Source organism: Flavobacterium fragile, from assembly GCF_023634865.1.
GTDB lineage: Bacteria > Bacteroidota > Bacteroidia > Flavobacteriales > Flavobacteriaceae > Flavobacterium > Flavobacterium fragile.
Window position 1 is genome coordinate 461,372 of sequence record NZ_JAMLJN010000001.1, and the last position, 57,671, is coordinate 519,042.

Annotated in this window: 59 protein-coding genes (2 of these 59 running past the window's edge); 27 read left to right on the forward strand and 32 right to left on the reverse strand. The window is 32.9% G+C overall.

From position 1 onward, the window contains the following. A protein-coding gene (locus NAT47_RS02240; protein WP_250579843.1) for a sulfite exporter TauE/SafE family protein crosses the window boundary here: on the forward strand, positions 1 to 362 show its end. The gene continues 406 nt to the left of window position 1, outside the view; 362 of the gene's 768 nt are visible here — the last part of the coding sequence; the start codon falls outside the window, past its left edge; its stop codon occupies positions 360 to 362. 165 nt (positions 363 to 527) lie between these two features. Here the strand turns inward: NAT47_RS02240 and NAT47_RS02245 are convergent, their stop codons facing one another. After that, a complete protein-coding gene (locus tag NAT47_RS02245) occupies positions 528 to 869 on the reverse strand; it encodes a winged helix-turn-helix transcriptional regulator (RefSeq protein WP_250579845.1) in 342 nt (113 codons plus the stop codon). Between the two features lie 75 nt (positions 870 to 944). On the opposite strand from NAT47_RS02245, the gene NAT47_RS02250 reads away from it, so the two are divergent. After that, on the forward strand, positions 945 to 1,817 hold the full coding sequence (locus tag NAT47_RS02250; protein WP_250579847.1) for an SDR family oxidoreductase: 873 nt from the start codon (positions 945 to 947) through the stop codon (positions 1,815 to 1,817). A gap of 67 nt (positions 1,818 to 1,884) precedes the next feature. Here NAT47_RS02250 and NAT47_RS02255 read toward each other — a convergent pair whose 3' ends face one another. The 3 genes from NAT47_RS02255 to NAT47_RS02265 all read right to left on the reverse strand — a co-directional run bounded on the left by NAT47_RS02255 (position 1,885) and on the right by NAT47_RS02265 (position 5,435). Further along, positions 1,885 to 4,347: a DUF5686 and carboxypeptidase regulatory-like domain-containing protein gene (locus NAT47_RS02255; protein ID WP_250579849.1), complete on the reverse strand. Its 2,463-nt coding sequence runs from the start codon at positions 4,345 to 4,347 to the stop codon at positions 1,885 to 1,887. Between the two features lie 44 nt (positions 4,348 to 4,391). Then, entirely contained in the window at positions 4,392 to 4,805 is a 414-nt protein-coding gene (gene aroQ, locus NAT47_RS02260; RefSeq protein WP_250579851.1) for a type II 3-dehydroquinate dehydratase, read from the reverse strand. Positions 4,806 to 4,880: 75 nt separating this feature from the next. Next, positions 4,881 to 5,435, reverse strand: a complete 555-nt coding sequence (locus tag NAT47_RS02265; protein WP_250579853.1) for a porin family protein — start codon at positions 5,433 to 5,435, stop codon at positions 4,881 to 4,883. Between the two features lie 304 nt (positions 5,436 to 5,739). Between NAT47_RS02265 and NAT47_RS02270 the strand changes: the two genes are divergently transcribed. Further along, entirely contained in the window at positions 5,740 to 6,333 is a 594-nt protein-coding gene (locus tag NAT47_RS02270; RefSeq protein WP_250579855.1) for an outer membrane beta-barrel protein, read from the forward strand. A 148-nt stretch (positions 6,334 to 6,481) separates the two neighbouring features. On the opposite strand, the gene NAT47_RS02275 is transcribed toward NAT47_RS02270, so the two are convergent. Further along, entirely contained in the window at positions 6,482 to 6,817 is a 336-nt protein-coding gene (locus NAT47_RS02275; protein ID WP_250579857.1) for a DUF2752 domain-containing protein, read from the reverse strand. A gap of 9 nt (positions 6,818 to 6,826) precedes the next feature. Further along, positions 6,827 to 7,180, reverse strand: coding sequence for a TM2 domain-containing protein (locus NAT47_RS02280; RefSeq protein ID WP_250579859.1), 354 nt, complete (start codon positions 7,178 to 7,180; stop codon positions 6,827 to 6,829). Positions 7,181 to 7,229: 49 nt separating this feature from the next. Here NAT47_RS02280 and NAT47_RS02285 point away from each other — a divergent pair, with 49 nt between their 5' ends. Further along, on the forward strand, positions 7,230 to 8,120 hold the full coding sequence (locus NAT47_RS02285; RefSeq protein WP_250579861.1) for a hypothetical protein: 891 nt from the start codon (positions 7,230 to 7,232) through the stop codon (positions 8,118 to 8,120). A gap of 17 nt (positions 8,121 to 8,137) precedes the next feature. Further along, the gene (xerD, locus tag NAT47_RS02290; RefSeq protein WP_250579863.1) at positions 8,138 to 9,037 is read left to right on the forward strand and encodes a site-specific tyrosine recombinase XerD; all 900 of its coding nucleotides are present in this window, start codon (positions 8,138 to 8,140) and stop codon (positions 9,035 to 9,037) included. Between the two features lie 68 nt (positions 9,038 to 9,105). Here xerD and rny read toward each other — a convergent pair whose 3' ends face one another. From rny to NAT47_RS02305, 3 genes are all read right to left on the reverse strand, one after another. Beyond that, positions 9,106 to 10,668: a ribonuclease Y gene (rny, locus tag NAT47_RS02295; protein ID WP_250579865.1), complete on the reverse strand. Its 1,563-nt coding sequence runs from the start codon at positions 10,666 to 10,668 to the stop codon at positions 9,106 to 9,108. A gap of 209 nt (positions 10,669 to 10,877) precedes the next feature. Further along, positions 10,878 to 11,171: a cell division protein ZapA gene (locus tag NAT47_RS02300; RefSeq protein WP_250579867.1), complete on the reverse strand. Its 294-nt coding sequence runs from the start codon at positions 11,169 to 11,171 to the stop codon at positions 10,878 to 10,880. A gap of 7 nt (positions 11,172 to 11,178) precedes the next feature. Further along, entirely contained in the window at positions 11,179 to 11,469 is a 291-nt protein-coding gene (locus NAT47_RS02305; RefSeq protein WP_250579869.1) for a hypothetical protein, read from the reverse strand. 193 nt (positions 11,470 to 11,662) lie between these two features. Here NAT47_RS02305 and NAT47_RS02310 point away from each other — a divergent pair, with 193 nt between their 5' ends. The 3 genes from NAT47_RS02310 to NAT47_RS02320 are packed head-to-tail and all read left to right on the forward strand — an operon-like array spanning position 11,663 to position 16,583. Beyond that, positions 11,663 to 13,345: a M23 family metallopeptidase gene (locus tag NAT47_RS02310; RefSeq protein ID WP_250579871.1), complete on the forward strand. Its 1,683-nt coding sequence runs from the start codon at positions 11,663 to 11,665 to the stop codon at positions 13,343 to 13,345. 15 nt (positions 13,346 to 13,360) lie between these two features. After that, a complete protein-coding gene (locus tag NAT47_RS02315; protein ID WP_250579873.1) occupies positions 13,361 to 15,826 on the forward strand; it encodes a TonB-dependent receptor in 2,466 nt (821 codons plus the stop codon). Positions 15,827 to 15,869: 43 nt separating this feature from the next. After that, entirely contained in the window at positions 15,870 to 16,583 is a 714-nt protein-coding gene (locus tag NAT47_RS02320) for a hypothetical protein (protein WP_250579875.1), read from the forward strand. A 41-nt stretch (positions 16,584 to 16,624) separates the two neighbouring features. Here the strand turns inward: NAT47_RS02320 and NAT47_RS02325 are convergent, their stop codons facing one another. The 6 genes from NAT47_RS02325 to NAT47_RS02350 all read right to left on the reverse strand — a co-directional run bounded on the left by NAT47_RS02325 (position 16,625) and on the right by NAT47_RS02350 (position 23,076). Continuing rightward, positions 16,625 to 17,326 (reverse strand): hypothetical protein, encoded by a 702-nt coding sequence (locus tag NAT47_RS02325; protein WP_250579877.1) that lies wholly within the window; start codon positions 17,324 to 17,326, stop codon positions 16,625 to 16,627. Positions 17,327 to 17,475: 149 nt separating this feature from the next. Next, on the reverse strand, positions 17,476 to 19,308 hold the full coding sequence (locus NAT47_RS02330; RefSeq protein ID WP_250579878.1) for an ABC transporter ATP-binding protein: 1,833 nt from the start codon (positions 19,306 to 19,308) through the stop codon (positions 17,476 to 17,478). Then, positions 19,309 to 21,036: a phospho-sugar mutase gene (locus NAT47_RS02335; protein WP_250579879.1), complete on the reverse strand. Its 1,728-nt coding sequence runs from the start codon at positions 21,034 to 21,036 to the stop codon at positions 19,309 to 19,311. A gap of 4 nt (positions 21,037 to 21,040) precedes the next feature. Further along, entirely contained in the window at positions 21,041 to 21,538 is a 498-nt protein-coding gene (locus NAT47_RS02340) for an ORF6N domain-containing protein (protein ID WP_250579880.1), read from the reverse strand. A gap of 40 nt (positions 21,539 to 21,578) precedes the next feature. Next, a complete protein-coding gene (locus NAT47_RS02345) occupies positions 21,579 to 22,532 on the reverse strand; it encodes a glycosyltransferase family 2 protein (protein ID WP_250579881.1) in 954 nt (317 codons plus the stop codon). A 4-nt stretch (positions 22,533 to 22,536) separates the two neighbouring features. Further along, positions 22,537 to 23,076: a DUF4199 domain-containing protein gene (locus tag NAT47_RS02350; RefSeq protein ID WP_250579882.1), complete on the reverse strand. Its 540-nt coding sequence runs from the start codon at positions 23,074 to 23,076 to the stop codon at positions 22,537 to 22,539. Between the two features lie 227 nt (positions 23,077 to 23,303). On the opposite strand from NAT47_RS02350, the gene NAT47_RS02355 reads away from it, so the two are divergent. From NAT47_RS02355 to mtaB, 4 genes are all read left to right on the forward strand, one after another. Then, on the forward strand, positions 23,304 to 23,555 hold the full coding sequence (locus tag NAT47_RS02355) for a type B 50S ribosomal protein L31 (protein WP_250579883.1): 252 nt from the start codon (positions 23,304 to 23,306) through the stop codon (positions 23,553 to 23,555). Between the two features lie 139 nt (positions 23,556 to 23,694). Beyond that, positions 23,695 to 24,870: a GlmU family protein gene (locus NAT47_RS02360; protein WP_250579884.1), complete on the forward strand. Its 1,176-nt coding sequence runs from the start codon at positions 23,695 to 23,697 to the stop codon at positions 24,868 to 24,870. 69 nt (positions 24,871 to 24,939) lie between these two features. Beyond that, positions 24,940 to 25,800 carry a T9SS type A sorting domain-containing protein gene (locus NAT47_RS02365; RefSeq protein WP_250579885.1) on the forward strand — a complete coding sequence of 287 codons (861 nt, stop codon included), beginning with the start codon at positions 24,940 to 24,942 and terminating at the stop codon, positions 25,798 to 25,800. A 129-nt stretch (positions 25,801 to 25,929) separates the two neighbouring features. Beyond that, the gene (gene mtaB / locus NAT47_RS02370) at positions 25,930 to 27,258 is read left to right on the forward strand and encodes a tRNA (N(6)-L-threonylcarbamoyladenosine(37)-C(2))-methylthiotransferase MtaB (RefSeq protein WP_250579886.1); all 1,329 of its coding nucleotides are present in this window, start codon (positions 25,930 to 25,932) and stop codon (positions 27,256 to 27,258) included. Positions 27,259 to 27,301: 43 nt separating this feature from the next. On the opposite strand, the gene NAT47_RS02375 is transcribed toward mtaB, so the two are convergent. Then, entirely contained in the window at positions 27,302 to 27,583 is a 282-nt protein-coding gene (locus NAT47_RS02375) for a GNAT family N-acetyltransferase (RefSeq protein WP_250579887.1), read from the reverse strand. Between the two features lie 52 nt (positions 27,584 to 27,635). Here NAT47_RS02375 and NAT47_RS02380 point away from each other — a divergent pair, with 52 nt between their 5' ends. The 3 genes from NAT47_RS02380 to NAT47_RS02390 are packed head-to-tail and all read left to right on the forward strand — an operon-like array spanning position 27,636 to position 29,567. Beyond that, positions 27,636 to 28,298, forward strand: coding sequence for a YqiA/YcfP family alpha/beta fold hydrolase (locus NAT47_RS02380; RefSeq protein ID WP_250579888.1), 663 nt, complete (start codon positions 27,636 to 27,638; stop codon positions 28,296 to 28,298). Positions 28,299 to 28,300: 2 nt separating this feature from the next. After that, positions 28,301 to 29,188, forward strand: a complete 888-nt coding sequence (locus NAT47_RS02385; protein WP_250579889.1) for a lytic transglycosylase domain-containing protein — start codon at positions 28,301 to 28,303, stop codon at positions 29,186 to 29,188. A 10-nt stretch (positions 29,189 to 29,198) separates the two neighbouring features. Further along, positions 29,199 to 29,567, forward strand: coding sequence for a sulfite exporter TauE/SafE family protein (locus NAT47_RS02390; protein ID WP_250579891.1), 369 nt, complete (start codon positions 29,199 to 29,201; stop codon positions 29,565 to 29,567). 44 nt (positions 29,568 to 29,611) lie between these two features. On the opposite strand, the gene NAT47_RS02395 is transcribed toward NAT47_RS02390, so the two are convergent. Next, the gene (locus tag NAT47_RS02395; RefSeq protein ID WP_250579893.1) at positions 29,612 to 30,127 is read right to left on the reverse strand and encodes a DUF2892 domain-containing protein; all 516 of its coding nucleotides are present in this window, start codon (positions 30,125 to 30,127) and stop codon (positions 29,612 to 29,614) included. A gap of 165 nt (positions 30,128 to 30,292) precedes the next feature. Between NAT47_RS02395 and rpmH the strand changes: the two genes are divergently transcribed. Together rpmH and carB are read left to right on the forward strand one after the other, a co-directional pair. Further along, positions 30,293 to 30,454: a 50S ribosomal protein L34 gene (gene rpmH / locus NAT47_RS02400; protein WP_007136275.1), complete on the forward strand. Its 162-nt coding sequence runs from the start codon at positions 30,293 to 30,295 to the stop codon at positions 30,452 to 30,454. A 167-nt stretch (positions 30,455 to 30,621) separates the two neighbouring features. Then, positions 30,622 to 33,477, forward strand: coding sequence for a carbamoyl-phosphate synthase large subunit (carB, locus tag NAT47_RS02405; protein WP_250579895.1), 2,856 nt, complete (start codon positions 30,622 to 30,624; stop codon positions 33,475 to 33,477). An 89-nt stretch (positions 33,478 to 33,566) separates the two neighbouring features. Here carB and NAT47_RS02410 read toward each other — a convergent pair whose 3' ends face one another. From NAT47_RS02410 to rsfS, 10 genes are all read right to left on the reverse strand, one after another. Continuing rightward, a complete protein-coding gene (locus NAT47_RS02410) occupies positions 33,567 to 33,812 on the reverse strand; it encodes a hypothetical protein (RefSeq protein ID WP_250579897.1) in 246 nt (81 codons plus the stop codon). Between the two features lie 17 nt (positions 33,813 to 33,829). Beyond that, the gene (locus NAT47_RS02415) at positions 33,830 to 34,264 is read right to left on the reverse strand and encodes an HNH endonuclease (RefSeq protein ID WP_250579899.1); all 435 of its coding nucleotides are present in this window, start codon (positions 34,262 to 34,264) and stop codon (positions 33,830 to 33,832) included. A 73-nt stretch (positions 34,265 to 34,337) separates the two neighbouring features. After that, positions 34,338 to 34,751, reverse strand: a complete 414-nt coding sequence (locus NAT47_RS02420) for a PH domain-containing protein (protein ID WP_250579901.1) — start codon at positions 34,749 to 34,751, stop codon at positions 34,338 to 34,340. A 7-nt stretch (positions 34,752 to 34,758) separates the two neighbouring features. After that, entirely contained in the window at positions 34,759 to 35,532 is a 774-nt protein-coding gene (locus tag NAT47_RS02425) for a superoxide dismutase (protein WP_317236566.1), read from the reverse strand. A gap of 11 nt (positions 35,533 to 35,543) precedes the next feature. Then, on the reverse strand, positions 35,544 to 35,825 hold the full coding sequence (locus tag NAT47_RS02430; RefSeq protein WP_250579902.1) for an acyl-CoA-binding protein: 282 nt from the start codon (positions 35,823 to 35,825) through the stop codon (positions 35,544 to 35,546). 3 nt (positions 35,826 to 35,828) lie between these two features. After that, positions 35,829 to 36,482 carry a phosphatidylserine decarboxylase family protein gene (locus NAT47_RS02435; RefSeq protein ID WP_250579903.1) on the reverse strand — a complete coding sequence of 218 codons (654 nt, stop codon included), beginning with the start codon at positions 36,480 to 36,482 and terminating at the stop codon, positions 35,829 to 35,831. Beyond that, entirely contained in the window at positions 36,472 to 37,278 is an 807-nt protein-coding gene (locus tag NAT47_RS02440; protein ID WP_250579905.1) for a phosphatidate cytidylyltransferase, read from the reverse strand. Before NAT47_RS02440 ends, NAT47_RS02435 begins: the two co-directional genes overlap by 11 nt. A 4-nt stretch (positions 37,279 to 37,282) precedes the next feature. Beyond that, on the reverse strand, positions 37,283 to 37,888 hold the full coding sequence (locus NAT47_RS02445) for a lactate utilization protein (RefSeq protein WP_250579911.1): 606 nt from the start codon (positions 37,886 to 37,888) through the stop codon (positions 37,283 to 37,285). A 104-nt stretch (positions 37,889 to 37,992) separates the two neighbouring features. After that, positions 37,993 to 39,936 (reverse strand): ATP-dependent zinc metalloprotease FtsH, encoded by a 1,944-nt coding sequence (gene ftsH / locus NAT47_RS02450; protein ID WP_250579913.1) that lies wholly within the window; start codon positions 39,934 to 39,936, stop codon positions 37,993 to 37,995. A 6-nt stretch (positions 39,937 to 39,942) separates the two neighbouring features. After that, positions 39,943 to 40,314 carry a ribosome silencing factor gene (rsfS, locus tag NAT47_RS02455; protein ID WP_250579915.1) on the reverse strand — a complete coding sequence of 124 codons (372 nt, stop codon included), beginning with the start codon at positions 40,312 to 40,314 and terminating at the stop codon, positions 39,943 to 39,945. Between the two features lie 85 nt (positions 40,315 to 40,399). Here rsfS and NAT47_RS02460 point away from each other — a divergent pair, with 85 nt between their 5' ends. From NAT47_RS02460 to NAT47_RS02470, 3 genes are all read left to right on the forward strand, one after another. Continuing rightward, positions 40,400 to 41,131: a biotin--[acetyl-CoA-carboxylase] ligase gene (locus tag NAT47_RS02460; protein ID WP_250579917.1), complete on the forward strand. Its 732-nt coding sequence runs from the start codon at positions 40,400 to 40,402 to the stop codon at positions 41,129 to 41,131. 103 nt (positions 41,132 to 41,234) lie between these two features. Further along, on the forward strand, positions 41,235 to 44,393 hold the full coding sequence (ccsA, locus tag NAT47_RS02465; protein WP_250579919.1) for a cytochrome c biogenesis protein CcsA: 3,159 nt from the start codon (positions 41,235 to 41,237) through the stop codon (positions 44,391 to 44,393). Positions 44,394 to 44,480: 87 nt separating this feature from the next. Beyond that, entirely contained in the window at positions 44,481 to 45,074 is a 594-nt protein-coding gene (locus NAT47_RS02470; RefSeq protein WP_250579921.1) for a glutathione peroxidase, read from the forward strand. A 67-nt stretch (positions 45,075 to 45,141) separates the two neighbouring features. On the opposite strand, the gene NAT47_RS02475 is transcribed toward NAT47_RS02470, so the two are convergent. Then, positions 45,142 to 45,636, reverse strand: coding sequence for a GNAT family N-acetyltransferase (locus tag NAT47_RS02475; protein ID WP_250579923.1), 495 nt, complete (start codon positions 45,634 to 45,636; stop codon positions 45,142 to 45,144). A gap of 77 nt (positions 45,637 to 45,713) precedes the next feature. Here NAT47_RS02475 and menD point away from each other — a divergent pair, with 77 nt between their 5' ends. Then, complete coding sequence (gene menD / locus NAT47_RS02480) at positions 45,714 to 47,366, forward strand: 2-succinyl-5-enolpyruvyl-6-hydroxy-3-cyclohexene-1-carboxylic-acid synthase (RefSeq protein WP_250579925.1); 1,653 nt, start codon at positions 45,714 to 45,716, stop codon at positions 47,364 to 47,366. A 237-nt stretch (positions 47,367 to 47,603) separates the two neighbouring features. On the opposite strand, the gene NAT47_RS02485 is transcribed toward menD, so the two are convergent. Together NAT47_RS02485 and NAT47_RS02490 are read right to left on the reverse strand one after the other, a co-directional pair. Beyond that, on the reverse strand, positions 47,604 to 48,725 hold the full coding sequence (locus tag NAT47_RS02485; protein WP_250579927.1) for a leucine-rich repeat domain-containing protein: 1,122 nt from the start codon (positions 48,723 to 48,725) through the stop codon (positions 47,604 to 47,606). A gap of 284 nt (positions 48,726 to 49,009) precedes the next feature. Further along, positions 49,010 to 50,038, reverse strand: coding sequence for a hypothetical protein (locus NAT47_RS02490; protein ID WP_250579929.1), 1,029 nt, complete (start codon positions 50,036 to 50,038; stop codon positions 49,010 to 49,012). Positions 50,039 to 50,412: 374 nt separating this feature from the next. Between NAT47_RS02490 and NAT47_RS02495 the strand changes: the two genes are divergently transcribed. Beyond that, positions 50,413 to 50,796: an HU family DNA-binding protein gene (locus tag NAT47_RS02495; protein ID WP_250579931.1), complete on the forward strand. Its 384-nt coding sequence runs from the start codon at positions 50,413 to 50,415 to the stop codon at positions 50,794 to 50,796. A 161-nt stretch (positions 50,797 to 50,957) separates the two neighbouring features. Here NAT47_RS02495 and NAT47_RS02500 read toward each other — a convergent pair whose 3' ends face one another. Further along, entirely contained in the window at positions 50,958 to 51,911 is a 954-nt protein-coding gene (locus NAT47_RS02500) for a transketolase family protein (RefSeq protein ID WP_250579933.1), read from the reverse strand. Between the two features lie 4 nt (positions 51,912 to 51,915). Next, complete coding sequence (locus NAT47_RS02505) at positions 51,916 to 52,761, reverse strand: transketolase (protein WP_250579935.1); 846 nt, start codon at positions 52,759 to 52,761, stop codon at positions 51,916 to 51,918. A 164-nt stretch (positions 52,762 to 52,925) separates the two neighbouring features. Between NAT47_RS02505 and tgt the strand changes: the two genes are divergently transcribed. The 5 genes from tgt to dnaB form a co-directional block, all read left to right on the forward strand. Next, complete coding sequence (gene tgt, locus NAT47_RS02510; protein ID WP_250579936.1) at positions 52,926 to 54,056, forward strand: tRNA guanosine(34) transglycosylase Tgt; 1,131 nt, start codon at positions 52,926 to 52,928, stop codon at positions 54,054 to 54,056. Positions 54,057 to 54,150: 94 nt separating this feature from the next. Next, a complete protein-coding gene (locus tag NAT47_RS02515) occupies positions 54,151 to 55,239 on the forward strand; it encodes an LptF/LptG family permease (RefSeq protein ID WP_250579937.1) in 1,089 nt (362 codons plus the stop codon). Beyond that, positions 55,226 to 56,119: a DMT family transporter gene (locus tag NAT47_RS02520; RefSeq protein WP_250579938.1), complete on the forward strand. Its 894-nt coding sequence runs from the start codon at positions 55,226 to 55,228 to the stop codon at positions 56,117 to 56,119. Before NAT47_RS02515 ends, NAT47_RS02520 begins: the two co-directional genes overlap by 14 nt. A gap of 64 nt (positions 56,120 to 56,183) precedes the next feature. Continuing rightward, a complete protein-coding gene (locus NAT47_RS02525; protein ID WP_250579939.1) occupies positions 56,184 to 57,137 on the forward strand; it encodes an acetyl-CoA carboxylase carboxyltransferase subunit alpha in 954 nt (317 codons plus the stop codon). Positions 57,138 to 57,279: 142 nt separating this feature from the next. After that, positions 57,280 to 57,671 carry the start of a replicative DNA helicase gene (gene dnaB / locus NAT47_RS02530; RefSeq protein WP_250579940.1) on the forward strand. It continues 1,156 nt past the right edge of the window, so the window shows 392 of its 1,548 coding nt (coding positions 1-392); its start codon is at positions 57,280 to 57,282; its stop codon lies off the right edge, out of view.

Below are 57,671 nucleotides of genomic sequence, written 5' to 3' on the forward strand. Positions count from 1 at the left end.
TATATCTTTATGCATCGCTCATTGTTGCAGTTCTTGGTTTTTATGACGGTTTCATAGGTCCAGGAACAGGAAGCTTATTAATTATGGCTTTTATCGCCATTTTGGGTTTTGATTTTCTTCAAGCCAATGCAAATGCTAAATTAGTCAATTTGGCAACCAACTTCGGTTCGATTACTTTGTTTATGCTTAAAGGAAAGATTATTTGGGCAGTGGCTATTCCTATGGCAATCTGTAATATCATTGGAGCTTGGTTAGGAGCCAAACTAGCCATTTCTCAGGGCAACGGATTTATTCGGATGTTCTTCTTAATTGTTGTCGGATTTGCGTTGCTTCGTTTTGGATATGATGTGTTTTTTAAGTAATTTAAAATCAAATTAAGGAATTTCGATTTGAATTTTAATTTCTTTTTTAAAGAATACGAAATGAGGTTTGTGTTTTTATAAGTTGCTAAAACAATGGTTTACAATTCACAATTTTATAATTCATTCGCACCAAAAGAATTGATAGCTGATTTATAATTAAATGAATTATTTCCCCGTAATCACCTTACGGTGGTTTAATCCCCACAACCTTAATTCTTCAATTATTGGGTACAAAGTTTCAGTGTAAGGTGTTATGGTGTATTTAATTAAAACGGGAGATTGATCATAAACCGTCCTTTTAATCAACGTATGAGCCTCCAATTCTTTTAATTCTTTCGATAATACCTTAGCGGATATTTTAGGTATGCTTCTTTCAATATCTGTAAAACGATGATTGCCACTAGATATTGAAATCAAAATTAACAATTTCCATTTTCCACTAATCACATCTAATGCATCTCCCACGGGCAATAAAGCGTTGATACATTCCGAATTATTTTCCATCATATACTTACTTTCCTTTAGGTAACTACTAACTTTTATAAAGCAAATATAAATACCTTTGCTCAAAAAATAGAGAATATGAACAAGATTTTAATTACTGGAGCAACTGGGAACTTAGGAAAAGCCGTTGCCAACGAACTAATTGCAAAAGGAGTGACTAACGTTAGCGTAATGGCGAGAGATTTGCAAAAAGCTGAAGAATTCAAAGCCAAAGGAGTCGAAGTGGTATACGGAGATTACAACGATTATGATTCTTTAGTAAAGGCTTTTACTAATGTAGATACGTTATATTTTGTGTCTGCAAGTGATGTGACACAACGTTATACCCAACAAGAAAATGTAGTAAAAGCAGCTGCAGAAGCAGGGGTGAAGCATATCATTTATACTAGTGCGCAACGAAAAAGAGAAGATGGAACGTCTGTTATTGCCTTTGTAATTGAAGCCGATTTACACACTGAAGCATTAATTAAAGAATCGGGAATGACGTATACCATTTTAAAACATGGTTTGTATGCAGAACTTTTACCTTTATTTATGGGAGAAAGTGTAATTGAAACGGGCGTAGTGTATCTTCCTGCAGGAATGGGAAAAGCAGCTTACATCTCTCGTAACGATTTAGCCATAGCAGGTGCTACAATCATTACAACTGAAGGTCATGAAAACAAAACCTATGAATTTGGTGGAGCTACTGCTTATTCGTTCCAAGATATTGCAGATATGTTAACCGAACTTTCTGGGAAAACAATCGAATATGTCAATCCTACAGCAGAAGAATTTGCTCAGCAAATGAAAGAATATGGTTTAACCAATGAAGAAATTGATGAAGCCGCTGGCTTTTGTATTGCTATTGCGCAAGATGAATTTGATTTTCCATCTCCAACAGTGGAGCAATTAATCGGAAGACCCACAACAAGCATCAAAGATTTTTTAAAGAAAACGTATACTCTTTAAGTAATGAAAAAGCGTAACTCAGTTACGCTTTTATTTTAATGTATCGCTAATCTAAAAGTTTTTAAAACTAAAACTTCAATCCAAACATCACACCATCACCTTGAACACCATTTTGGTAACTTCTCACGTAATCAACGCGTAAAAATCGGAATTTACCAAAACCAATATTATCAAAACCAACAGTAAACTCTTGATACGGTTTCATGTTTGGAATGTTCAATTGATGAAATCCTCCAATTAAATTCCATTGCAATTTGTTCAACAACGGAATCTTATTCATAATATAGCCTTTGAAATTGTGCTCAATATGCGTTTCCAAATACGCATCATTCGTTGAATGACTATAGTAAGGTAACAAGTTAAACGCATTCAAAGAATTATTCAATAAGTTCACATGCGTTTGATTTCCGTTAAAGTGTTTATAATCTACAAACGAAATATTATCCGCATTAAAGAATTTTCCTGCTTTAAAACGAAGACCAAAATCTCCCTTGTTACCAATGGTTGTATTGTAATCTATTGTACCGCTGATCAAGTCATAATGGTAATTACTGTTAGTGGCACCAAACCCTTTTTCATAGTTGAAACTCAATACAGGATAATTATCGTTTTGAATGTTAATCTTTCCATCTGGTCGTGAAATATATTTTTGTCCAAAACGAATGCGCGTTCCTAGACTCGCTTTAATTATGTGGTGTTGTTCAAACGGCACCGAAGTAAAATTATAAGGTTGTAGTGGATCGTTTGAAAAATATAGATCGTTTTTTTTGGCAAAGCTATAAGAGGTATTATTGAATAAAGCACGACGGTTTTCATATACTAATTTACCCGAAGCAAAAATACCATTGGTTACTTCTCTACCATAGTTAACTTCTGCAAATTCCTTGTTGTATAATTTCATAAAGTTGTTTCTGAAAAATAGAGAGGCTACCGAGTTTACTAAATTACTGATCGGTTCGTTTGGATTAAACTGACTTATTGCACTACCACCACTCAGGCTAATATATGCGTTGTTTTTATTGTTAAATCGATGGTAAATATTTCCCTTTACCCGAAGGCGGTCTTCGGCAAATCCATAATTAAAAGTTGAGGAAATAGATGTGTATTTTCCTGTTTCTTCATTCCGCTTGGTATATGAAAAACCACTATTTAAGTTATATCCCTGAACCGTATTAAAACTTAAAGAACCTACAGTAGACAAACCTTGATAGTTGAAACTCCAGTTTTTAAATGAATTCTTATACGTATAACCCGAAATAATCTTTAATAACTTGAATTTATTTCCTTTAGCATCAATCGAATCCAGATAGACTTGCGATTTTCTGATGGTTTGGATGCTGTCTTTTTTTACATAGTTTTTAGTTTCTTCCTCGGTTAAGGGAACCGGACGATTTTCTTCCCAATAAGAAGTGTCTTTTTTATTGGCATTTTCGGCAAAAGTAACAATTTCTTTCCCAAAAGTCTTCTTCTCGAAAGTGTCTTTAAAGTTGTAGTTTGTGAAAACGTGCGTAAATTTCCCTGTGAACTTCATTCCGAAAATCCCTGCTTCAAAATCTAAAGCTTGTATATTTTTAACCCAAATTTCACTGTCTGAATTATAACTGAAGTTCTGAGTTAATTTCATATTTTCCAGAATAGGTTGTTGCATACGATACCCTTTAATGTCAAGGTCGATTCCAAAAATTGCCCAAGAATCTTCTACAATATAAATATAGCCTTCAAAAACAGGTTCTTTATCGCGTTTAGGAGTAACTAAAATTTTATTGATTAACTGATTTTTGTCGTCGTAAAAGAAACTTTCTAATTTAAATTTGTAGTAATTAAAAGCATTGTCAGCAATAGGAGATACCATATTAATTCCAAAATCAATATAGTTTTCATAGAAATCATAATTGGTATTTAAAGCCGTATTGTAACTAAAACCATTGTCATTTCCAGCTATTTTAGAAGCTATAATTTCCTCTTTTAAATTATCGGGCTTTTCAAATTTAATTTTAGAAACCGTTTCCGATTGATAAATAATACCGCTACGAGTAGAATCAAGATTGCCGTCTAAGTCACCAATTTCAACTCCCATAAATTTCTTTGGAATGTCTTTGGCTCTAAAAATACCTCTTGAATAAAAATCGGCTTCAAACTTATCGGTTTTAGCAGCATTTTTCTTTTTTGACTTAATAGTATTTCTTATGATTTCATTAGCAGGATTATCGCCATTCATAACCACAACCTCTTTCAACTGAAAATATTCTTCTTGTAATACTACATCAAATTCGTACGGAAAGTTGGTAATATTTAGAATATGTTTCTGACTTTTAAAACCCAAGCATTGAAAAATAAGATGCACATTTTTTTTATCGGGTACATTTAATTCGTAATTACCTAATTCGTTAGAGGTGGTGCTTATGTAGGTATTCTCTATGTAAATATTTACAAATGGAACTGGATTACCCTCTTTGTCTTTAATAGTACCTTTTATTTGTGAAAATGCAAAGGAGCTAATGCTTAATAGGACAAGTAGAATTTTATTCATAGAAGTTTGTTTTTATAGACGGATATTTCTCTAAAGAGGTTGGATTACATAAAAGATTGTAAAGCTAATTTATAACTCTGCAGTCCAAAGCCAATAATAATGCCCTTAGCATTTGGTGAAATATAAGATTGATGACGAAATGATTCTCTTGAAAAAGTGTTGGAAATGTGAACTTCCACAACAGGAGTGGTAATAGCTTTAACCGCATCACCAATACCAATTGAGGTATGTGTGTACGCACCAGCATTCAATATAATGCCATCATAACTAAAACCTGTTTCCTGAAGTTTTGAAATAATTTCTCCTTCTATATTACTCTGATAATAGTCTAACGTTACTTTTGGAAATTCCGTTTTTAAGGTTTCCAAGTATGATTCGAAAGTTGAATTTCCATATACTTCAGGCTCGCGTTTTCCTAAAAGATTGAGATTGGGACCATTTATAATGATGATTTTCATACGAATGTTTTTGTAAAAATAAAAAAACCATTCCTTTTGAGAATGGTTTTAGTAAAATATTCTGATAACATATCATTAAAACATCAGTCCAACCGATAACTGAACCGCTGAATTTTTAACATCAGCATCTTTTTTAGCTTCCGTTAAACCTGCCACGTAACGACCAGATACAAATATCTTTTTAGTTAGTTTATAACTTAAACCACCAGCAAGGCCAACTTCAAAAGGATTCGTGTCGTTAGCGTCTACTTTATTTCTCTCGCTAACTAATACCGAGGCTTGTGGACCAAACTCTAAACTTAAACCATTAGACGTTAAATAGAATTTAGCCAATACTGGTAACGACAAATATCCCAACTCGTTTTTAATTTCGTCAGAAAGGTATTTAAGTTTAGCGCCTTGGGTAGAATACAAAAGCTCAGGTTGAATAGCAAAATTGTCAAATACTTTTAATTCAGCTATAAGTCCACCATGGTAGTTAGTGATAGCGCTTGTTTCTATATTTCCAATGCTGCTGCCTGAGTAATTGGTGAAGCTAGCTCCTCCTTTAATGCCCAATGTTAATAACTGTGCTTGAGAAAAATTTGTTCCAAGGAACAAAACTAATAAGGTTGCGAATACTTTTTTCATTTAATTAATTTTTTAATTATAACGGAATCTAGCGCTTTTTAGTATAAAACCCGATAAAATACACTTTTTAACGATTTTAGGAACTGTTTGAAAATTAGTATTTTACTTTTTTTGCTAAGTTTTAAGCACTATTAACAAGTATTAAAGTTAATATAAAATCGTTAATTTTTAAAACTACAACATGTTGATTATTAACAATTTCGTTTTTAATTGTTAATAAAATTGTTAATAACCTCTAAAAACATTTTTTTACGTAAGAAAAAATGGCATAAATTTGTTCTACTAACTTTAAATTTAAACTAAAATGAAAAAAGTTTTATTATCAGCTGTAGCATTATTGGCTTTCGGTTTTGCTAACGCACAAGAAGGAAAAGGTAATGGTGGTTTCTCAAAAGGAGATGTATTTGTAACTGGTGCTTTCACTTTTGGAACTACAAATGACAAAAACAATGATGTGAAAACGAATTCTTTTGAAATCGCTCCACAAGTTGGTTTCTTCGTAAATGAAAACATTGCTGTTGGTGGTAAATTAGGTTTCGGTTCTTACAAAACGGAAGATACTGGGGTTGATACTGTAGACATGTCAGGGTTAACTTTAGGTGCTTTCGGTCGTTACTATTTTACTCCTGCTAATCAATTTTCATTATTTGGTCAATTAGGTTTTGATTATTCTTCAATGGAGAATAAATTAACAAATTACAAAGTAAACGGTATTGATGCTGGTTTAGGTTTAGGTATGAATTATTTCGTATCGTCTAACTTTTCTATCGAAGCTGGTGTAGCTGTTTTAGGTTTTACATCTGAAAAGGCTGATGTTTCTGGTGCAAAGGCTAGTACATCTTTTAATTTTGGAGGTGACTGGAGAGCTGTAACTTTCGGAGTTAACTACAAATTCTAATTTGTAATTAAATAAAAATGAAACCCGAGCAATGCTCGGGTTTTTTTGTGTTTTTTATTTGTGTATGCATTTAAATTGATTAAACTAAATATATTTATGTTATTACAAAATGATTATATGTTAGTTAAATAACAAAAAAAAGGAGCTATTAAGCTCCTTTTGCATACATTAATCTTCCAATGACGCCAGGCATTCTTTTGCCTTGTATATCGTAAATCGATTTAATCCACATAGGAAATAACATTGGAACCACAATAAATGATAATTTATTAAAATTCCATGCTTCTTCAAATTCAAAATGAATAAAATGCATAGTAGCTCTTGTTAATCCACAAGCATAACATTCTATTCCAGCAAGTTGAACCGATAAGCAAACACTTTCACCCTTATCAAAAAAATCTGAAGGTAAAGCCCATAAAGCAAAAGGCGTTACAAGAGTAACAATATGAATAGTATAAAAAATAAATTTACGAATATGGCGCATTAGAAAAGATTATAGAGTTTTTGCGTAAGAACCGTCTTTAGGTTGTAAATCACCTGTAATGATTCTAATTAAATCGATTAATGCCCAAATACCACATCCACCTAATGTAAGTAATTGAACAATTCCTTGCCAAGTGTACCCTAAGTAGAATCTGTGGATTCCTAAACCACCTACTAAAGCAGCTAAAATTAAAGCTACTAATTGGCTTTTTCCTTCTGCAGCAGCAGCTGGTGAAGATAATTCATCTTCGCTGTTGTCAACAACTGTTACATTGTTTGTACTTTGTACAGGGAATGATGCATAAGAAACAGATAATGCACCAAACGTTAGCATTAATGCCACGAAAAATAATTTAATTTTCATAATTAAAAGTTTTAGATTTGTACAAAAATATAAAAATCCCTAAAAGAAAATGAAAAATCTTATTAAAATTTTATTAATTGTTTTGTTTGTTAGTTTTGATTCTTTTGCACAAGAAAACTTTGAATTTTTTGGAGCTATTAAATTAAACGGAAACGACAAAACGTTAATAACATATCGCATCGTTTTTCAGGAAAATAATGGGAAAATATCAGGATATTCTATTACTGATTTGGATGGAAGTCATGAAACTAAGAATACTATAGTGGGAACTTATGATAAATCAACTAAGCTTTTAACATTTCAAGAAAGGGATATTTTGTACACCAAATCAAAATTTGCTCAAAGTTCGTTCTGTTTTGTTAATTTTTCAGGCAAAGTAAAATTGGTTGACAATAGCAGTAAGATTGAAGGTAATTTTAAAGGTTTGTTTAAAAATAAAACCAAGTGTATTGATGGCACAGTAGCTTTAGTTGGAAGTGCTAAGATTTATAATTTGGCAAAAAAAGTAAACAAGAAAATTCAAAAATCTAAGCAGATAGACAACGAGGTGAAATTGCGTTCTAATCCAATAGCGATTTTAGATAGTTTGAAAATTAATAAGTTAAGTAAAGATCAAAATCTGAATGTTTTTTGGGAATCTAAAAAGATTAAAATCGAAATATTTGATGCAGGAAAAGAAGATGGAGATGTTATTACTTTATTTCACAATGGTAAAGTAATTCTTGAGAATTATAAAGTGAAGAATGAAAAAAAGATAATAACGGTTCCTGTAAATCTAGATGAAAAGAATGAGTTTAAGATTTTAGCTATTAATGAAGGAACAATTCTTCCAAATACAGCAAAAATTATTCTAATTGATGAAAATCGGACTTTTGAATTGTTGACCTCGTTCAAGAAATCCGAAAATGCCTCTATTACTCTAATTAAAAAGGAATTATAGTCGTCAATTGCGTTATAATGAGTACATGGCAATCATATATTAAAGAATATCAAAATTACCTTCGATTAGAGCGAGGGCTTTCTAAAAATACCATTGAAAATTATACATTTGATATTGAAAAGTTGGTATTGTTTTTAGAACAAAATGATATTGTAGTTTCCCCAATTCAAATTTCTGAAGAAACGATTCAGGAGTTTGTATATGCTATTTCATCCAAAGTAAATGCGCGAAGCCAATCTCGAATTATATCGGGTTTAAAAAGTTTTTTTAATTATTTGATATTTGAGGATTATCGAAATGATAGTCCACTCGAATTGATTGAAGTGCCAAAAATAGGAAGAAAATTACCTGATACATTAGCTACCGAAGAAATTGACGCTTTAATAGCGGCTATAGATTTGTCTACACCAGAAGGTGAAAGAAACAAAGCGATGCTTGAAACTTTATACAGTTGTGGTTTGCGCGTTTCAGAATTAATAGGATTAAAATTATCTGATTTATTTTTTGAAGAAGGCTTTATTAAAATAACAGGAAAAGGGAACAAGCAACGTTTTGTGCCTGTAGGGCAATCTACTATAAAATACATTACTTCTTATGTGAATTTAATTCGCGTGCATTATCCGGTTCAAAAGGGACATGAGGATACCTTGTTTTTGAATAGGAGGGGAAAGCAACTTACAAGGGCAATGGTATTTACTATAATTAAAGATTTAGCGGTAAAAATCAATTTAAATAAAACGATTAGTCCGCATACATTCCGTCATTCTTTTGCTACTCATTTGTTAGAGAACGGTGCCGATTTACGTTCTATTCAATTAATGTTGGGCCACGAGTCCATAACAACTACTGAAGTCTACATGCACTTAGATCGTAAATTCCTTTCAGAAGTGTTAAAGAATTTCCACCCGAGAGCCTAGTTTGGAATTTATATATAAAAAAAAGGATGTCATAATAACATCCTTTCTTTATATCAATATTTGTGCGATTACTTCGCAATATTTACTGCTCTAGTTTCACGAATAACAGTAATTTTCACTTGACCTGGGTACGTCATTTCAGTTTGAATTTTTTGTGAGATATCAAAAGAAAGATTAGCAGCAGCTTCATCAGATACTTTTTCACTTTCTACAATCACACGTAATTCTCTACCTGCTTGAATTGCATAGGCGTTTTTCACTCCATTGAATCCAAAAGCAATATCTTCTAAGTCTTTCAAACGTTGGATGTAAGAATCTAAAACTTGTCTTCTTGCTCCAGGACGTGCTCCGGAAATAGCATCACAAACTTGGATGATTGGCGAAATCAAGGATTTCATTTCAATTTCGTCGTGGTGCGCCCCAATAGCATTACAAACTTCTTCTTTTTCACCATATTTTTCAGCCCATTGCATACCTAAAATAGCGTGAGGTAATTCACTCTCAGTATCTGGAACTTTTCCAATATCGTGTAGTAAACCAGCTCTTTTTGCTAATTTAACGTTTAATCCTAATTCAGCGGCCATGATACCACATAACTTAGCTACTTCTCTTGAGTGTTGTAGTAAGTTTTGTCCGTAAGACGAACGATATTTCATTCTACCTACCACTTTAATCAATTCTGGGTGTAATCCGTGGATTCCTAAATCAATTACAGTGCGTTTACCAGTTTCAATGATTTCTTCATCAATTTGTTTAGCTGTTTTAGCTACAACTTCTTCAATGCGAGCAGGGTGAATACGCCCGTCAGTTACTAATTTGTGTAATGCCAAACGAGCGATTTCTCTTCTTACAGGATCAAAACAAGATAAGATGATAGCTTCAGGCGTGTCGTCTACAATAATTTCAACACCTGTTGCAGCTTCTAAGGCTCTAATGTTACGACCTTCACGTCCGATGATTCTACCTTTCACATCGTCCGATTCAATGTTAAAAACAGATACACAATTTTCAACTGCTTCTTCCGTACCCACTCTTTGAATGGTATTGATGATAATCTTTTTAGCTTCTTGTTGAGCTGTCATTTTAGCTTCTTCAACAGTGTCTTGAATAAAAGACATGGCTGTAGTTTTCGCTTCTGCTTTTAAACTTTCAACTAATTGGTTTTTAGCTTCTTCTGCCGATAAGCCAGAAATAGTTTCAAGTTGCTCCACTTGGCTTTTGTGTAACTTGTCTATTTCTTGTTGTTTTTTGTCTAAATACTCAATTTTAGCATTGTAATCAGCAATTTTAGCTTCTGCTTCATCAGCTGCTTTTTTGGCTCTTGCCAATTCGTTTGAAACCTGTGATTCTTTATCGCGAGTTCTTTTTTCGGCTTCTGCCATTTTTTTGTCACGAGCTAGAATTACTTGTTCATGCTCAGCTTTTAATTCTAAAAACTTTTCTTTAGCTTGTAGAATCTTATCTTTTTTAGCGGCTTCCGCTTCAGTTTTAGCGTCTTTTAAAATCGAAGCTGCTTCTTTTTTTGCGTTTTTGATTAGGTTTGAAACATTGCTTTTTTCTAAGAATTTAGCAATTCCAAAACCTCCTGCAATACCGACAACAATTCCAATTATTATACTTACTATATCCATATGTGTGTTAAAAAAATTATATAAAAAAAGCCTACATTAGGTGTTTGTATAAACTCTGTTATACAAGATTTGAGCTAACTTGCAGTTCAAACTTCCCACTAAAGGGCCTGTTATAGTTGCAAAGATTTACTCGTTTAATTTGTTAGTGTTGAGTTTATCAAATATATACTAATGTAGGCAGTATCTTTGTTTTATTTGTAAGAACGTATTTATTTTGAGAGTAACTCACTCAGTTTTTTATCCAAATTTTGCAATCTGGTAATGCTGATTTCATTATTATTAGAGTTATTGATTTCTTTTTGTTCTACCTGAGCTGCAAATTGTAATGCACACATCGCTAGTACGTCTTGCTTGTCCCTTACCGCATAGTTTTGTTCAAACTGTTTTATCATAGCATCGATTTTTTTTGAAGCACTTCTAAGTCCTTCTTCTTGTGATGGTTCCACAGTTAAGGGATACACACGATCTGCTATTGATATTTTAATTTTCAGTTTTTCACTCATGTGATTTCTAATCCGAAAGTTGGGCTATGCAATAATCAATTTCTCTGATTAATGAATTTATTTTGAGTTTTGTTTCTCGTTTATTTTCTTCACTGCCTAGTAATGAATTTACCATTTTAAGAGTATCTATTTGATTCTTTAGTGATTGTATTTCACTATTTTGCTCTTGTTGATTTTTTTTAGAAAGCAACAATTCTTCTTGCAACTCTAGGTTCTTTTTTTCTAATTGCATCACTTTCTGATTCAATTTGAAAAATTTAACTTCGAGAGAATCAATTAATTCAGATAATCCATTCATCAACGATAGAATTCATTTCAATATTCTACAAAGTTAGTATTAGTATTGATAAATAGCAATAGTTTTTTTTAAATTTTATGAATAAATTTTAATTTTTTATAACTAATTGATTGTTATTTATTTAATTCTTGCCTTGTTTTTGTTTGCTTCTAATACAATTATTTTTATTATTTTAGCATTAAACACAAGCACTATGAAATTTGTATTAGCCTTTTTATTTGCCCCATTTTTAATTTTTAGTCAAGATTATCCTCAAGATTTTTTTCAATCACCTTTAGATATTCCCTTAGATATTTCGGGTTCATTTGGTGAACTTCGAAGTAATCATTTTCATTCAGGTCTCGATTTTAAAACAAAAGGTAAAGAAGGTTTACCTGTTTATGCTTCGGGTGATGGGTATATTTCTAGAATAAAAATTTCAACCTTTGGATACGGAAAAGCTATTTACATTACACATCCTAATGGTTTTACTACCGTATATGGACATTTGCAAAAAGCCAATGGTGCTATCGAGGCATTTATAAAATCAAAACAATACCAAGAGCAATCTTTTGAAGTTGAAATGTACTTGTACCCCACAGAACTACCTATTAAAAAAGGGGATATTATTGGTTTTACTGGAAATACTGGTGGAAGTGGAGGCCCTCATCTTCATTTTGAGTTTAGAAATACAAAGTCAGAAGAGATTTTGAATCCGTTACATTTTGGTTTCAAGAACATTATTTCCGACGATAGAAAGCCGATAATACAAGGTATTGTAGCTTATCCGTTAGATTCTACTGTTGTGAACAACTCTCAAAAACCAATTAATATTTCGTTTTCTAAACAGTCTGACGGTAGTTATTTAGGGGTAAAAGTAAAAGCAAATGGGAGGATAGCTTTCGGAATTAATGCTTTTGATTTTTGTACCAACCCTTATAATAAAAACGGACTTTACAAGGTGAAGGCTTATTTGAATGGTGTTCTGCAATATCAGTATGGTTTTGATAGCTTTGCCTTCGACGAGACGCGTTACATTAATAATTTTATCGATTATGAACGCCTTCATCTTATGGGGCAGCGAGTTCAAAAATTATTTCAACTCACGAATTATCCTTTGTCTATTGTGGCGGGGAATAAGAAAGATGGAACCATAAAAGTGCAACCTGGTACTAATTATTCTTATCGCGTTGAAATATATGATTTTCATGATAATCGTGTTGATTTGATTATTCCGATAGCTTTTTCAAATGATGTTCCTACGATTAAAAATGAAGTAAAGAAAACACCTTATCTAGTGAAAGCTAAAAATGAATCCATTTTTCAGAAAGATAATATATCAGTGCAAATTCCTGAAAACGCATTTTACCATGATTTTTATCTGAATTTTGATATAAATGAAAACATTTTATCGCTTCATGATGACAGTGTGCCTGTACACAAAAACATCACCATTACTTTTGAGAATGTACAAGGACTGTCAGAAGAACAATTGGCTAAAACCTATATTGCAACTTTGGATGGATACAAATTGGATTATAACAAAACGTATAGAAAAGGGAATAACTTTTCTTTAAAAACTCGAACTTTAGGAAAATTTAAATTGGCACAAGATACCGTGCCACCAAGAATTTACAACGTAAATTTTATCGAAGGTAGTACCATAAAAGATCAAAAAACGATTAGTGTTTCTGTAGCTGATTTGCATTCTGAAATAGCTTCTTACCGTGCCTATTTAAACGGAAAATGGATATTGATGGAGTATGACTACAAAACAAACAAGTTAGTTCATAATCTAGAGGATAACCTTTGGATTTCAGGAAGAAACGATTTCAAGTTGGTTGTTACAGATAATTTACAAAATTCCACTACCTTTGAATCTCACTTTTACAGATAATTAATACGCAATCTCTTGAAAAATATTTTTTTTGCATTTCTATTGGTCCTTTTTTCTTTAACTATTTCAGCACAAAAAGCTCGTGTTAAGGGAGTGATTTTAGATGAATTTAATAATCCTGTCGAAAATGTAGTGGTACAAGCAGGTGAGAAAAACACAACATCAAACACTAACGGATTTTACATTTTAGAGATAGAGGCTAATAAAAAAATAAATCTTGTTTTTTCTCACGTTTCATTAAAAAAGAAAACAATTAGTTTGACGTTAAAACCAAACGAGGATTATGAATTAAATCCTCAAATGAGTTCAAAAATTGAAGAGTTAGGAGAGATTTTAATTGATGCCAATAGTAAAAAACGCGTGGAAGGAGTCACCACTATTGACCCAGTGGTTGTGAGAAAAATTCCAGGTGCTAATGCCGGAATTGAAAATATTATCAAAACGCTTCCAGGTGTTTATTCTAATAACGAATTAAGTACATCGTATGCGGTTCGAGGAGGAAATTACGATGAAAATTTAGTTTATGTAAATGAAATTGAAGTATATCGTCCGTTTTTAGTTCGTTCCGGACAACAAGAAGGATTGAGCTTTACCAATACTGATATGGTTCAGAATGTAGATTTCTCAGCAGGAGGTTTTCAATCAAAATATGGCGATAAATTATCATCGGTTTTAGATATTACCTACCGAAATCCAAAACGTTTTGGTGCAAGTTTAGAAACTAGTTTTTTAGGTGGAAGTCTAACCTTGGAAGGCGTTTCTAAAAACCAAAAATGGAGCAATATTACAGGTGTTCGTTATCGTGACAATAGTTTACTTGTGAATAGTCAAGAGACCGAAACTAACTTTAGACCTACTTTTTTTGATGTGCAATCTTTACTGAATTTCAATGCTTCAACCAAATGGAATTTCAGTTTCTTAGGAAATATTTCGCAAAACAGATACAATTATCAACCCTTAACGCGTCAAACCAATTTTGGAACTATTGATGAGCCAATTGCTTTATTGGTTTTTTATGAAGGGCAAGAAAAAGACAAATACCTTACCTTTTTTGGTGCTGGAAAAGCCGTTTATCAATACAATGAAAACAATAAATTGAAATTCATCCTATCAGGATATCATACGCAAGAGCAAGAATATTATGATATTTTAGCTCAGTATCGTTTAGGTGAAGTAGATGCTAATATCGGCTCGGAAACATTTGGTGATGTTGTTTATTCAAGAGGTGTGGGTTCACAATTAAATCACGCCCGAAATGATTTAGATGCTTTAATTGCTAATGCAGAAGTGAAAGGATTTCATGATTTGAATGAAAAATCACAAATTGAGTGGGGGGCTAAATTTACTTTAGAAGATATTAGAGATCGTTTAGTTGAATGGGAAGTGATAGATTCTGCAGGGTTCTCATTGCCAAATCCAATTTTAGATTATCAAAACGACCAACCTTACCATCCTTACGTAGGTCCTTTAGCGCCTTATAAAAATATTAGAGCAACAAATTTCACTAGAATCAATAGACTTTCGGGGTATGTACAATGGAATTATCGTGGCAAAATAGGAATGCATGATTATTGGTTAAATGCTGGAGTACGTTCACACCAATGGCAAGTTACAGCTGATGGTAGACCAAATGGTGATAGCCAAATTACATTTTCACCAAGGGCGCAATTTGCCTTTAAACCCGATTGGAATAAAGATATATTATTTCGTCTATCGGGAGGACTATATCATCAGCCGCCCTTTTACAGGGAACTTCGAGATTATGATGGAGTAGTGCAAACCAATGTGAAAGCACAACAATCGATTCATGTAGTTTTAAGCAGTGATTATAGCTTTAAAATGTGGAATCGTCCTTTTAAACTAGTTTCAGAAGCCTATTACAAAAATATTTCGGATGTTAACACGTATACTGTGGATAATGTTCGTATTCGCTATAGAGCCAATAATAATGCGGAAGCATATGCTTATGGATTAGATGCTCGATTAAACGGAGAATTTGTGCCAGGAACAGAATCTTGGTTTAGTTTTGGCTACTTAAAAACAGAAGAAAATCAAGATGGAAAAGGTTTTATTGCGCGTCCAACCGATCAACGATTGAAATTTGGCATTTTGTTTCAAGATTATATGCCTAATATTCCGAATTTGAAATTGTATTTAAATTTGGTTTACAATACAGGTTTGCCAGGAGGAGCTCCTTCCTATACTGAAGATGCTTATGCTTATCAAATGAGATTGAACGATTATCGTCGTGCAGATGTGGGATTTTTGTATGTGTTTAAAGATGCTGGAATTAAATCATCCAAAAAATGGTTGAAATCGTTTAATGAATTTTCATTGGGATTAGAAATTTTCAATTTGTTCAACAATCAAAATGCCATTACAAATACTTGGGTTCGCGATGTGTACACGAAATCACAATACGGAATTCCTAACTACATGACCACACGTGTTTTCAATATCAAATTAGTTGCTCGATTGTAAGCCAATAATTATTTTAGTATATTTGACTATAAAATTCAAACAGATGAAGCGTATTCTTTTCACTTTTAGCTTGGTTGCAACTTTAATGAGTTGTAAAGAAGAAACGGAAACTCCAAAAGTTATCTACGAAGAAGGAAAAACTAAGGTAGAAGCAGAAACGAGAGATACGTCATCTATCAAGGTGGCTGATTTGCCAATTTTCATGGAAGGAACCAAGTATTTGATTCATCCTATTGGTGATGTTCGTGTCTATGACTCGAATAGTAAAGTGTATGGAAGCAGCAAAACCAACCAAGTAAGCTATGCGATTTCCAATTATAACCGATTTGAAATTACAGGTTACTTCGATAATTTGAATTTTCAACACATTGATTCTATGAATGTAAAACCATTAACCGATAAGAAAATCCAAATTCAAACGGCTACTTTTTTAGACGGAATTGCCGCTAAAACGAAAAAGCAAATTATCGTTTATACTTTAGTGGATTCCGATACTAACAAAGATGGAAAAATCAATCAAAATGATATTCGTTCGTTGTATTTGAGCACCATTAGTGGTGACAACTTTACTAAACTTTCAGAAGAGTTTCAGGAATTAATTGATTGGAATATTATTGAAGCTCAAAACCGTTTGTACTTTAGATGTATTGAAGATATCAACAAAAATGGCGCTTTTGATAAAAATGATAAAGTACATTACCACTTTGTAAACTTGTTAGCTGACGAGTGGAAAGTGGAAGTTTATACTCCGAATTAGTTTAAGTAATTAAAAAAATCCGTTTCATCTGCGTTGCTACTCTAAATCAAAATATCACTCTCTAGATCCGATTTTTCGATTTCAAAATCAAATCCCAATTGCGAAACCAGTTGTATGACCAAATTCTTATACCAGTTTTCACTTTTAGGATGAATGTAAATTTTTTCTATAAGTTGATTTAAGTTCACATCAACTTTTAAACCGTTATCGATTTTCATTCCATTAGCTGAAACGTCCGAAATAATGCGAATTTCTCTTTCGTATTGAAAACTTTTTCGTTTAAACAAAAACGGGAAAAACGTATCTTCAAACGGAATAAATTCTTTTTTGTAATCGATATAATTAACGGCACCAATATATTGTTCGGTTTGCCTTTCAGGTTGTAAGGCTTCTTTTAGTCTGCCAATAGTTGTTTGAATCGCTAAACCTTCGGTGTTTTGAGTGAAAATTTGCCACATGGCGAAGGATTCGTACTCGTTAATATGCCAACTACTAATCACTACTTTTTCTCGATGTGATTTGTAGTAATCCAAAAACTTTGGATTGTTAGCTGCAATTTTTTTGATTTCTTCAAAAGTGGGTTCTGAAAATGTGCCTTCATATTGGTCTTCAAACTTATCTGAACGCGACATAAACAATTGACGCGATAGTAACATGTCTAAGAACTTAGACAAGTCCAAATACTTCCAAACAATGGTGTCATTGTCATCGGGTAAAGTGATATTGGGATGGTTTATGTACATTTTTCAAGTTCAATTAAAAGTTCAATTACACGTTCAAAATTCAAGTTTTGGAACACAGATTTAAGAAATTTACATAATCTAAAAAATCTTGAAATGAGATTAATTTATTTTAGATAAACTCTTAACTTCCATCTCCCAACTCTTTACTTTTATTCAAAACTCTGCATCATCACTAACTTCGAATACGTTCCGTTTAAAGCTAATAATTCGTCGTGTGTTCCTTGTTCTACGATTTCACCTTTTTGCATTACAACAATTTTATCTGCTTTTTGAATCGTAGATAAACGGTGCGCAATAACAATTGATGTTCGGTTTTGCATCATATTTTCTAAAGCCACTTGAACGAATTTTTCGCTTTCCGTATCTAAAGCAGAAGTTGCTTCATCCAAAATCATGATTGGTGGATTTTTCAAAACCGCTCTCGCAATCGATAAACGTTGTTTTTGTCCGCCCGAAAGTTTTCCACCTGCATCACCAATATTGGTTTCAATTCCGTTAGGTAAGTCTTTTACGAATTCGTAAGCATTAGCCACTTTTAAAGCAGCAATAATTTCTTCATCGGTTGCATCTTCTTTCCCTAAACGAATATTATTTTTAATCGTATCGTTAAATAAAATCGAATCTTGAGTAACCAATCCCATTAGATCACGAAGTGATTCTAATGTCATGTCTTTAATGTCGATTCCGTCGATTTTTACGGTTCCTTCTTGTACATCATAAAAACGAGTCAATAAATTAGCAATCGTACTTTTTCCAGAACCAGATTGTCCAACTAATGCTATCATTTTTCCTTTAGGAATTTCCAAAGAGAAGTTTTTCAAAACGTTTTCTTCAGCGTACCCAAAGTTGATATTTTCGATACTGATTTTTTCGTTAAAGGAATTTTTTACTATGGCATTTGGTTTGTTGGTAATGGTGTTTTCAACTTCTAGCACTTCAAATACACGTTCGGCAGCCGCTAATCCATTTTTAACAGCATAAGAAGCTTTAGAAATGGCTTTAGCAGGTGTTAAAATATTATAAGCTAATCCAATGTAGGTGATAAAATTTGAACCTTTTAAAGAACCTTCAACTAAAACTAGGTTACCTCCATATACTAATAACACTCCGATAACTAAAATTCCCATAAATTCACTCATAGGTGAAGCTAAATTGTTTTTCTTACTAATAGAAATGGTTAGTTTATACAAACGATTGATAGAATCATTGAATGTTTTAGCAAAAATATTTTCTGCATTGTAGCTTTTGACTACCTTCAAACCACTTAAGCTTTCCTCTACTATCGAAATTAAATAGCCATTTTCTTGTTGGGCCCTGCTAGATTGTGATTTTAGACTTTTACCAATTTTTGAAATAATAAATCCAGAAATTGGTATAAAAACAAACACGAAAACAGTTAATTTCCAACTAATCGATATCATAGCAATCAATGAAAATACAATAGTTAGTGGTTCTTTAACAATGAGTTCCAAAACCATAAAAAATGAATTCTGAACTTCGTTTACATCACCCAGCATTCTTGCCATTACATCCCCTTTTCTTTTTTCAGAATAATAGGAAACAGGTAATGAAACAATTTTGTTGAACATCTTGTCACGTAAATCACGTAGTACTCCTGTCTTGACTTTGGTTAAATGCTGTAATGCTAAGTAGTTTGACAGATTTTTAAATAAAAAAGTTACTAATACTAAAGCTACCGTAAGCATTAATCCGTATTGAATACCATAATCTTTAGAATATTGATTGACATAATAGGCAATATATTCTTGCCAATTTCCTAATGCATTTATGATTCCATCGTAAATTGGTAGTTCAACTTCTTCTGTTTTTCTTTCATCAAATAAAACAGAAAGAACAGGCATGATAAATACCATTCCTAGTGTTCCAAATAAAGCATACAAAATGTTGAAGGAGATGTTACCCGCCACATTGTATTTGTACTTTTTAGCAAAAGGAATAAGTTTTTTTAAATTTTCGTCCATTTAGTTTAGTTTCATTGCCGAAATAATTCCTGCAATTTTATTATCTAGTTCTTTTTCTACTGATTTTGCGTTTTCAATTGAGTTTAAAACCCCATTTACGCTGAAATAGAATTTAATTTTAGGTTCGGTACCACTTGGTCTTGCACAGATTTTACTTCCGTCTTCCAAATAGTAAATTAATACGTTTGATTTTGGAATATGAATTTCAAATTCTTCATTGTTCATGAAGTCTTTTCCTTTAGAAGCTTGGTAATCTTCTATACAAATTACACGTTGTCCGTTGATTTCTTTCATTGGATTTTCGCGTAAATCAATCATCATTTGTTTGATTTCATTTGCGCCCTCAATTCCTTTTTTGGTAATCGAAATCAAATGTTCTTTGTAGAAGCCAAAATCAATATATAAATTCAATAATTCTTGATATAACGAACTTCCAGAAGCTTTAGCTTGTGCTGCAATTTCACTCACTAATAAGATAGCTGCAACCGCGTCTTTATCGCGAACCGCGTCGCCCACCATGAAACCAAAACTTTCTTCGCCACCACCAACAAATTTCTGATTTGGGAAATCTTTAATGAATTTCGCAATCCATTTGAAACCGGTTAATCCTACTTTACATTCTACATCATAAGCAGCTGCTAATTCCAACATCATGGGAGTGGAAACTATAGTTGAACCAATGAATTCATTTCCTTTGAATTTATCGGCGCGCTTCCATTGTTCTAATAAGAAAGCGGTCATGATAACCATGGTTTGGTTTCCGTTTAATAATTTGATTTTTCCATCTAAATCTCGAACCGCAACGCCTAAACGATCAGAATCTGGATCGGTTCCTACGACCATATCTGCACCAATTTTCTCTGCCAAAGCAATTGCCATAGACAACGCTTCTGGTTCTTCAGGATTTGGAGAAACTACGGTTGGAAAATCACCATTAGGTTCCGCTTGTTCAGGAACGATATTCACATCGGTATACCCTGATTTTGCCAAAACATTAGGAATCGCTTTAATCGAAGTTCCGTGTAAAGAAGTATAAACGATTTTTAAATTCGCTTTAGCTTCAACTGGCGTTTTAAAACTTGCATTTTCAATAGTTGATTTTGCGAAAGCTTCGTCTACTTCGGTATCGATATATTCAATTAAATCGTTATTCGCTTCGAATTTGATGTCGCTGTATTTTAAATCTTCGATTACTTTGATAATTTCAGCATCTTGAGGTGGAACTAATTGACCTCCATCTTGCCAATATACTTTGTATCCGTTGTATTCTGGCGGATTGTGAGAAGCGGTTAAAACAATTCCTGCATGACAATTCAAATAACGAACGGCAAATGATAATTCAGGAGTAGGGCGCATATCTGAAAATAAATACACTTTAATTCCGTTAGCCGAAAAAACATCAGCCACCACTTTAGCCAATGTGTTACTGTTATGGCGACAATCGTAAGCGATTGCCACTTTTAATTGTTCGTTTGGAAACGATTTGTGTAAATAATCAGATAAACCTTGTGTGTTTTTTCCAAGTGTATATTTGTTGATACGATTCGTTCCAACACCCATAACACCGCGCATTCCGCCGGTTCCAAACTCTAAATTTTTATAAAAACTTTCTTCTAACTCTTTTGGAGCAGAAGTCATCATTTCTTTGATGGCTTCTTGAGTTGCTTCGTCAAATGTTGGGGTTAACCACTCGTTTACTTTGTTTAAAATACTTTGTTCGATATGCATATTCTTATTTCTTTTTGAAGCCAATTTTGCTTCTTTCTTTTTGTTCTATATTTTTCTGATTGGTATCCATCAGATAATTCAAGGCTTTGTAGATTTCTGGAAATTGTTGTTCAATTTCTGAAACTCTATTTGTGATTTCTTCCAAAGACAAAATTGAATTTCTCAGCACTACAAAAGTTCTCATAATTGCAATGTTTACTTCAATTGCTTTTTTTGAATTTAATACAGAGGACAACATGGCAACACCTTGTTCTGTAAAAGCAAAAGGCATATATCTTGTTCCTCCGTAACTTGAGGTCGCAAATTGCGACCTCAAGTTGTCAAATTCCTCTTTTGTAAGTTCAAACATAAAATCTTCAGGAAATCTTTCGATATTCCTTCTGACAGCTTCTTTTAGTCTTTTTGTTTCAATTTGGTAAAGAAATGCCAAATCAAAATCTAACATTACTTTTTGATTTCTAATTACATAAATTTTGTTGTTGATAATCTCTAATTTTTGCATGGCGTGTATAATTTAAAAAGTTAATGATTCTGTTTTACTCTCAACTTTTACGTCCCAACTCCTCACTAATCTTATAACGTTCTTCGTTGTTTTTGGTTCTAAGGATAATTTCACCTAAAAATCCGGCTAAGAATAACTGGGTTCCAATAATCATTGCAGTTAATGATAGATAAAATTGTGGTCTTTCAGTAATTAATCTTCCAGAAGTATTGATGAACAATTTATCGATTCCTAAATAGAAAGCGAATAAAAATCCAATTACAAACATAATAGAACCTAATAATCCGAAAAGGTGCATGGGGCGTTTTCCGAAAGTTGATAGAAACCAAATTGTAATCAAATCTAAGAAGCCATTGATAAAACGGCTCATTCCGAATTTGGAACTTCCGTATTTTCGAGCTTGATGAATCACCACTTTTTCACCGATTTTTCCAAATCCAGCATTCTTAGCTAGAACCGGAATGTAACGGTGCATTTCACCTGAAACTTCGATATTTTTAATAACGATATTTTTGTAGGCTTTCAATCCACAATTGAAATCATTCAATTTTACGCCAGATGTTTTTCTTGCCGCCCAATTAAATAATTTTGATGGAATATTTTTCGCAACAACCGAATCGTAGCGTTTTTTCTTCCAACCTGAAATTAAATCATAATTATCTTCGGTAATTAAACGGAATAATTCTGGAATTTCATCGGGACTATCTTGTAAATCGGCATCCATGGTAATTACTACATCACCTTGAGCTTTTGCAAAACCAGCATGTAAGGCTTGTGATTTTCCATAATTTCTAAGAAAACGAATTCCTATTACATTCGGATTTTCGTGCGATAATTTTTCAATAACATTCCAAGAAGCATCTGTACTACCATCATCAATAAAAAGGATTTCATAGGAATAGTTGTGCGTTTGCATCACTTTCACAATCCAATTGTGCAATTCAGGTAACGACTCTTGTTCGTTTAATAATGGGATAACTATGGATAAATTCATTGATTTAGAATACGGGTTGATTTTTTTTGAAGATAGCTGCTAAAATTAAATTCATAATTGAAGAAACTAAAAAAGCAATTAAAGTTCCTTGTGCTATATTCAGAATAGAAAAATTATTAGTTTCTGCAATTTTTTTTAAGTCTTCATTACTAACTTTTGTAAAACTTTTCATTGCATTTTGAGCAAGTATTTGTTGTTCATTCATAAATTTATTCAACAATTCTCCATAAGCAGCATCTATAAAGTTATTGAATAGAAAAGTGAACGACTGCGATATTAATATTCCAATTAATATGGTAATGGTTAGAGTAGTAAATAGTTCTTTAAGTGAAATAAAACCATTGAACTCTTTCTTGGTTTTGTTGCATTGAATAATTCTAACAACAAGATAAGCCATCCAAAAAATAAATTGAAGTACAGAATTAAGGATAGCATTTTCCTTAGAAATTCCTCCCATCGCATAAACGATCATTTGGGATGTAATTCCTAAAATACCTAAGATGATACCAAAGTTAATTCCGTTTTTTTTGATAATTTCGTTCATAGTTTGTTTTGGTTTTAATAATTTACAAATATAAGAATTCTAATCGTTGTAGGGTAAGAGTTAAAAAATAAAAAAAAGTTTCAGAAACATTGGTAAATTGAAAATTAAATGTAATTTTGCACTCTCAAATAAAAAAGTTTATAAACCAAAAGGTTATATGTTGTTTACACCTTTACAGAATAAAGCCGCGAAACAAAGTATAATCGATTAATAAAAAGATTTACAAAATGAAAAAAGGTATTCACCCAGAAAATTACAGATTAGTAGCTTTCAAAGACATGTCAAATGAGGATGTATTTATTACAAAATCTACAGTAGAAACAAAAGAAACAATTGTTTACGAAGGAGTTGAATATCCTGTGTATAAAATGGAGATCTCTAGAACGTCTCACCCATTCTATACAGGTAAATCTAAACTTATTGATACTGCGGGTCGTATCGATAAATTCAACAGCAAATACGCTAAGAAAGCTAAATAATTTTTTGCTTTTTCAAAATAATAAAAAGCTTCACATTTTGTGGAGCTTTTTTTGTGGAATAAATTGTACTTTTGAATTTAAAATATAAAAACTTATCGTACAGACAAGTCATTGACTTGTCTCATTAAAATATAAAAATATGAACTATATACTTTTTGACGGAACTGTTCGCAATGCATTGCTTCCTTTCACTTTTACTCGTCCAGTAGCTGATATTCGTATCGGAATTTTAACGATTCGTGAAAAGTGGGAAAAATATTTAGGATATACTACTACAACGCTTACAGAAGAGTACTTGATGGAGAAATATCCTATGGTAGAAATGGAAGAAAACATTATGATTAACGCTTCGTTTTTACCCAATCCGATTTTAGTTGATATGGTTCAAAATCTGAATCCAAAAGAAGCCATTCTTTTTGGAGAAGAGATTATTGCTTTTCATACTTTAGATACCCAAGAAGATATTGATTTTGATGAGTATGAATTAATTGAATATGAAGGTGATGTATTAAGAATAGAAAATACTTGGGATATTTTTGCAAAGAATGATGTCGCAATTCGTGAAGATTTTGAGCTGTTAACTGAAGATCGTTATTCACAACCTATTCCAAAAAGCGTTAATGTAATTGCTCCAGAAAACATCTTTATAGAAGTAGGAGCTAAATTAGAATTTGTTACTTTAAATGCTTCAACGGGTCCAATCTACATCGGAAAAAATGCTGAAATCATGGAAGGTTCGGTGATTCGTGGACCATTTGCTTTGTGTGAAGAAGCACAAGTAAAATTAGGAACAAAAGTTTACGGAGCAACAACTATTGGACCACATTGTCGTATTGGTGGCGAAGTAAATAATTCGGTTTTATTTGGTTATTCTAATAAAGGTCATGATGGGTTTTTAGGAAATTCGGTTTTAGGAGAGTGGTGTAACATTGGTGCTGATTCGAATAATTCCAATTTAAAAAACAACTATGAAGAAGTACGTTTGTGGAGTTATGAAACGGAGGGTTTTGCAAGAACAGGTTTGCAATTTTGCGGTTTAATGATGGGAGATCATAGTAAATGTGGTATCAACACCATGTTCAACACAGGAACCGTGGTTGGAGTTTCAGCTAATATTTTTGGATCTGGATTTCCAAGAAATTTTGTGCCAAGTTTTTCTTGGGGCGGGGCTTCTGGATTTACTACTTATATAACTAAAAAAGCTTTTGAAACCGCTAAAATTGTAATGAGTCGCCGTCATGTTGTATTTACGGATCAAGACGCTAAAATTTTAGAACACGTTTTTGAGGAGACTAAAAAATACAGAAAAGAGTAAGTTTAAAATAGAATTATAGTTTATTTGATTTTTTTTATTAAATTTATATAAACTATTAAATTAAATCAAATGAAAAAAATTACTCTCTTTTTATTGTTTGGGGTATCAACAATTGGTTTTACTCAAACGGCTATAACTTTGTCACAGAATACTAGTATGACAATAGTTACTCCAAGTACTGTGACATGTAACATAAATGGAGTTCCGACTGAAAATTATTTTTATAGATATTTTGATTTAACTGCGTTGGGTTATTCTCAGTTTGAAGTTAACAGAATAGATTTTGGAGTAGAAGAATATACCCCTGGTACGGGTTCATATTTCGTAGAAGTTCAGGTGTATTCGAATTCTGGAGGTGTTTTTCCAGCAGGTACATTGACACTTTTAGGTTCTCAAAGTGTTGAAATATTAAGTTCATATGTTGGAAATATCGTTCCAGTTACTCTTGCAACTCCTATAATGGTTTCAACACAACAAATGATTATTGCTTTAAAAATTAACAATGCACAAACCGATAGTGGTGGTAATGGGGCAGGTTTCTTTCCCGGAAGCAACGGCTTAGGACAATCGGCTCCTTCCTATATTTCAGCTTCAGCGTGCGGAATTTCCACTATTTCAGATATTGCTGCTATTGGATTTCCTAATGTTCATATTGTTTTGACAGCTACCGGAAATCCTACAGCATTGAGTAGTCAAGATTTTAATTTTGAAAATTCGATCAAATTATATCCTAATCCAGTTCAAGATTTGTTGACTATACAATCTGATGTCGCTACAATAGAATCTGTAACTATACTAGATGTTAACGGTAGAAGTATTATGAGTTCGAACTCAACTTTTATTGATGTTTCTCAATTACAAAGTGGTGTTTACCTAGTAAATATTAAATCTGGTGATGGTGTGTTGACAAAAAAATTCTTGAAAAATTAAATATTGATATAATCAAACGTGATAAACTCTTTCAAATCCTTGGAAGAGTTTATTTTTTGTATTCTAAATTAATACTTAACTTTGCAGTCTCAATTTTTTGACAACGATTTCATTAATTGAGATTTACTTATGGAAAACAAGAAAAAAGTCGCGTTCTATACTTTAGGATGCAAGTTAAACTTCTCAGAAACGTCTACAATTGCACGTGATTTTCAAAATGAAGGATTTGAACGTGTTGATTTTGAAGAAATTGCCGATATTTATGTAATCAATACTTGTTCGGTTACGGATAATGCGGATAAGCAATTTAAGCAGATTGTTAAAAAAGCAATGAAGCTAAACGACAAAGCATTTGTTGCCGCAGTCGGTTGTTATGCCCAATTAAAACCAGAGGAATTAGCCGCAGTTGATGGTGTTGATTTGGTTTTAGGCGCTACCGAAAAATTCAAGATTACCGATTATATTAATGACTTGTCGAAAAACGACATGGGTGAAGTACATTCCTGTGAAATCGAAGAGGCAGATTTCTATGTAGGAAGTTATTCAATTGGCGATAGAACACGCGCGTTTTTAAAAGTGCAAGATGGTTGTGATTATAAATGTACGTATTGTACGATTCCGTTAGCTCGTGGAATTTCTCGAAGTGATGCATTAGAAAATGTGTTGAAAAATGCCAAAGAAATTTCAGAACAAGGTATAAAAGAAATTGTTCTTACTGGTGTTAACATTGGCGATTATGGAAAAGGAGAATTCGGAAATAAAAAACACGAACATACTTTTCTTGATTTAGTAAAAGCTTTAGATGAAGTAGAAGGAATCGAGCGTTTGCGAATTTCTTCTATAGAACCTAATTTATTGAAAAACGAAACGATTGAATTCGTATCACAAAGTCGAACATTCGTTCCGCATTTTCACATTCCACTACAATCGGGTTCAAACGATATTTTGAAGAAAATGAAACGTCGTTATATGCGAGAATTATATTCGGATCGAGTAGCTAAGATTCGTGAAGTAATGCCTCATGCTTGTATTGGAGTTGATGTGATTGTTGGATTTCCAGGTGAAACAGATGATCATTTTTTAGAAACGTACCATTTTTTGAATGATTTAGATATTTCCTATTTACATGTTTTTACTTATTCGGAAAGAGATAATACTGAAGCGGTAGAAATGGATGGAGTAGTGCCAATGAACGTGCGTTCGAAAAGAAGTAAAATGTTACGCGGACTTTCGGTTAAGAAAAGAAGAGCGTTTTATGAAAGTCAAATTGGAACCAATAGAACCGTTTTATTCGAAAGCGAAAATAAAGAAGGCTACATTCACGGATTTACAGAAAATTACGTAAAAGTAAAAACACCTTGGAATCCAGAATTAGTCAATACATTACACGAAATTAATCTAACCAAGATTGACGAAGACGGAAGCGTAAGAATGGAATTTTTAAACGTAGAAGCATAAAAAATCCCGATTCATTCGGGATTTATTTTATGTTAATCTGAAATTATAATTTTATTCCCGGAGGTAACATTTCTTGATATTTTCTGTTTTTCCTGAAGAAGCTAACAAATTTGGAATGCGTTGGAACCACTTTTAATTTACGTTCTAGCGCAATTTCTAAAACCGATTTGATAAATTCGTTATGTAACTCCTCGTCTTCGTTATTATTGCTGCAAAATTTAGTCAAAAACAACTTGCGTTCTTGTATAGAATATTCAATAGCGACTAACCCCGAGTTGGTAATAATTTCAAATTGTCTTAAAAGTTCATTATCTTTGATTTCCATGATGCCTTTCAATTAGGGTGCAAATTTACGAAACTTTTTTAAAACAATGGTAATGAGTAAGATTCCAATTTATTTTATGCCAGGTTTGGCCGCAAGTCCAACAATTTTTGAAAACATACAATTACCAGAAGACCAATTTGAAATGCATTTTTTGGAATGGTTTTTGCCAAATGAAAAAGAAAGTATCGAAAGTTATGCCCATCGCATGATCGAGAAAATTCAGCATGAAAATCCTGTTTTAGTTGGGGTTTCTTTTGGTGGAGTTTTGGTTCAGGAAATCGCAAAGCAAATGAAAGTTCGTAAAGTGATTATCATTTCAAGTGTTAAATCGAATACTGAATTTCCTCAGCGTTTTAAAGTAGCAAAGGCAACAAAAGCGTATAAGTTAATTCCAACTCAACTTTTAGCGGATATTGAAAAATTGGTAAAATATGCTTTTGGAGATAATATTGTAGCCAAGCGATTAAAATTGTATGAAAAATATTTATCCGTTCGTGATAAGCATTATTTAGATTGGGCTATCGAAACCATTTTGTGTTGGAGCCAAAAAGAAGTAAATGAATCGGTTGTTCATATTCATGGTGATGCGGATGAGGTTTTTCCGATTAAAAACATTCAAAAATGTATTGTTGTAAAAGGCGGAACACACATTATGATTGTTAATAAGTTCAAATGGTTGAATGAAAACTTACCTAAATTAATTTTAAACGATTGAAAATGAGAAAGAATCTAAAGAAAATGCTAATTATAGGAATGGTTGCTCTTTTAGCAAGTTCCTTAATTTATGGAGTAGTTTCAGATGATACAAAATATTCGCCAATAGGTTATAGTCTGAAAATGGACTTTTCTGGTGAAGAAGTACCAACCTTTATGGCAGATGTTCAAGAACGTTTGGATAAAGAAATGATTACTAATATGAATTATCATACTAACACGACTTTGGTTATTAAACGTGCCAATAAAGTATTTCCAATAATCGAACCTATTTTAGCTAAATACGGTGTGCCTGATGATTTTAAGTATTTAGCGGTAATTGAAAGTAGTTTAGTGAATGCGGTTTCACCTGCTGGTGCTAGAGGAATTTGGCAATTTATGCCAGAGACAGCTAAGGAAAAAGGAATGGAAGTAAGTGATGAGGTTGATGAACGTTATCATTTAGAAAAATCAACGGAGGCAGCTTGTAAATATCTTTTAAAAGCCAAAGAAAAATTTGGTTCTTGGACATTAGCTGCGGCTTCTTATAATGGCGGAATGAATGGTATTTCAAAAAGATTAGAGGAGCAGCAAGTAGATAATTACTATGATTTACTATTAACTGAGGAAACATCTCGATATGTTTTTAGAATTCTAGCCTTAAAAGAAATTATGACACATGCTCATAAATATGGTTTTAGTATTCCAAAAGAAGCGTTGTATTATACAATTCCAACTAAAAAAATAGTAATTGATTCTTCGATTACTGATTTAGCAAAGTTTGCCAAAATTCAAGGCGTGAATTATAAGATTTTAAAAATTCACAATCCTTGGTTACGCGATAAAAAATTAACCAACACTACAGGAAAAAAATATGAAATCGAAATCCCAACTTCAGGATATAACAAATAATAAGCAACCAATGGATTTTCAAGTTATTTTATCTTTGATGGTAATAGGAATTCTAGCTGGAATCTTAAGTGGTTTGGTTGGAGTAGGTGGTGGTGTAGTAATGGTTCCCATGTTGGTGCTGTTATTAGGCTTTACCCAACATCAAGCACAAGGTACAAGTTTAGCGGTTTTAGTAGTGCCGGTAACTGCTGTTGCTGTTTATAATTACTATAAAGAAGGACATATCGATTGGAGGTATGCTGCGGTTATAGCTATGTTTTTTGTGGTAGGAGGTTATTTCGGTAGCAAAATAGCCATTGGTTTAGACCAAAAAGTACTAAAAAAAGTATTTGGGTTTATTCTTTTATTTATTGCAGGGAAAATGTTGATAGGCAAATAAAAAAAGCACCTTGTAAGATGCTTTTTTTATTATAAAAAGAAAAATTACATTTTCTTCATTTGGTCTTTCATCATTTTGATTTGGTCTTTCAACATATTGTGTTTGTCTAATTTCTTAGCTTCATTTAAAAGATTGGTAGCTTCTAATTTTCTTCTTCTTGTCATGGCAATACCTGCTAATTGTAATTTTGCTAAAGCCAAATCTTGATCCATTGATAATCCTAATGCAATAGCTTTTTTGAAATATTTTTCAGCTTCAATTAAATTGGTTTGAGATACCATTAATCCGTTAAGATAGTTGTAATACCCTTGTTGTTTCCTAACTAAAGCCGCTTCTGGATTTTTAATATAAGCCAACCATTTTTGAGCACCAGGAAAATCTTGTTTTCTCAATTTTAAAAACGCTAACAAAATGAACTCATTTTTGAAATATAAGAAAATAAAAATGGTAGAGAACAATAGTAAAAAGATTCCATTTCCAATGTTGTTTTCAGTGAATTGATAAATTCCAAAAGCTATAATTAATGCAGCTAAAATTAATTTGATATTTTTGTGAAACATAATAAGTGTTTTTGTTGAGTGCAAAGGTAATAAAATCAATTAAAAATATTTTTAAAAAAGTATTTGCGAATGAAAAAAGTCTTTGTATATTTGCACTCGGTTTTCAAGACAGGGAGCCTTTGAGTTTAAAAAAGATTTAATTTATAGATTTTAAAAGATACTACAATGAGTAAGAGAACGTTTCAACCATCAAAAAGAAAAAGAAGAAATAAGCACGGTTTCATGGATAGAATGGCTTCTGCAAATGGAAGAAAAGTGCTTGCTCGTAGAAGAGCTAAAGGAAGACATAAATTAACTGTTTCTTGCGAACCAAGACACAAAAAATAATGTTTTAGCTTAAACAATATATTAGCCGTTACTTTTATGAGTAACGGCTTTTTTTTAAACTGTTTATAAAATTTGAAAAATTTTGATTTTCATTTCGTTACAAACCTTTGAAAATTAGTAATTTTATAATCACAATATAACTACAACCCACAACAAACAACAACACAATGCCTAAAGACACTACAATCAAATCGGTTTTAATTATTGGATCTGGACCTATCGTTATTGGTCAAGCTTGCGAATTTGATTATGCAGGTTCTCAATCCGCTCGTTCCTTAAGAGAAGAAGGAATTGAAGTTATCTTAATTAATTCTAACCCAGCGACAATCATGACCGACCCTTCCATGGCGGATCATGTGTATCTGAAGCCCTTAACCACTAAATCCATCATCGAAATTCTTAAAGCGCATCCACAAATAGACGCTGTTTTACCAACAATGGGAGGTCAAACGGCACTTAATTTGGCAATTGAAGCGGAAGAAAAAGGAATTTGGAAAGATTTTGGAGTGCGTTTGATTGGAGTAGACATCAATGCCATCAATATAACTGAAGATAGAGAAAAATTCAAAGTACTTTTAAATCAAATTGGAATTCCGCAAGCACCTGCAAAAACAGCTAATTCGTTCTTAAAAGGAAAAGAAATTGCGCAAGAGTTTGGATTTCCGTTGGTAATTCGCCCTTCGTTTACCCTTGGTGGTACTGGAGCTGCTTTTGTACATAAAAAAGAAGATTTTGATGATTTATTAACCCGTGGTTTAGAAGCTTCTCCTATTCACGAAGTGTTGATTGATAAGGCTTTACTTGGTTGGAAAGAATATGAATTAGAGTTGCTTCGAGATAAAAACGATAACGTAGTGATCATCTGTACGATTGAAAATATGGACCCAATGGGAATTCATACTGGAGATTCGATTACAGTAGCACCTGCAATGACCTTATCGGATACCACATTCCAGAAAATGCGTGATATGGCGATTTTAATGATGCGCTCTATCGGAAATTTTGCTGGAGGTTGCAATGTACAATTTGCAGTTTCACCTGATGATAAGGAAGATATTGTGGCGATTGAGATTAATCCTCGTGTATCGCGTTCTTCGGCATTAGCATCAAAAGCAACGGGTTATCCAATTGCAAAAATTGCAACGAAATTAGCTTTAGGTTACAACTTAGATGAGTTGCAAAATCAAATTACAAAATCAACTTCAGCTTTATTTGAACCAACTTTAGATTATGTAATTGTAAAAATACCAAGATGGAACTTCGATAAATTTGAAGGCTCAGACCGCACGTTAGGTCTTCAAATGAAATCGGTAGGCGAAGTGATGGGAATTGGGCGTTCGTTTCAAGAAGCGCTTCACAAAGCTACTCAGTCGTTGGAAATCAAACGTAATGGTTTGGGGTCGGATGGAAAAGGTTACCAGAACTACGAACAAATCATTGAAAAATTAACGTTTGCTAGTTGGGATCGTGTTTTCGTAATTTATGATGCTATTGCGATGGGAATTCCTTTAAGTAGAATTCACGAGATTACGAAAATCGACATGTGGTTCTTGAAACAGTATGAGGAATTATTCCATCTAGAAAAAGAAATTTCAAATTATAAAATTGATACCTTACCTAGAGAATTGCTTTTAGAAGCGAAACAAAAAGGATATGGAGACCGTCAAATTGCCCACATGATGGGTTGTTTGGAAAGTCAAGTTCGAAAATTACGAGAGGATTTTAACATCAAACGCGTATTCAAATTAGTAGATACTTGTGCGGCGGAATTTAAAGCAGTAACGCCTTATTTTTACTCGACTTTTGAAGCTGAAATTGAAAAAGCAGAAGGAACTAAATATGTTCACAACGAAAGTGTTGTTACAGATAAAAAGAAAGTAGTCGTTTTAGGTTCGGGACCCAATAGAATTGGACAAGGAATTGAATTCGATTATTCTTGTGTTCACGGAGTTTTAGCAGCCAAAGAATGTGGTTATGAAACCATTATGATTAACTGTAACCCAGAAACAGTTTCTACCGATTTTGATACGGCAGATAAATTGTATTTCGAGCCTGTTTTTTGGGAACACATTTACGATATTATCCAACATGAAAAGCCAGAAGGTGTAATTGTTCAGTTGGGTGGTCAAACGGCTTTGAAATTAGCAGAAAAATTATCGAAAAACGGAATTAAAATCATCGGAACTTCTTTTGATGCATTAGATTTAGCAGAAGATAGAGGAAGATTCTCTGAATTGTTAACCGAATTAAATATTCCGTTCCCAAGATTTGGAGTAGCAGAGAATGCGGAAGAAGCAGTTCAACTAGCAGATTCATTAGACTTCCCACTTTTAGTGCGTCCTTCTTATGTATTAGGAGGTCAGGGAATGAAAATTGTTATCAACAAACAAGAGTTGGAAGAACACGTTATCGAGATTTTAAAACATATTCCTAATAATAAATTGTTGTTAGACCATTATCTAGATGGTGCTATTGAAGCAGAAGCAGACGCCATTTGCGATGCGGATGGAAATGTGTACATCATAGGAATTATGGAGCACATTGAGCCTTGTGGAGTACATTCGGGAGATAGCAACGCTACATTGCCACCATTTAATTTAGGTGAGTTTGTGATGCAACAAATTAAAGACCATACAAAGAAAATTGCGGTGGCTTTAAAAACGGTTGGGTTAATCAATATCCAGTTTGCGATAAAAGACGATATTGTTTACATTATTGAAGCAAATCCAAGAGCTTCTCGTACAGTTCCATTTATTGCTAAAGCATATGGGGAGCCATATGTAAATTACGCAACAAAAGTAATGTTAGGTCATAATAAAGTTACTGATTTTACTTTCAACCCACAATTAAAAGGGTATGCGATTAAACAACCCGTATTCTCTTTTAGTAAGTTCCCAAATGTAAACAAAGCATTAGGGCCTGAAATGAAATCTACAGGAGAAAGCATTTTATTTATCGATGATTTGAAAGACGATCAATTCTACGATTTGTATTCAAGAAGAAAAATGTATTTAACGAAGTAATACAGAAAATCCCAATCGAAAGATTGGGATTTTTTTATTGATTATGGGCACGGAATGCAATTCCGAGTTATCAGGTAATCTAATTTGAATTATTTCAATTTCTTATGTTTGTTGTAAATTGATTTGCAAATTTTTTCCATAGAGTTGAAAATTGATATATCAAAATTTGGTGATTTGGTAATTAATGTCAATGTTTGAACTGCACTGTAAAGCAATTCATTATCAGTTTGTTTGATTCGTTCAATGAAGTTTATCTGGTTACTTCCTTTTGATGAATCGGATACAATGACTTCTTGTGTATTACTATCTAATGCAAATAAAAAAATCTTTTCCATTTTTCTTAATTTTAGTTTTATTGGTGATGATGGCAACGTCCACTTTGATTAGTTGTTCTATTTTTACATCTAAAACCTTTCTTTGTTGTGCCTGTGCATTGTGATGCTGTATTCTTGGGTTGCTCAGATTTGGAGTAACTTTCTCCCGAAGAATTTCCATCACAACAATCTATACCTACTTTTTTATTATGAATTTTACAATAGCAACTATTTGATTTACTTCGATTACACTTAAAACAAAGTAACTGAACGTTTGAAACATCACTACTTCCTCCGCAGGAGTATGGTATTATATGATCATATTCTAAATTTTCAGTATTACCACAACATTGACAAATACCACCATCTCTTGTAAATACAATTTTTTTTGTTGTTTCTGAAATGTAACGGCTTTGTGAAAAGCTATTTAAGCTGAATAAAAATATTGACAGTAGTAAAAAAAGCTTTTTCATATTTTATAGTTAATTACAGATAAAAACGAAATAATTTAATGTTTGTTGTATAATCTAAATTTAAAATAAGTTGCTATTTTGAGAGCTTGATCTCAATTTGAGGATTAATTTTTGTCAAATCGGATAAGAATTCGTGTTTGTGCTCGGGAGAAACAATGATACTTTCATATGTCTTGTAGAAAATTTCTAGTCGGTCAAAAGAAGCGGCAGGCGAACTAATAATGTTGTTAGTAGCTTCAATTTTTCGAATAGACGATATGTCGATTTTCTCGTTCATAGAGAATCCTGCTTTGACTATGAGTGTAGTATCCTTTATGATATACTTTATAGAAGTAAAGATATATGCAATAAATAATAGCGGACTAATAAAAAGCAGCACACTAAGCAAATCAAAGGATTCCGAAAGAACTTTAAATCCTATACCTCCAAACAAGAGTAATAAGAAAAGAACTAATCCGATACTTATTTTGGATTTATAGATTTTCATAAATTTTTTACAATTTATTTATTGCCGTTTCATATTTTGCATTTACTACTTTCCAATCGATTACATTGAAAATGGCCGTTAAATATTCGTTACGTTTGTTTTGGTAATGTAAATAATAAGCGTGTTCCCAAACGTCGATGGCTAAAATAGGTGTTCCTCTTACTTCTGCACTTGGCATTAAAGGATTATCTTGGTTGGCAGTGCTGGTAACGGCTAGTTTTCCGTCGCGAGTAACTACTAACCATGCCCAACCGCTTCCAAATTGGCCAGCTGCGGCATCGGTAAGTTGTTTTTGTAGGTTGTCAAATGAACCTAATTCGGTAGTAATGGCTTCGGCTAAAGCGCCTGTAGGAGTACCACCTCCTTTTGGATTTAAAATTTCGAAAAACAAATTATGATTATAATACCCACCCGCGTTGTTTCGGATTTCTTTGTTGTTTACGTCTAAGTTTTTTAGGATGTCTTCAACTGTTTTTAGTTCTAAATCGGTTCCAATAACAGCCTTGTTTAACTTATTAGCGTAACCTAAATGATGTTTCGAATAATGAATTTCCATAGTACGACCATCAATATGAGGTTGTAAATCATCATAAGCGTATTTTAATCCTCGCATTTGAAAAACGCCACCTTCAGTAACTTTAACATCTGCAGGATTGCCCAAAGCGGAAATTTTAGTTTCTACTTCTGGATCTGGTATTTTTACTTCGATAAGTTCGTTTTCTTTTCTACAGCTTGCCATCATTAGTGATACACAAGCTATCCACAATAATGACTTTTTCATGGTAGTAGTGCTTAAAGATTTCGTTCTTTTAATAATTCGTTTATGATTCGAATGTATTCGGTTTTAGCTTCTTCAACTGTAAGATGTTTTACTTGCATCCAAGCGTTAAGTTTGAAAGCGTTAATGATGTCTTGAGGATTTTGGAATAGGAGCGGAGTGGTAGTTTCGGAAGTTGCTTGTTTGTACAAGCCATACAATACCAATTGCACATCGTGCGGCACTGATTCTTGTGGAACCAATTGTGCATTAGCAAATGCTTCATCGAATAATGTATTCAAATCCTTTTCGCTCATTATTTATGCTTTTTTACTGATTATCGTTTTATTTCCGATAGCTTTATCACCTAGTTTTACATTGATTTCTGTTCCTAAGGGTAAGTAAATGTCAACTCTAGAACCAAACTTAATGAAACCTGCATCTTGTCCTTGTACTACACGCATTCCTTCTTTAGCATAATTTACAATACGTCGAGCTAAAGCCCCTGCAATTTGACGATAAAGGATTTCACCGTATACTCTATTGTTGATAACCACAGTAGTTCTTTCATTTTCTTCACTTGCTTTTGGATGCCAAGCAACTAAATATTTCCCTGGGTGATATTTACTGTATTTAACAATTCCATTCACACAATAACGCGTTACGTGAACATTAATAGGCGACATAAAGATAGACACCATTAGTCGTTTGTCTTTGAAGTATTCAGGTTCGTAAACTTCTTCAATAACAACCACTTTTCCGTCAACAGGAGCTAAGATATGATTGTCGCTATTGTCGGCAATACGAGTTGGGTTTCTAAAGAATTGCAATACTAAAACCAGTATCGCTATTGCTAGAATGTATAACGCACTTCGTAACCAATTTACAGAAACAAATGCATCGGTTAAGAAAATAATTCCCACAACTAATATTAGGGTGATGAATATGATTTTAGCGCCTTCTTTATGAAACATAATATAAAATTAAATAAAATAAGTTAATAAAAGGGATTACAAATATAATACTATCTAGACGATCTAGAATGCCTCCGTGTCCTGGCATGATATTTCCAGTGTCTTTAATTCCGGCTACACGTTTTAATTTTGATTCGATTAAATCGCCTAAAGTACTAAAAACACTTACTATTGCAGCTATCACTACCCAAATGTAAAGGGTTGAAGCCAAAATATAAAATTTAGCCAATACAATACCTCCAATGATAGTGAATACCAAACCACCAGCAAATCCTTCTATGGTTTTTTTGGGTGAAACACTTGGAAACAATTTGTTCTTTCCAATATTTTTACCCACCAAATAAGCAAAAGTATCGTTGGTCCAGATTAGAACTATAATCGAAATTAAAATTTTAGGATTGTAGCCTTTCACACCCATTGCTACGTAATTTGCAATAACAAATGGAAGCACTACATAGCCAAATAAAATAAAATAACGAGTGTAGGTTTTAAAATCAGATTTATTGGTATTGAAAAGATACAACAATAACTTTACAGCAGTAAGAACTGAAATAACAGTTACAATCGTGTTTAAATTGATGTTGATATTTTTATTCCATAAATAAAAATAGGCTCCAGCGGCCAGAGGAATGCTGATGTACCAATTGAGCTTGCACATTTTGCAGAATTCATAAACTCCAATTACTAAAAAAGCGCCAAAAAGAATAGCTAATCCTTCTTTGGAATATAAAATGGAGCTTAGCAGTAATAAAACATAAACGGCTCCAGATAATGCTCTTTTTAGCGTTTCGTTCATTATTTTATAGATCCTCTAAAAGAAGTAGGTATAGATTTTTGTGACAACTTCCGTAGTGAAGGAAATCTTGTTCTTTTACTTCTTCAAAATATTTAATAGTAGTAATATTTGAAGGATAATTTTTCTCGTGTGTACTCTTAATTTTTCTCAAACCATCACTTTTGCTATTAACTATTTGACTTGTAGTGGCAAATACAACCATATTTACTGGTAGTTCATTGGGTTTAAAGTGTTTTAACTGATTTGATGAAAACAGTATAGAGCCTTCATCAGCTATCAAGTTTTCACACGAAGACAAGAAAAAAACGGGGTTAGTATCGTTATTGTAGGTTAATTTATTTTCATTAAGTAAGTATAGTAAACGATTATCAAAACATTGAGCGTTGCATTCAAACCAATCGTTTTCTGCTAAAATATTTTCAAAGTTTTCAGAGATTTCCCTTAAGTTTTCGCAATAAATAAACTTACCTCCATTTGCTTTGAAATTGAAAGTAAATTGTTCGTCAATCGGCAATGTGATGTCTGGAGTATAAGGACTCTTGATATCTTGCTTTTTATCGTTTTCTTCCTCGTCTCCTAAAACACCAAAAAATTTTCTAAAAAGACTCATCTATTTAGCTGGTTTTTGTCTATTAAAATCAAAGATAAAAAAAATCTTAGTTCTACACATACAGAACTAAGATTTTTATTAATAATATTTTGTTGATAAGTTAATTATTCTGAAATACTATTTTCTTCGGTATTTTCGTTTGTAGGTTGGTCTTCTTTTGTAAAAGGTCTCTTTCCGAAAATAGTTTCTAGGTCATCTTTGAAAATAACTTCTTTTTCAATCAGAATATCAGCTAGTTGTAATAATTTATCTTTGTTAGTCTCTAAAATGTGAATGGCTCTGTCATATTGCTCTTCAATAAGTTTAGAGATTTCAGTATCGATTACTTTAGCAGTTTCTTCAGAATACGGTTTTGAAAAACTATAGTCAGATTGTCCTGTAGAATCGTAATATGTAATATTTCCAAGCTTTTCATTTAAACCATAAATCGTTACCATGGCTCTTGCTTGGCGTGTAACTTTCTCTAAATCGCTTAAAGCTCCCGTTGAAATTTTATTAAAAATAACTTTTTCTGCTGCTCGACCTCCCATTGTAGCGCACATTTCGTCTAACATTTGCTCAGGTCTAACAATTAAGCGTTCTTCTGGTAAATACCAAGCAGCCCCTAAACTTTGCCCACGTGGAACAATCGTAACTTTAACTAAAGGTGCTGCATGTTCTAGCATCCAACTTACTGTAGCATGTCCAGCTTCATGAATAGCAATAGCGCGTTTTTCTTCTGGACTAACAATTTTATTTTTCTTTTCTAATCCGCCAACAATTCGGTCAACAGCATCTAAGAAGTCTTGTTTGTCTACTGCCTTTTTGTCTTTACGAGCTGCAATTAAAGCTGCCTCGTTACAAACATTAGCAATATCAGCACCTGAGAATCCTGGGGTTTGTTTAGCTAAGAATTCGGTATCTAATTCCTCTGATTTTTTCAAAGGTTTTAGGTGTACTTCAAAGATTTCTTTACGTTCTCTAATGTCAGGTAAGTCCACATAAATTTGTCTGTCGAAACGCCCTGCACGTAATAATGCTTTGTCTAAAACATCAGCGCGATTCGTTGCGGCTAATACAATAACATTTGAGTTGGTTCCAAAACCATCCATTTCAGTTAGTAACTGATTCAAGGTGTTTTCTCTTTCATCATTAGCACCTGTCATGTTATTTTTACCACGCGCTCTTCCCACGGCGTCAATTTCGTCGATGAAAATGATAGAAGGTGATTTCTCTTTAGCTTGTTTAAATAAGTCGCGTACACGAGATGCTCCAACTCCAACAAACATCTCCACAAAGTCAGAACCTGATAACGAGAAGAAAGGAACTTTAGCTTCTCCAGCTACTGCTTTTGCTAATAATGTTTTACCTGTTCCTGGAGGTCCTACTAAAAGTGCTCCTTTAGGTATTTTACCACCAATAGAAGTATATTTTTCAGGGTTTTTAAGGAATTCAACAATTTCCTGAATTTCTTCTTTAGCCCCTTCAAGTCCGGCTACGTTTTCAAACGTAACTCTAACATCGTTTTTCTCATCAAATAATTTAGCTTTTGATTTTCCGATGTTGAAAATTTGACCACCGCCACCTCCTGTGCCGCCCGACATTCTTTTCATCATGAATATCCAAAGTCCTACTAGTATTACAATAGGTAAAAGCATAGAGATGATTTCACCCCACATACTTTCAGGTTCTTTCTCATATTCGGTAAGTTTACCTTCATTTGATGCTTTTTGTAAATTCTCTTGAAACGTTTTTAAATCTCCAATTTCAAAGAAATAGTGAGGTCCTTTGGTGTTTAATTTTCCAAAAACATCATTCTTGATTTTTTCGTGAGCTTTATCTGTTAAAGCAGTTTTTTTAAGGTATACGGTTGCTTTTGTATTGGTAAATACTACTTTTTCAACTTGATTTTTATCTAAATATTGATAAAATTTGGATAAAGTCGTAGGAGCAGGATTTCCTAAATCTAAACCTGAAGTAAATAAACTTATCGTAAAAAAAATAGTCAGGACAAGTAAAATACTCATCCATGGACTAAACTTAAAGCCAGAATTATTATTTAATGCCATAAAATTTTAGTAATTTGTGTCTATGGTAGTGATTTTTGCATCGCCCCATAAACTTTCAATGTTGTAGTATTCTCTTATGTGTTTTTGGAAAACATGAACTACAATGCTTACGTAGTCCATTAAAATCCATTCGCCATTTTGTTCTCCTTCTACGTGCCAAGGTTTTTCTTTAAGTTCCTTAGACACTACTTTTTGTATAGAACCTGCAATAGCATTTACTTGTGTATTTGAGTTACCGCTGCAAATTACAAAGTAATCACAAACAGTGTTTTCTATTTCCCTTAAATCAAGGATGCTGATATCATTTCCCTTTACGTCTTCAATTCCTTTGATGATCAGTGCTAATAAATCATCATTATTCGTATTCTTTTTCGTCATGTAATATTTTTGATTTTATGCAAAGGTATCATTTTTTGTGATTATTTTTGAACCTTAACATAAGATTAAATTTTGTCTTCGAATTATGAGAATCATCAAACTCAATGCCATAGATTCTACTAACAGTTTTTTAAAAGTACTTTCGACTCAAGAAGTTGTTGAAAATTTCACCGTTGTGAGTACCGATTTTCAAACCGATGGCAAAGGACAACGAGGATCTGGATGGCAGTCAGAAAATGCTAAAAATCTTGTTTTTAGTGTTTTATATCGTCAAAAATTGGATAACGTGAGTAGTTTGTTTACTTTAAATATTGTTGTGGCATTAAGTATTGTTGAAGCACTACAAACGGTATGTGATTTAGATCTTGTCATAAAATGGCCAAACGACATTTTGGCAGAGAATAAAAAGATAGGCGGCATTTTAATCGAAAATACTTTCAAGAACTCAAACGAAGTGCAATCTGTAATTGGAATAGGTTTGAACCTAAATCAATCTCAATTTAACAATTTACCTCAAGCATCCTCTTTGTTTTTGTTGGCGAAAAAGGAATTTGATAGGGAAACTCTTTTAATTGCAATTGTAAATCAATTTGAATCTAACATTAAGCAGTTGAAAGTGTTAGGTGAAACTCATTTTTGGGATACTTATCATCGTATTTTGTTTAAGAAAGAAGTGGTTTCTAGTTTTGAAGCTATTTCTGGAAAACGCTTTGTAGGCAAAATAAAAGAAGTAACACGCGATGGAAAATTAGCAGTTTTGCTTGAAGATGATTCAGTTGCCTTTTTTGATGTTAAAGAAGTAAAAATGTTGTACTAAAATAAAACCCTTCAAAAATCCTCAAACCTTTGTTAAACTTCGTAAATAAGTTTTTGTTTTTAAGTACATTTGCCACAATTTATATTAAAAGATTCCTTAAATCATGGAGAAAAAAATACTTTCCCTATTGTCTTCTACTCGCTTAATGGCGGTTTTGTTTATTCTTTTTGCTGTTGCTATGGCAGCAGGTACTTTTATCGAAGATGCTTATAATACTGATACCGCTAGATTAATAGTATACAACGCTGTTTGGTTTGAAGTAATCATGGTCTTTTTTGTAATTAACTTTTTAGGTAACATCAAACGTTATCAATTACATAAGAAAGAAAATTGGGCTACCTTAATCTTACACCTTTCGTTCATTTTAATTATAGTTGGAGCTTTTATTACGCGCTACATTAGTTATGAAGGAATGATGTTAGTTAGAGAGGGTGAGTCTAGCAATGTAATTTATTCAGATAAGCCTTACCTGTCTGTTTTGGTAGATGGTAATCACGAAGGGCAAATGCGTCGCAAAACTTTTGAGAAAGGTTTGTATTTAGCTCCTGAAGAAAAGGAAGATGGCTTTTTGAATGCTTTTGCTAATAATGATTTTACTCTAGGAGGTGATTTTAGTGGAATACCATTTGAAGTAGTTTATGAAGAATTCATTATGAATGCTACCGAAACAGTAGTTCCGTCTGAAAACGGACAATTGATGATTAAAATGGTAGAGTCAAGTGGTGGAACACGTCATGAGCATTACTTAAAAGAAGGCGAAGTTCAAAATTTACACAACGTACTATTTGCTTTCAATAAATACACAGAGGGTGCTATCAACATTACAAAAATAGGAGAGGCTTACACAATTCAAACTCCTTTTGAAGGCGATTTTATGCGTATGGCTGATCAGTTAAAAGGAAAAGTAGTAAAAGATTCGGTGCAAACGTTAATGTTACGCTCGTTATATAACATTGGTGGCGCACAATTCGTATTTCCAGAACCTGCTATAAAAGGGGAATTGGCTTTTAAATCGAAAAAAGATTATAAAGACAAACAAACGGACGATGCGTTAAAAGTAAGAATTAAATCACAAGGAAAAGAAGAAGTGATTACGCTAATTGGGGCCAAAGGAAAACAAGGGGTTCCTCAAAGTGTAAAAATTGGAGATTTAGAATTTACGCTATTCTTTGGAAGTAAAGTGTACAACACACCATTCAATATTAAATTAGATGACTTTATAGCGGATAAATATCCAGGAACAGAAAATAGTTATTCAGCTTTTAAAAGTAAAATCGAAGTGGTGGATACCGAACAAGCCAAAACATTTAAAGATAGTGTTTTCATGAATCATATTTTAGATTACAGAGGCTATAGATTCTTCCAAGCCGGATTTGATCCAGACGAAAAAGGAACGCATTTATCGGTAAGTCATGATTTCTGGGGAACTTGGGTTACATATATTGGATATTTCATATTATATTTAGGTTTAATGGCCATTTTATTTACTAAAAATAGTCGTTTTTCTAGTTTGAAAGAAAAATTAGGAAAGATAAAAGTTAAGAAATCGAATGTATTAACGGTATTTTTAATTTTATTTTCAACAGTAACGTTTGCACAACAACACAATCACCAGCTAAATAAGGAAGAGATATTAAAGTTGTTGAAGAAGTACGAAGTTACACCAGAACACGCCAGTGAATTTGGAAAAGTAGTTATTCAGGATAATGGGCGAATGAAGCCAATCAATACGTTTTCATCTGAATTACTGCGTAAAGTATCTAAAAGTGATACGTATGAAGGAATGAATTCCGATCAAGCGTTCTTGTCAATGACACAATACCCACAATATTGGTATTCATTGCCTATCATCTACTTAAAAAGAGGTAACGATAGTATTCGTAAGTTAATCGGAGTAGAGAAAGAAGCAAAATACGCACCCTTAGTAGCCTTTTTTGATGAAACTGGAAATTATAAATTGGCTCAGTTTTTAGAAAAAGCCTACAACGAACCAGTGCCTAACCAGTTTCAAAAAGATTTTATTGAAGCAGATAAAAAAGTTAATCTTTTATATTCGGCTCTAAGTGGACAAATTTTGAAAGTGTTCCCAATTCCAGGAGATAAATCGAATAAATGGGTTTCTTTCTTAGAAGTGAATCAACCTACAGGAACGGCTTTAGATTCGATTAAAAACGTGATGCCTTTTTATTTGAATGCCTTAGATAAAGCATCACAAAGTAAAAATTACGAATTACCAAATAGCCTTTTAAAAGGACTAACCGAATACCAAAAGAAATACGGAAAAGCCGTAATGCTTTCAGAAAGTAAAATCAATTCGGAAATTACATATAACAAATATGATATTTTTAAAAGATTGTATTACATGTATATGTTGGCTGGTGTGTTCATGTTGGCATTCTGTATCGTTCAAATTTTCAAAGATTCTAGAGTAATTCGAACTATTATCAACGTGTTCCATGGATTAATTGGAGTATTTTTCATCTTACACTTAGCGGGATTAATCATCAGATGGTATATTTCGGGTCACGCCCCTTGGAGTGATGCTTATGAAAGTATGATTTATGTAGCTTGGGCAACCATGTTCTTTGGATTGGCTTTTGGTAAAGATTCGAAACTTACGGTAGCTTCAACAGCTTTTGTAACTTCGATGATTTTGATGATTGCACATTGGAATTGGATGGATCCATCTATTGGAAACTTACAACCCGTTTTAAATTCGTATTGGTTAATGATTCATGTGGCGGTTATTGTAGCAAGTTACGGACCGTTTACTTTGGCTATGATTTTAGGCTTAGTAGCATTATTCTTAATGATTTTTACTAATGAAAAGAACAAGGATAGAATGAAGTTAAGCATTGACGAAATCACCTATATTAACGAAATGGCATTAACCGTAGGTTTAGTAATGTTAACCATTGGAAACTTCCTTGGTGGACAATGGGCAAACGAAAGTTGGGGACGTTATTGGGGTTGGGACCCAAAAGAAACTTGGGCGTTAATTAGTATTATGGTGTATGCATTTGTAATTCACGCGCGTTTTGTTCCTGCATTACGAGGCAGATGGATTTACAATGTAATGAGTGTTTTTGCTTTTGCATCGATTGTCATGACGTATTTTGGAGTAAATTTCCACCTGAGTGGATTACACAGTTACGCTTCGGGTGAAAAACAAAATGTTACGTATTACATTTATATAGCTCTAATAGTTGCTGTGATTTCAGCAGTAGCTTACTTTCCATACAAGAAATATTATAAAAAATAAGAATTTGGTCGCTAATTAGCGGCCATTTTTTTTAAGAAATGTTTATCAAAAAATGGTTTTTAAAATTCTAAATTTGAAATAAAAAAAATGAAAAAATTAGTAACCTTATTCTCAGTAGCGGCTTTGTTGTTTAGTTGTCAAAATCAGGCACAAAAAAAACAAACGACTACTCCAACAGCAACCACAGCACCTATGAAAAAAGAAACCATTTATCAATTTAAAGTAGAAGATTTGAGTGGCGATTCATTCGATTTTTCAACACTAAAAGGAAAGAAAATCTTAATTGTTAACACCGCTTCTGAATGTGGTTTAACACCACAATACGAACAATTACAAGCCATTTACGAAAAATACAAAGACAAAAACTTTGTAATTGTTGGTTTTCCAGCAAACAACTTTGGAGCGCAAGAGCCAGGAAGTAATCAACAAATTGCAACATTTTGCCAAAAAAATTACGGCGTAACTTTTCCTATGATGGCTAAAATCTCGGTGAAAGGTGGCGACATGCATCCCGTATATCAATTTTTAACACAAAAAGCCAAAAACGGATTAGAAGACAGCGAAGTACAATGGAACTTTCAAAAATACCTAATCAATGAAAACGGTGAATTAGCAAAAGTAATTTCGCCAAGAACATTACCAACCGATACTGAAATCGTGAATTGGATTGAAGGGAAATAATTTAGTATTCAGTTTTTAGTCGCAGTTTTCAGTATTTGTTAACTGCGGCTGAGTACTGCGGCTGATTTTAAAGCATTTTTTGAACAAAAACAGAATGCAACCATTTATTAAATTTATATCCTGATTCCTTTATAAACCCAACTTCTTCAAAGCCAAACTTCTTATGAAAATCGATACTATTTTTGTTTTCAGAATCGATAACACCAATCATGGTATGCAGGTTTTGAGTTTTGGCTCTTTTTATCAATTCGGATAGTAGTAGTTTTCCGATTCCTTTTCCGAAGTAATTCTTGTTGGCATAAACCGAATGTTCTACGGTGAATTTATAAGCCTCTCTGAATCGAAATTCACTGTAATAACCAAAACCCACAACTTCACCGTTCATTTCGGCTACAATAACAGGAAATCCTTTCTGAAGTTTTTCTTCAAATATAGCTTCTTGATTGGCTAAGGTTCGGGGTTGGTAATCATATAAAGCAGTCGAATTAAGAATAGCATCGTTAATGATGGCTAAAATAGACGGGCAGTCTATTGTTTTATAGTCTCTAATTTTTATCTCCATTTTGTAAAGAATTACGAAGTAAAAGTACTAAAAACCTTTTCAACTTCGTAACTTTGTAACTCAGTTATTTTTTTAAAATGATCTATCCAAAAATTCTTCTAGCGCAAAGCATTATTGAAATTTGCAAAGAAAAAGGAATCCAACATATCGTTATATCCCCGGGTTCGCGTAATGCACCTTTAACTATCGGATTTACTAATAATCCGTATTTTAAATGTTATAGTATTGCTGACGAACGCAGTGCTGCTTTTTTTGCTTTAGGTTTAGCCCAACAATTTCAGAAACCGGTAGTAGTCGTTTGTACTTCAGGTTCTGCTGTGTTAAATTATTATCCAGCGGTAGCAGAGGCGTTTTATAGCCAAATACCTTTAGTGGTAATTTCGGCAGATAGACCTCAAAGTAAAATTGATATTGGAGACGGTCAAACCATTCGTCAGGAAAACGTTCTGGGAAATCATAGCCTATATAATGCTAACCTGCGCGAAGAAAAATCGGTTGAAAACGACAATCTCATTCAAATGGCCTTGCATGTTGCGGTTGCCCAAAAAGGTCCAGTCCATATCAATGCGCCTTTTGAAGAACCTTTGTATGAAACGGTTTCCGAATTACAAGTAAAACCAGAAATTATTGATTTTACTACTGAAGAAAAGCATTTTTCATTAGGAATTAACACAAAAGAAACTTGGAACAAAGCGACTAAAAAATTGGTTTTAGTAGGGGAGTTGTTTCCAAATTCGGTAGAGCAAAAGTATTTAGATGTTTTAGCTACTGACCCAAGTGTGGTGGTTTTGACTGAAAAAACATCCAATTTACATCATCCCACTTTCATCGATCAGATTGATACTTTGATTACACCATTCACCGAGGATGATTTTAAAGCATTTCAACCAGAAATTCTCTTAACTTTTGGAGGAATGGTCGTATCGAAACGTATTAAAGCTTTTTTACGAAAATACAAACCAGCACAACATTGGCATGTAGACGAATTACGTGCGTATGATACTTTTGGAGCGCTTACGAATCATTTTGAAACCACAATTAATACGTTTTTGAGTCAGTTATTAACTACAAATACGATTGAAAGTACCTATAAATCAACTATTTCAGCTATTTGGAACGTTAGAGCAGCAAAGCATCAAGAATATACTTCCTTAATACCGTTTTCTGATTTTAAAGTGTTTGATTTCATTTGCCAAAAGCTGCCTAAAAACATTCAGTTGCAAGTGAGTAATAGTTCGGCAATACGGTATTTACAATTGTTTGATGTAGATAAAAGCGTGCAAGTTTTTTGTAATCGCGGTACGAGTGGTATAGATGGTAGTACTTCTACAGCAATAGGAGCTGCAGTGGCTTCAACTTTGCCAACTCTTTTAATTACAGGCGATATTAGTTTTTTATACGACAGTAATGCCTTGTGGAACAATTACATTCCCAAAAACTTTAAAATTATTTTGTTGAATAATAGCGGTGGCGGTATTTTTAGAATTTTACCAGGACATCAAGAAACCGAAACATTTACTACCTATTTTGAAACGTCACATCAATTGAACGCCTCTCATTTAGCCAAAATGTATGGATTGGATTATTTTGAAGCCAATGATGAAACTACATTACAACAACAATACATTGCATTTTTAAACCAAAATGAAAAACCAAGTATTTTAGAAATTTTCACGCCTGAAAAAGAGAATAATGGGATTTTATTAGAGTTTTTTAGAAGGTTGCGCTAATCAGAATTGCTTTTTTTAGAAGTTGCGTATTATTGTACTAGTTATGAAATGTGTAATTGTATTACCATCAAATCCTCGATTATAAGCCAACTAAATTTTATGATTTTGAATCTTAACTAAAAAACAAACCTTGCATAAAGGGATTAAACGAGGTCAAAATAGTATGTTTTTGAAAACTATTTTCTAAAAAAAGGAGTTGTGTAACACTTACCGCTGTTTGCTGCCGTTATTTTTATCTTAGTCAAATTCTATTTTTGAGTTAGGTAACATTTGTTTTATTTTTTCTTTTTCAGCATTGTTGAAGTTATTATTGTTAAGCCAAAATAGCTCAACTTGTTTCAGCTTTTCAAAACCACTTGGCATTATTTTAAATTTGTTAGATGGCATACCAACTCTTTTCAGGCTAGAAATTTTCGACATTATTTCAAAAGCTTCAGTCCATTGTAATTGTGGAATTTTCACAAGTCCTAATTGTTCTAAATTATCAAGTTCACTTAACTCAATAGGTAATTTCATAAGAGGATTTATGCCAATTGAAAGTCTTTTTAAGTTTTTTAATTTTTTGATTGATTTAGATAATTTTGAAATATTATTGTTTTCCAATTCTAAGTCAGTTAAATTAGATAATGTCCAAATTGGTTTTAATGCCTTTGATTTCAATTTGTTTTTTCTAAGTGATAGTTTTTGTAAAGTTTTCAATTCTCCAAACTCCTTTGGTAAAAAACTAATTTCATTATGTTCTAAATTTATTTCTTCAATTTTTTTAAACTCATTTATGGAACTTGGAATGTAATTAATTGAATTATACCAAATAATAATTCGTTTTATATTTTTTAATTTTGAAAGTTCTACTGGAAATGTCTCGAATTTATTGTAGCATAAATCTATGTAAATCAAGTTTTGTAAATCATTGTTTTCAAAGCTTAAATTCTTTATTTCATTGCTGAAAAGCCTTAAATACTTTAAATTATCTAATTTTTTTAATGGTTCTGGGAATTCGGTCAGTTCGTTATCATCTAACCAAATTTCTTCTAGTCCTTTTAGCTCGGAAATGTTATTAGGTATAGTTTTAAGTTTACAATCAGTTATCCAAATGGTTTTTAAAGTCTTTATGTTTTTTAGAACTTCAAAAGCTTGAATTAAATTGATTTCAGGATTTGAACCTAAGTCTATTTTGGCAAGATTTGTAAGTTTTAATATGTCAATTGACAGTTCTTTTAATTTTGTATCAGACAAATCAAGTGATTTTACTTCTGTCGGTTTTAATAATGCTTCTTCGATGGAATTAAACACAACTTCTTTCTCTTGTCCAATTGACGTTATTGTCCAAAAAAGTAATATTATTAAAATTTTCTTCATTTATATCTGTTTGTCATTTTTTGCGGTCTTGTATATTGACAACTAACTTGTTTATATGCAAAACTATCAAACCATTTTTATCCCCTATTAGCAAGATTGGCGAAAGTTTTGTCTGGTTTTATATTCAAATATAATGAATCTTATAAATTTGGACTAAATTATATGGCCAAGTCTAATTATTTTAAGATTTAGATCATTTATCATTGCCTGATTTGGGATTGATTTGTACTAATGACATTGATCGCGCGTTAGCTGTGAGCCGTATACTCGATTGGCAGATGTTTTCAGCCAATGATAGACTTTATGACCTCCTTTGGACTCATAAATTGATTGAAATATCCCTGAGCATTAAGAGCAAGTTTTTTTCGATAATCTGGTTTAGCAATCAATTCTTGGATTACCGAATCAATTTCATTACTATCAGAAATAAAATGCACATGTTCTCCGTGAATTAATGGTCTTGAAAAGTCATAAGATAGTTTAGTAGAAATTATACTACAACCTAAGGCTAGAAATTCTGACAATTTCCAACCGTGGCATTTATGCACCGCAGGAGTATTAAAAACCATTATTGATTTTTTAATTCTTGCTAAAAATTCAGGAAATGCATAAGTTTTATGAATAATCACTTCTTCAAATTCTTTATAATATGGATGTTTCATGTTAGCATAAAGCCCACCTTCAAATTCTAATGACTTTGAAGATCTACAAGTTTTTATAAAGTCTCTTCTGTAGCCGTTGGTCTCTTGTGCATTGTCTCGTTCTGTCCATAAAGTCGAGGCAAAAAATACATAATTTTCCTTTTGAGCTTCGAAGTTACCGAGGAATTGAGCTATAGGTAATCGTTGATATTGTTGCCAATAATCTTGCATAAATTTATAATAGCTAATAGGCATAGCGTTATAGCTAATAATCAAATTCTTCACACATAAGAAAATGGTTTTTGGTAAAGACCAAATGCGAATCCCAAAACTTGGTGGAATTACTTGAAGTTTTTTAAAATTATGAGCGGCAAGTGTTGGATCAAAATTAATTTTAGCATAAATATCACACCATTCGTATGCATTTTTATTAATATCTGGCGGATCGCAAAAGTCCACAATGTATCGGGTTATTTTGCCTTTATGTACTCTTACAAAAGCGAAATAATGATTGAACGAAAATGGTTCGTGAAATCTGGGTAAATTTTTAAAGTGCTTTCTGCCGAATGAAACATTTTTTTTCCCAAATGTCTCATATAATCCTTGAATGTAAAATGAAGCGTAAAGAATTCGTGAGGTAGAATCAATAATTATTTTGGTATTGTGTTTCAATTTCGTATTATATTAAAATTACTATCAACTCACTTCTATGAGGAAACCCTCAACTACTTATACACAATTACGAAAAGAAATGCGAAAGTCGCTGTGTTTTATTGTTTACTCAAATATAATTAATAATTGATACTAATCAAGAGTAGTTCATTTTTTTTAGTTTGTAAATTAAACTAAATACTAGTTTTTTAGGAATTTAATGCTACAGTATTTTTTTGTTTTTAACTATTGTAATTTCATATCCCCTTGAGGAATTATATAATTACCCTAGGGTATTTGTTTCATTTCCCTAGGGAAATTCACTAATTGCTGTACAGAAAATGATTATATAAAGCTTATAATTTGTATTTTTGTTCAATAAAAAAATAAATCATATGGCTATTGAATTTAAAATGGTGCCCAAACAAAACAATATTGCATCGCCACCTCAAACCAAATATTATCCTTGCGCCGTAAGCAAAGGAGAAGTAAATTTAGAATATTTAGCCGAAATTATTGCTGGTCGAAGCACGGTTACCGTTGCCGATTGCTATGGGGTGCTCATAGGGATGAGTCAGGTAATAGGAGAGGAATTAGCACAAGGTAAAATTGTAAAAATAGATCGTTTAGGCACGTTTGCATTAACTTTAAAAGGACAAGGAACAGATGAGCCCGAGAAATTAAACAAAAATACCATTCTAGGAGCTAAGATACTCTTTAAGCCTGCGCGCCATTTTAAAAAGCTCTTGCAAAATTTAAAGTATAAAAGGTTGCGATAAATACAAAAGATTTTTAACAAACAGAAACATAGATTTTTATCTTGCAACAAAGAAATTTCTCTTTTATTTTCAAAATATTATCTGAAGACCAAAAAGGTATAGCAAAAAAAACCTGATGCTAAAATCTAGCATCAGGTTTTATAGTATACGAGTAAAAAAGATTACTTTCTTTTGATTACTTTTTCTGCCTTTTCAACAATGGCTGCACTGTTTAAACCATATTTTTCCATTAATTGGTCCGGTGTGCCACTTTCTCCAAAGCTGTCGTTAACCGCTACAAATTCTTGAGGCACTAAATGGTTTTGAATTAATGTTCTAGAAACACTTTCTCCTAAACCACCAATAATGTTATGCTCTTCCGCCGTAACCACACAACCTGTTTTCTTTACCGATTTTAAAATGGCTTCTTCGTCTAACGGTTTAATGGTGTGAATGTTAATTACTTCTGCCGAAATACCTTTTGCTTCTAATGCTTCAGCAGCTACTAACGCTTCCCAAACTAAATGTCCAGTTGCAATAATGGTAACATCGGTTCCTTCATTTAACATAATCGCTTTTCCAATTACGAAAGGCTCGTCAGCTGGCATAAAGTTAGGCACCACTGGACGACCAAAACGTAAATAAGCAGGACCATGATGATCTGCTAAAGCAATAGTTGCTGCTTTCGTTTGGTTGTAATCGCAAGTGTTGATAACGGTCATTCCAGGTAACATTTTCATCAAACCGATATCTTCTAAGATTTGGTGTGTAGCTCCGTCTTCTCCAAGTGTTAATCCCGCGTGAGAAGCACAAATCTTCACATTCTTATCGGAATACGCTACAGATTGACGAATTTGGTCATATACTCTTCCCGTAGAAAAGTTAGCGAAAGTTCCTGTAAAAGGAATTTTCCCACCAATGGTTAATCCAGCTGCAATTCCAATCATGTTGGCTTCTGCAATTCCAATTTGGAAGAAACGCTCTGGGTGGTTTTTCTTGAAATCATCAAATTTTAATGACCCAATTAAATCCGCACAAAGTGCTACTACGTTTTCATTTTTTTGACCTAATTCTGTCATTCCAGCTCCAAAACCTGAACGGGTATCTTTACTGCCTTGGTTGATATATTTTTTCATAATTCTAGTAGTCTCCTAAAGTTTCAACATTTTGTTCTAACGCTTTTGCTAATTGCTCATCATTTGGAGCTTTTCCGTGCCAAGCGTGTGTGTGCATCATAAAATCAACACCATTACCCATTTCGGTATGCAATAAAATGCAAACTGGTTTTCCGTTTCTTGATTTTGATTTTGCATCAGTTAAACCAGCTTTGATAGCGTCAATGTTGTTACCTTCTTTGATTTCTAATACAATCCAATCAAATGCTTCAAACTTCGCTTTTACACTTCCCATCGCTAAAACTTCGTCTGTAGTTCCGTCGATTTGTTTTCCGTTTAAGTCGATAGTTGCAATTAAGTTGTCTACCTTTTTAGCAGAAGCATACATAATCGCTTCCCAGTTTTGTCCTTCTTGCAATTCACCATCACCTAAAAGAGCATAAACTAAATGATTATCGTTGTTTAATTTTTTAGCTTGTGCCGCACCCACCGCTACAGACAAACCTTGTCCTAACGAACCCGATGCCATGCGCACTCCAGGCAAACCATCATGAGTCGTTGGGTGACCTTGCAATCTTGTGTTTAATTTTCTGAATGTAGCTAATTCTGCTACAGGAAAGTAACCGCTTCTAGCTAAAACACTATAAAAAACAGGAGAAATATGTCCGTTTGATAAGAAGAATAAATCTTCACCCATTCCGTTCATATCAAAACCTTCGTTACGTTTCATAACGTCTTGGTAAAGGGTAACCAAAAACTCAGCACATCCTAGAGAACCTCCTGGGTGACCTGAATTTACGGCATGAACCATACGAAGAATATCTCTTCGAACTTGTGTTGTAAAATCTTGTAGTTGTTGCGTGTTAGACATTTTATTACATGTATTTATTAAGGGTGTAAAAGTAATTCTATTTTTTTGGTGCTACAAATCATTTTGTTAGAAGTTATTAATAATGAGTGTTAATCATAAATAATTCTAAATTCCAATTTCTAAATTCTAAAATAAATTATCTTTGCCGTTCGTAAAAGCACCATATGAAGTTTGATTTAATTACAAAAGACCCAAAAAGTAAAGCCAGAGCAGGAAAAATAACTACTGATCATGGTGTTATTGAAACGCCAATTTTTATGCCGGTAGGAACGGTAGCTTCTGTAAAAGGAGTTCACCAACGCGAATTAAAACAAGATATTAACCCTGATATTATTTTAGGGAATACCTATCATTTATATTTAAGACCTCAAACCAAAATTTTAGAAGCGGCTGGAGGTTTGCATAAATTCATGAATTGGGACAGAAATATCCTAACCGATTCGGGAGGTTATCAAGTATATTCGTTATCAGGAAGAAGAAAGATTAAGGAAGAAGGAGTAAAATTCAAATCGCACATCGATGGTTCGTATCATTTCTTTTCACCAGAAAATGTAATGGAAATTCAAAGATCTATTGGTGCTGATATCATCATGGCATTCGACGAATGTACGCCGTATCCTTGTGATTACCGTTACGCTAAACGTTCAATGCACATGACGCACCGTTGGTTAGATCGTTGTATTACACATTTAGATAAAGTACCATTTAAATATGGTTACGAACAAACATTTTTCCCAATTGTTCAAGGAAGTACGTATAAAGATTTAAGAGCACAATCAGCAGAATATATAGCTAATGTGGGCGCTCAAGGAAATGCAATTGGTGGATTATCAGTAGGGGAGCCAGCAGAAGAAATGTACGCAATGACAGAAGTAGTTACTGCTATTCTTCCAGAAGACAAACCTAGATATTTAATGGGAGTAGGTACTCCAATCAATATTTTAGAAAATATTGCGTTAGGTATTGATATGTTTGATTGCGTAATGCCAACACGTAACGCTAGAAACGGAATGCTATTCACAGCTCACGGTTCGATTAACATCAAAAATAAAAAGTGGGAAGCCGATTTTTCACCAATCGACGAAATGGGACACACTTGGGTTGATACCGAATATTCAAAAGCGTATTTAAGACACTTGTTTGCTGCAAATGAATTCTTAGGAAAACAAATTGCTACGATTCACAATTTAGGATTCTACATGTGGTTAGTTCGCGAAGCTAGAAGACAAATTTTAGCTGGAACGTTCAGAGAATGGAAAGATAAAATGGTGATTCAAATGAGTCAACGATTATAAAATAAGAAGTTAGAATTTAGAAGTTAGAAAATGAAAGTTTAAAGGCTATTCGTTTTTGATTCTAAATTCTAACTTCTAACTTCTAAATTATAAAATGAAAATAATAGATAAATACATTTTAAAACGCTATTTGGTCACTTTCTCGGTGATGTTAATCATGTTTATTCCCATCGGAATTACGATTGACGTTTCGGAAAAGGTGAATAAGATGATTGAAAAGAAGATTCCTCTTAAAGACATCTTAATTTATTATGGCGATTTTACAATTTACTTTGCCAATTTATTATTTCCTATCTTTTTATTCTTGTCCATTATTTGGTTTACTTCAAAGCTAGCAAATAACACAGAGATTATAGCCATTTTGAGTTCGGGAATTTCATTTGGTAGATTTTTACGTCCTTTTATGTATGGAGCGGTAATCGTTTCCATTTTTGCTTTGTTAATGGGTTTCTTTTTTGTGCCTAAAGCCAGTAAAGGATTTAATGATTTTCGATATCAAAATCTAAAAGGAAATTCACAAACCCGAGAAACTTCTGATATTTTTAGACAAATTAAGAAAGAAGGAAAGTTAGAAGAAAACATTTATGTAAGTAATTACAATTATTTGTCTCAAACAGGGTTTAGTTTTACCTATGAAAAATTTAATGATAATAGATTAGTTGAGAAAGTAACAGCTCATCGCATCCGTTACGATGAGAAAACCAAAAAATATACATTATTTGGTTACAATAAAAGATTGGTAGGTGAACGCAATGATCAGATAGAGTCGTTAGATAAAAAAGAAGTAGCCTATAATTTTGAACCAGACGATTTAACTCCGGTAATTTATGTGGCGGAGACTATGACTATTGGCGAATTGAATGCTTTCATCAACAAAGAACGAGCTAGAGGTAATGGAAATATCAATATCTACTTAGTGGTGTTCTACAAGAAGTTTAGTTTACCTATTTCAGCTTTCATCTTAACTATTATCGCCGTATCTGTTTCTTCTATGAAACGAAGAGGCGGAATGGGAATTAACTTGGCCATTGGTATCGTTATTGCTTTTACCTTTATCTTTTTTGATAAAGTTTTTGGAACCTTAGCAGAAAAATCGAGTATTCCTCCTTTTATTGCTGTTTGGTTTCCTAATCTTGTTTTCGGAATATTAGCAGTTTACTTACTTCGCAATGCAAAACGATAATCTAAAAAGTTACTTACATCTTCATGTAATTGTTTTTATTTGGGGATTTACCGCTATTCTAGGGAAGTTAATTTCTCTACAAGCTTTAGATTTGGTTTGGTATCGTATGCTTTTTGCTTCAGCTATTATGACAATAGTAGTGTTGCTTTCTAAAGAAAAAGTAAAAGTGCCATTTCATATTTTCGTTGGTTTTATTGTAGCCGGAATAGTTATTGCGGCTCATTGGCTTACCTTTTATCAAGCCATTAAAGTTTCCAACGTTTCTATAACTTTAGCTTGTTTGTCAACCGGTGCTTTTTTTGCTTCTATTTTAGAACCTATCTTTTACAAAAGAAAAGTCATTTGGTACGAATTGCTTTTTGGGGTAATTGTTGTAATCGGTTTGGGAATTATCTTTAATGTAGAAACAAAATATACGACGGGTATTTACTTAGCGGTGACTTCTGCATTTCTTTCCGCTTTGTTTTCGGTTATTAACGGGAAATATGCTAAAGAATACAACCCTAATGTGATTTCTCTTTATGAGTTATCTAGCGGTGTTTTCTTTTTGACGCTGTATTTGTTTTTTGCTGGAAGTTTTACGCCTGCTTTCTTTGCTGTTTCGGTAAATGATTTGATATGGTTATTTTTACTATCTACTATTTGTACGGCTTATGCTTTTTCAGCTTCGGTTAAGGTAATGAAATTTTTAAGTCCGTTTACGGTGATGTTAACCATTAATTTAGAGCCTATTTACGGCATTATCTTAGCGCTGTTGCTATTTGATGATACAGAAGAAATGACCCCTTTATTTTATGTAGGAGCCCTTATAATATTAACAACAGTTATTGCCAACGGAATAGTAAAAAGCAAGAAAAAGAAACAACTAATTAACGATTAGTTGACTAAAGTTAATTGAAAATTTTATCTTTGTAACAACAAACACGAACCCAAATAAACCGATTATGGAATATTTAGATTTTGAATTACCAATTAAAGAGCTTGAAGACCAATTAGATAAATGTCAAATTATTGGTCAAGAATCAGATGTAGATGTATCGAATACTTGCAAGCAAATCGAAAAAAAATTAGAAGAAACGAAGAAGAAAATATACAAAAATCTTACGGCTTGGCAACGTGTACAATTATCACGTCATCCTAACCGTCCTTATACATTAGAACATATTACTAATATTACTAAAGGTACGTTTCTAGAACTTTTTGGAGACCGAAATTTCAAAGATGATAAAGCAATGATTGGCGGTTTAGGTCAAATCAACGGTCAATCGTTTATGATCATAGGGCAGCAAAAAGGAATTAATACCAAAATGCGCCAATACAGAAACTTCGGGATGGCTAATCCGGAAGGATATAGAAAAGCACTTCGTTTGATGAAAATGGCAGAGAAATTTAACATTCCTGTGCTTACGTTAATCGACACACCAGGCGCCTATCCAGGTTTAGAAGCAGAAGAAAGAGGGCAAGGAGAAGCAATTGCGAGAAACATTTTTGAAATGGCTCGTTTAAAAACCCCTATCATATCTGTGATTATTGGTGAAGGAGCTTCAGGAGGTGCATTAGGTATTGGAGTAGGAGACAGAGTATATATGTTAGAAAATACTTGGTATTCTGTAATTTCGCCTGAATCTTGTTCGTCTATCTTATGGAGAAGTTGGGAATACAAAGAACAAGCAGCTGAAGCTTTAAAACTAACTTCTTTTGATATGAAAAAACAGAAGTTAATTGATGATATCATTCCTGAACCACTAGGTGGCGCCCACTATGATAAAGAAACTACTTTTAAATCAGTTGCGGAGTATGTTACGAAAGCTTACAACGAATTAAAAGATTTATCAACATCAGAATTAGTGGCTAAACGTATGGACAAATACAGCAAGATGGGTGAATACAAAGAATAGTCATTAGTTTTCAAATTATAAAAAAATCCGAAGCCCAAAGTTTCGGTTTTTTTTTGCCTTATTAACAAAATTTTGAAGTTATTAACAGTTGAATATTAAGAACTCCATTTAAAATTTTACAAAAAAAGAGTAACTTAGCCCTATGGAAAATATCAGAAATGTAAACCCGATAAAAGTAGACAAAACTACTATTATCAATTTAGAAAAAGGAAAGTTACCCCCACAAGCGTTAGACCTTGAAGAGGCTGTGCTTGGCGCTATGATGATTGATAAAAAAGGGGTAGATGAGGTAATTGATATTTTACAACCCGATGCCTTTTATAAAGAGGCACATCAATACATTTTTGAGGCTATCGTTCAGCTATTTAACGATACGCAGCCGATAGATTTATTAACCGTTTCAGCCCAATTAAAGAAAAACGGAAAATTAGAATTAGCAGGTGGCGATTTTTACCTGATTCAATTAACCCAAAAGATTTCTTCATCAGCTCATATTGAATTCCATTCTCGTATTATACTTCAAAAATACATTCA

Bases quoted from the DNA above. Each gene is read 5' to 3' on its own strand.
- ccsA (WP_250579919.1), top strand. From the start codon at position 41,235: ATGGAGAAAAAAATACTTTCCCTATTGTCTTCTACTCGCTTAATGGCG.
- NAT47_RS02435 (WP_250579903.1), bottom strand. From the start codon at position 36,482: ATGTTTCATAAAGAAGGCGCTAAAATCATATTCATCACCCTAATATTA.
- NAT47_RS02255 (WP_250579849.1), bottom strand. From the start codon at position 4,347: ATGAATAAAATTCTACTTGTCCTATTAAGCATTAGCTCCTTTGCATTT.
- NAT47_RS02445 (WP_250579911.1), bottom strand. From the start codon at position 37,888: ATGAGTCTTTTTAGAAAATTTTTTGGTGTTTTAGGAGACGAGGAAGAA.
- NAT47_RS02500 (WP_250579933.1), bottom strand. From the start codon at position 51,911: ATGAAAAAATATATCAACCAAGGCAGTAAAGATACCCGTTCAGGTTTT.
- NAT47_RS02380 (WP_250579888.1), top strand. From the start codon at position 27,636: ATGAGTAAGATTCCAATTTATTTTATGCCAGGTTTGGCCGCAAGTCCA.
- NAT47_RS02395 (WP_250579893.1), bottom strand. From the start codon at position 30,127: ATGTTTCACAAAAATATCAAATTAATTTTAGCTGCATTAATTATAGCT.
- NAT47_RS02360 (WP_250579884.1), top strand. From the start codon at position 23,695: ATGAACTATATACTTTTTGACGGAACTGTTCGCAATGCATTGCTTCCT.
- NAT47_RS02525 (WP_250579939.1), top strand. From the start codon at position 56,184: ATGGAATATTTAGATTTTGAATTACCAATTAAAGAGCTTGAAGACCAA.
- NAT47_RS02515 (WP_250579937.1), top strand. From the start codon at position 54,151: ATGAAAATAATAGATAAATACATTTTAAAACGCTATTTGGTCACTTTC.
- xerD (WP_250579863.1), top strand. From the start codon at position 8,138: ATGAGTACATGGCAATCATATATTAAAGAATATCAAAATTACCTTCGA.
- NAT47_RS02335 (WP_250579879.1), bottom strand. From the start codon at position 21,036: ATGCATATCGAACAAAGTATTTTAAACAAAGTAAACGAGTGGTTAACC.
- NAT47_RS02375 (WP_250579887.1), bottom strand. From the start codon at position 27,583: ATGGAAATCAAAGATAATGAACTTTTAAGACAATTTGAAATTATTACC.
- NAT47_RS02440 (WP_250579905.1), bottom strand. From the start codon at position 37,278: ATGAACGAAACGCTAAAAAGAGCATTATCTGGAGCCGTTTATGTTTTA.
- NAT47_RS02285 (WP_250579861.1), top strand. From the start codon at position 7,230: ATGAAAAATCTTATTAAAATTTTATTAATTGTTTTGTTTGTTAGTTTT.
- NAT47_RS02425 (WP_317236566.1), bottom strand. From the start codon at position 35,532: ATGAAAAAGTCATTATTGTGGATAGCTTGTGTATCACTAATGATGGCA.
- carB (WP_250579895.1), top strand. From the start codon at position 30,622: ATGCCTAAAGACACTACAATCAAATCGGTTTTAATTATTGGATCTGGA.
- NAT47_RS02420 (WP_250579901.1), bottom strand. From the start codon at position 34,751: ATGAAAATCTATAAATCCAAAATAAGTATCGGATTAGTTCTTTTCTTA.
- NAT47_RS02310 (WP_250579871.1), top strand. From the start codon at position 11,663: ATGAAATTTGTATTAGCCTTTTTATTTGCCCCATTTTTAATTTTTAGT.
- NAT47_RS02410 (WP_250579897.1), bottom strand. From the start codon at position 33,812: ATGGAAAAGATTTTTTTATTTGCATTAGATAGTAATACACAAGAAGTC.
- NAT47_RS02265 (WP_250579853.1), bottom strand. From the start codon at position 5,435: ATGAAAAAAGTATTCGCAACCTTATTAGTTTTGTTCCTTGGAACAAAT.
- NAT47_RS02305 (WP_250579869.1), bottom strand. From the start codon at position 11,469: ATGAATGGATTATCTGAATTAATTGATTCTCTCGAAGTTAAATTTTTC.
- NAT47_RS02350 (WP_250579882.1), bottom strand. From the start codon at position 23,076: ATGAACGAAATTATCAAAAAAAACGGAATTAACTTTGGTATCATCTTA.
- NAT47_RS02365 (WP_250579885.1), top strand. From the start codon at position 24,940: ATGAAAAAAATTACTCTCTTTTTATTGTTTGGGGTATCAACAATTGGT.
- NAT47_RS02245 (WP_250579845.1), bottom strand. From the start codon at position 869: ATGATGGAAAATAATTCGGAATGTATCAACGCTTTATTGCCCGTGGGA.
- NAT47_RS02505 (WP_250579935.1), bottom strand. From the start codon at position 52,761: ATGTCTAACACGCAACAACTACAAGATTTTACAACACAAGTTCGAAGA.
- NAT47_RS02485 (WP_250579927.1), bottom strand. From the start codon at position 48,725: ATGAAGAAAATTTTAATAATATTACTTTTTTGGACAATAACGTCAATT.
- rsfS (WP_250579915.1), bottom strand. From the start codon at position 40,314: ATGACGAAAAAGAATACGAATAATGATGATTTATTAGCACTGATCATC.
- NAT47_RS02385 (WP_250579889.1), top strand. From the start codon at position 28,301: ATGAGAAAGAATCTAAAGAAAATGCTAATTATAGGAATGGTTGCTCTT.
- NAT47_RS02520 (WP_250579938.1), top strand. From the start codon at position 55,226: ATGCAAAACGATAATCTAAAAAGTTACTTACATCTTCATGTAATTGTT.
- mtaB (WP_250579886.1), top strand. From the start codon at position 25,930: ATGGAAAACAAGAAAAAAGTCGCGTTCTATACTTTAGGATGCAAGTTA.
- NAT47_RS02320 (WP_250579875.1), top strand. From the start codon at position 15,870: ATGAAGCGTATTCTTTTCACTTTTAGCTTGGTTGCAACTTTAATGAGT.
- NAT47_RS02250 (WP_250579847.1), top strand. From the start codon at position 945: ATGAACAAGATTTTAATTACTGGAGCAACTGGGAACTTAGGAAAAGCC.
- tgt (WP_250579936.1), top strand. From the start codon at position 52,926: ATGAAGTTTGATTTAATTACAAAAGACCCAAAAAGTAAAGCCAGAGCA.
- NAT47_RS02330 (WP_250579878.1), bottom strand. From the start codon at position 19,308: ATGGACGAAAATTTAAAAAAACTTATTCCTTTTGCTAAAAAGTACAAA.
- aroQ (WP_250579851.1), bottom strand. From the start codon at position 4,805: ATGAAAATCATCATTATAAATGGTCCCAATCTCAATCTTTTAGGAAAA.
- NAT47_RS02300 (WP_250579867.1), bottom strand. From the start codon at position 11,171: ATGAGTGAAAAACTGAAAATTAAAATATCAATAGCAGATCGTGTGTAT.
- NAT47_RS02475 (WP_250579923.1), bottom strand. From the start codon at position 45,636: ATGGAGATAAAAATTAGAGACTATAAAACAATAGACTGCCCGTCTATT.
- NAT47_RS02275 (WP_250579857.1), bottom strand. From the start codon at position 6,817: ATGCGCCATATTCGTAAATTTATTTTTTATACTATTCATATTGTTACT.
- NAT47_RS02470 (WP_250579921.1), top strand. From the start codon at position 44,481: ATGAAAAAATTAGTAACCTTATTCTCAGTAGCGGCTTTGTTGTTTAGT.
- rpmH (WP_007136275.1), top strand. From the start codon at position 30,293: ATGAGTAAGAGAACGTTTCAACCATCAAAAAGAAAAAGAAGAAATAAG.
- NAT47_RS02345 (WP_250579881.1), bottom strand. From the start codon at position 22,532: ATGAATTTATCCATAGTTATCCCATTATTAAACGAACAAGAGTCGTTA.
- NAT47_RS02495 (WP_250579931.1), top strand. From the start codon at position 50,413: ATGGCTATTGAATTTAAAATGGTGCCCAAACAAAACAATATTGCATCG.
- NAT47_RS02415 (WP_250579899.1), bottom strand. From the start codon at position 34,264: ATGAAAAAGCTTTTTTTACTACTGTCAATATTTTTATTCAGCTTAAAT.
- NAT47_RS02430 (WP_250579902.1), bottom strand. From the start codon at position 35,825: ATGAGCGAAAAGGATTTGAATACATTATTCGATGAAGCATTTGCTAAT.
- NAT47_RS02390 (WP_250579891.1), top strand. From the start codon at position 29,199: ATGGATTTTCAAGTTATTTTATCTTTGATGGTAATAGGAATTCTAGCT.
- NAT47_RS02280 (WP_250579859.1), bottom strand. From the start codon at position 7,180: ATGAAAATTAAATTATTTTTCGTGGCATTAATGCTAACGTTTGGTGCA.
- NAT47_RS02270 (WP_250579855.1), top strand. From the start codon at position 5,740: ATGAAAAAAGTTTTATTATCAGCTGTAGCATTATTGGCTTTCGGTTTT.
- NAT47_RS02355 (WP_250579883.1), top strand. From the start codon at position 23,304: ATGAAAAAAGGTATTCACCCAGAAAATTACAGATTAGTAGCTTTCAAA.
- NAT47_RS02340 (WP_250579880.1), bottom strand. From the start codon at position 21,538: ATGCAAAAATTAGAGATTATCAACAACAAAATTTATGTAATTAGAAAT.
- ftsH (WP_250579913.1), bottom strand. From the start codon at position 39,936: ATGGCATTAAATAATAATTCTGGCTTTAAGTTTAGTCCATGGATGAGT.
- NAT47_RS02460 (WP_250579917.1), top strand. From the start codon at position 40,400: ATGAGAATCATCAAACTCAATGCCATAGATTCTACTAACAGTTTTTTA.
- rny (WP_250579865.1), bottom strand. From the start codon at position 10,668: ATGGATATAGTAAGTATAATAATTGGAATTGTTGTCGGTATTGCAGGA.
- NAT47_RS02325 (WP_250579877.1), bottom strand. From the start codon at position 17,326: ATGTACATAAACCATCCCAATATCACTTTACCCGATGACAATGACACC.
- menD (WP_250579925.1), top strand. From the start codon at position 45,714: ATGATCTATCCAAAAATTCTTCTAGCGCAAAGCATTATTGAAATTTGC.